Origin of the sequence: Hydrotalea lipotrueae, from assembly GCF_019249625.1 — a bacterium.
In the GTDB taxonomy this organism is placed as follows: Bacteria; Bacteroidota; Bacteroidia; order Chitinophagales; family Chitinophagaceae; genus Hydrotalea; species Hydrotalea flava.
The window spans coordinates 173,015-230,685 of sequence record NZ_JAESDL010000002.1; the positions used below are offsets into that span (position 1 = coordinate 173,015).

Genomic DNA, 57,671 nt, shown 5'->3' on the forward strand with positions numbered 1-57,671 from the left:
CGCCACCTAATTTCAGATAGCAGATACCCATGTACACATACACCATAGAATTTTTAGGATCTAATGCAGCGGCTTGTTTTAATTTTTCAATACCATAGTTAGGATCACCAATTTTGCTGCCTCCATCGGCATTGGCACGGCCTATGGCTTCTAAAATTTCAACACTGGGCTCGCCTTTATGTCGGCCTTTGGTGGGTGTTGTAGCTGTAATGGCCTGTTCAAACTTTTGTTTGGCAGCATTGATATCGCCACCTTCCAGCATGTCTATATGGCCTATGCCTACCCATATTAATGGCTCATTTACACCATCGGTTAAGGCTTTCTGATACACAGCCTTCGCCGCATCCATTTGGGCTTTGGTTACTTCATTGCCGCCAATTAAAGCCTGACCGTACCAATAAATGGCTTGTACATCTTTGGGCTTATCGTCGTAATTTTTCTTCAAAATATTAATGGCAGATTGAACTTTGAATGACGAGTTTAAGTCGTTAATCCCATCAGCAATCGACTGGGCCATCAATCCATTTACAGCCAGAAAGGCTGCCACTAGCAAAGTAATTGTTTTCTTCATCATGCTTTAAGTTTATAGTGGTTTGTTTACTCCTCAATTTGACTTTTTCGATTCACCAAATCCATTTTAGCAGGTGCTAAACCACCGCTTCTGAATATGAGTTGACCGCGTTCCAAAGTCATAAAATTTTTAAATCCGGTACCCAATGCTACTGCATTTTCTTTTAAAATATAATAAATGGGCCGGGTAAGCGGGTACTGTCCGTATGTAATGCTGGCCTGCGAAGGTTTCACAAAAACATCTTTTTCACCGCAGGCGGTGCATTCAATTAATCCCAGCCTTATTTTTTTAAGATTGGCTACCTGCTTGGGTTCATTGGGATTGCCCACCCAACTAATTCCTACAAAACCAACGGCATTGTTCATTTGCTTAATAACCGACACTACCGAATCGCTGCCGCCGGTTGCCATTACATTTTTACCAAATGGTGCTCCGTGCAATAATGTATCCTGCAAATACCGAACGGTACTGGTTGCATTGGTACCATCCATAACAACCGGAATATTTTTTTTGCCGGATAAAATATCTTTTAAATCGTTAAGGGTAAAAACACTATCGGGATTGTTTTGGTTTACAATTACGGCAACACCATCAAATGCCATTACACCAAATAAAGGTTTAAAACCTAATTTATTTAAATAAAATGAATCTTCCCGCTTATTCAATCCTCTTGCCACAATAATCATTCTGGTACTATCTTTCATCAAATCTTTAAAGCAATCTACTTCCGGTTCATATTTGGCAAGAATATGCGCATCAGGATAAGATGACTCATATACTTTAATTTGTTGCGCAATAACGGGCTGAAAACTTTCATCCACACTAATGTGAATGGTACCTTTTGATGGGGTATCGGTAATGACATATTTATTTTGCTGCTGTTGACACGCAACCAGCAAAACAACTAAAAAAGAAATAAAAACCACATGCCTGCTCATTATCATGTTAATACATTTTCTTAATGCCCCTGTACATTCTAAAGCCACCATACAACAAACAAACAGATCCTAAAAAATAACAAAACGCATCACCTAAAGCCATAATTTGAGGTATTTGCCAGTATTTGCCTCCAAAAAGCAGTACAGACATACCCAAATACAGTAATGCCATAAAAATATCTCTCACAGAACTTAGAAAAATAAAGTTTTTTCTATGCTTTTCTCTAATTGGTTGCTCCATTTCATTACAATTAATACTGTATGGGATGGGCAATTTATAGAATAATTCCTTTGCGATGCATTAAAAACCTCTAAGAATTTTCTAAGAATTTTTTTAATGTGCAAAAATATTACCATAAAAAACCCGGTTTCTTTTGCTGTAAGAAGCATAAAAGCTGACATTCCACAAAACATATTTTGTTAAAAAAATGTATTCTTTTTTTCGCTGCCATCATAAATGCCGGGTAAAACAGTGCTATTTACCGGCTTTTTGAATGGTACAACATGCCATCCAATTGTAAATACCATAGTACCCCACACCATGCAAAGCAATGTGAAAAGCTGCCGGCAATGTATATTTGCAAGCATGAAAGTATTGATGGTTTGTTTAGGAAATATTTGCAGAAGCCCTTTGGCAGAAGGAATTTTACAACATAAAGTACAATTAGCCGGCTTACATTGGGAAGTAAACAGTGCAGGAACCGGTAATTACCATATTGGCGAACCACCGCATCTGCTTTCGCAAAAAGTAGCAATGGCACACGGCATTGACATCAGCAACCACAGAGCCAGGCAATTTACCGCCAATGACATGATGGCTTATGACAAAATTTATGTAATGGACCTGGATAACTATAAAGCCGTTGAACAAATCAGCAAAAAACATTTTGATGCTGCAAAAACTGCATTTATTATGAACGAATTGTTTCCTGGTTCCAATACCGAAGTACCCGACCCCTGGTTTGGTACCGAAAATGATTTTATAACTGTTTACCAAATGTTAGATGCTGCTACTGATAGTATACTTCAGAAATACAGTTCTTAAAAAAATGATATAAAAACATCGCATGAATAAACCTACTTTGCCCCAGGGCACCCGTGATTTTAATGCCACTACCATTTACAAGCGCAACTATATCTTCAACACCATACACCAAGCTTTTCAGTTATATGGGTTTGAACCCTTAGAAACGCCGGCAATGGAAAACTTAAGTACTTTAATGGGGAAGTACGGAGAAGAGGGTGATAAACTAATTTTTAGGATTTTAAGTAATGGTGATTTTAGCAAAGAAACCAGATTACGTGCTTTAAAAATGATTGACATTCTATTCTTAATAAAAAAGGAAAATAATGACACTTATACTAAATCTGCTTATGATCTTCTAATCAACACCTCAAATATTGATGAAATTAGAGCGGAATTAGATCATCTTTTACAACCAAATGAATTATCAAAACATATTACAGAAAGGGCACTCCGTTACGATCTTACCATACCTTTTGCACGTTATGTTGCCATGAATTATGGGCAACTCACTTTCCCTTTTAAACGCTACCAGATACAACCCGTATGGCGTGCCGACCGGCCGCAAAAAGGCCGTTACCGCGAATTTTATCAGTGCGATGCCGATATTGTTGGCAGCAACTCACTCATGAATGAAGTGGAATTGGCACATTTATATGCTCATGTGTTTAAAATGCTGAACCTACCCATTGTTATTAAAATCAATCACAGAAAAATATTGGCAGCTTTGGCAGATATATGTGGCGGAGCAGATAAATTAACCGACATAACCGTTGCTATCGACAAATTAGATAAAATAGGAATAGATAAAGTAAAAGAAGAATTACAGCAACGCAACCTGTCGGCAGCACAAATTGAAACCATTGCACATTTTCTGGAAATAAAAGGCAGTAATGAAGAAAAAATTGCAACACTTACCAACAGCATTGGCAAGCACCCGCTGGGTAAAGAAGGTATTGAAGCCCTGCAATTTATTTTAAACCGACAAATGCCCGACAATCCGTTACCGTTAGAAATTGATGTTACCTTAGCCCGAGGCTTAAACTATTATACCGGAGCAATTTTTGAAGTGAAGGCCATTGGCTTTAGCATAGGCAGTATTGGCGGCGGCGGCCGTTACGATAACTTAACCGAATTATTTGGTGTACCCAATGTACCCGGCGTGGGCATTTCATTTGGGGTAGACAGAATTTATGATGTAATGGAGGGGCTTGCATTATTTCCCAAACAATTAATGAAGGGTAGTAAAGTGTTGTTTTTTAATTTGGGAATAGAAGAAAGCGGCCGTGCCTTTGCTTTGTTACAAAGTTTACGGGCACAAAACATCAGTGGCGAATTATATCATGAGCCTGCTAAATTTGATAAGCAATTTAAATATGCTGAAAAGAAAGGCATACCAGTTGTAATTATGCTGGGCAGTAAGGAACTGGAAGAAAATACCTGCACTGTAAAACAATTGGCTACCGGCACTCAGGAAACCATTGTGCAGGCTGATTTAATCAACTATATTGCTACAATAGAATCGGGCTTGTAAGCGTATTAGCATAAACAATACTCAAAAAGGCGATGAATGTGATACCTATACCTGTCGCCTTTTTTATTCATGTTTTTATTTGCGCTATCGTGTAAGTGGTGCCAATGCATATTGTTTGTGCATGTCAGGTAGCAGGGCAACGGGGCGTGTAGCAGCAGCGGTATCTTCTTTCTTGCCTTCTAAATGATAGCCCACAGCATCAATAATGACTGTTTTAACTTTTTTATTTTCATCTCTTTTAAATACGGCAGTGCCCTGAAACGAAACCAATGCAAATGAATCTACGCCTAATTTCTGCAATACCGAGGTACCTGCATCAGATACCATATTTAGTCCGGTACTATCAAACGTTACTTCCACTTGCTCTACTACACTTCCATCCGGAAAAGTGTATCTTCCTATCAGTTCAGTTACGGTAGTGTCTTTTTTTGCCTGTGTGGTTTGTTGTGCCTGTGCTATTATTACAGCGCCTGTTAACATAACCAACATGAATAAAAATGTTTTCATTTTTTTTGACGTTAAGATACGGCAATATCAACTACATTTCAACCTTCATAAAAAAATAATATCAGCAGGCCGTACAAATTTGTTCAGACACAATTTTTAATCATGGCATGGTTTTTACATTTTTGAACCCAACAAACAATTCCTACCATGAAGCCAATCATTGCCCTCGTTTTAGTGATGTTGTCATTTCAAGCCTGCACCTATAAAACAAATCCGGTTAAAACCCCACCACGCCCTGCTACATTTATTGTGGTGGATGGCATGGGCAATATTCTTACCCCAAAAGACAGATTTCCCCTCGCTATTGGCCAACAGGTAAATTATACCCAAATTACCCGTGCATTTACGCCCAATCAACGCAAAAATCTCCTTTATCGTTTTAACAGCATCCCGCCAAAAATTATTTATGTAGCTCCAGCCTATACCCTACATTCCCTAAAAGGTACTTATTGCATTTACAAAAAAAAGTTTTGGTACTGGCAACACAGCAATGGACTATTTTATTTAGACGAAACCTATTACCGATAATATGCATTGTTGCAATGAATAGCCATTTGCAACAATCAGGAAAAAATTTAACAGCCCTTATGATGCTTAAAATAAATAATTGTTTAATTTTAAAATCGTTGTGAACATCGTTTAAAAGCAGTAATTTTAAGAACAACTATCTCACTTACCAAAACAACAAAAGTATGAGAGGCGTAAACAGAGTAATGCTTATCGGCAATTTGGGAAAAGACCCGGATTTACAGGTATTAGACGGGAATATTGGAGTAGCAAAATTTCCTTTGGCCACTACCGAAACCTATAAAGACCGCAGTGGCAAACTCGTTTCACAAACAGAATGGCATACCGTAGTTTTATGGCGTGGGTTAGCCGATTTGGCGCAAAAATACCTGCACAAAGGCAGTTTAATTTATGTAGAGGGCAGATTGCGTACTCGCAGTTGGGAAGATAAAGAAGGCAATAAAAAATTTGCAACTGAAGTGGTGGGCGACAATCTGATTATGTTAGATAAACGTGCCGATGGGCATTCCGGCAATCATCCCGACAATCCTGAAGGCTATGGTGGCGAAGATGTTCCGCCCATGATAGATCCGGGAGAAAATATGCCTTATTGATTTTTCATGCTTAAAAATGATATTTTTGTAAGTCAGGTGCTTTTTTGTAAAGACTGCTTGTTATTATTCATTAAAATAAAATATTTTGGATCATCACCCGGCATTTTATCCGTTTACCATACTAAATGCAGCCATTCCGCAGGGCAGTATAGCATTAATTATTTTGCTTTTTATTTTATTGGTCATTTCATTTTTTGTAAGTGGGGCAGAGGCGGCTTTTTTTTCGCTGAAGCAAAAAGACATCAATTTGCTCAAAACCAAACAAAATCCTTCCTACAAAAAAATTATTCATCTGCTAACTGAGCCTAAAAAACTATTAGCCTCCTTACTCATTGCCAACAGCTTTATTGATATAGCCATTATTATCATTTTCAATATTAGTATTGATGAATGGTTGCTGAATTACCACCCTGCATTTTTGATTACCAATATCTGGATAGAATTTTTAATCAAAGTAGTAATTGTAACCGCCGTGTTATTATTGTTTGGTGAAGTAATGCCTAAAATTTTGGCCACGCAAAACAATATTCGCTTTGCCAAAGAAGTAGCACCACTCATTGAATTCATTCATTACATCTGCAAACGCTTAAGCAATGTGCTGGTAAAATATTCAGATATTATTGAAAGAAGATTAGCCCAAAAAACAGGCAGCATTACCAGCGATGAATTGTACCATGCCATTGAAATTACCAAATCGGGCACCAATGAAAATGAAAAAAACATTTTAAAAGGAATTATAAAATTTGGCAATATTACCGTAAAGCAAATCATGAAAGCCCGTTTAGAAGTACATGGTGTAGAATACAATACCAGCTTTCATGCATTGCTGCAATCGGTTGCCGATATGAGTTACAGCCGGGTGCCCGTATACAAAGAAGATTTGGATGAAGTAGTAGGCATATTGCGCACCAAAGATTTGTTGCCATTTTTAAATGAACCCGATACATTCGAGTGGCATAACCTCATCTCTCCTCCCTATTTTGTGCATGAGCATAAAATGATTGAAGATTTATTACGCGAATTTCAAAGCAGGCGTATACATTTTGCTATTGTGGTAGATGAATTTGGCGGCACCAGTGGCATTGTTACTTTAGAAGATATTCTGGAAGAAATTATTGGAGATATTAAAGATGAATTTGATGAAGAAGAATATGGCTACCGAAAATTAGATGATTACAACTACATATTTGAAGGTAAAATCATGATTAATGATGTATGCAAAATTATGCAACTGCCGGTTGATACATTTGATGCATTAAAAGGAGAAAGTGATTCATTAGCCGGATTAATATTGGAAATTGCAGGTGAAATTCCCAGAAAAGGCCAGGTGGTTTCCATTCCCGGATTTGATTTTATGATGCTGGAAGTAGAGAAAACAAGAATCAACAAAATTAAAGTAACCATCAGTAAAGTATCTGATGATGACCAACTGTAGTTTTACCATTTTTATACCCAAATAACATGCCGTTTTTCCAACAACACAAAGCCATTATCGCTATTTGTTTTGCTTTTGTCGCTTTTGCCTGCAATAGTCCCTTTGTACCCAAACCAAGAAGTTATTATAAAATCAATTTTCCCCAACACCAATACCAAACTTTTAATCAGCCCGGTTACCCGTATACCTTTGAATATCCGGTATATGCACGGGTGGTAAAAGACTCTACTTTTTTGGGCGGAAAAACGGAAAATCCCTGGTGGATTAATATTGACTTTCCGCAATTTAACGGACGCATTTATATAAGCTACAAAGCCATTGGCCCCAACAGTTTTCAGAAATTGGTGAATGATGCTTTTACCCTTACCAACAAACACAGCGAAAAAGCCTATTCTATTGATGATTCGCTCATGGTAACCCCCAATGGCGTACATGGCATGTTTTTTAAAGTAGGCGGCAATGTAGCCACCGCCAACCAGTTTTTTTTAACCGACTCTACCCATCATTTTTTAAGAGGTGCCCTTTACTTTGATGCCACACCCAACCAGGACTCATTAGCCCCCGTTAACCGCTTTTTGGTAGAAGATATGAAACACCTGATTAATAGTTTTAGGTGGAAGTGAGAAGATGATGATTGGCGTATAACGCTATTAGGGTTGCCGAAGATGGCGATTTTCACTACAAATGTTGATACAAAGCACTGAACCGCCAATTTTGCTAAACCGCTATAGGCTGGCGTTCGTGTACACCGTTTTTGTAAACTATTTATCAGCATTGAGTTTGTTCGTCAAACAAAAGCTGTAAAGCCAGTGTGTTCCATTACAATAATAAGTTATGTTGTGTCTATTTTGAGTTTACCAAACCATTGCATCATTTGCAATAAAGCATGCCTGAATCAATAACAAATAGATGATTTACAATGTAATCCACCAAAGACTAAAGACCAACACCCAACCCCCATTCACTACACTTCATTCCTCAATACCTCTAACGGAGAACGTTTTACAATACCACGGCTATTGATTAAACCAATGCCTACCGTTAGTAAACAAACCATCAATACCAATATGATAATGGGTAACAGTTGCAGATGAAAAGCAGTTTCAAAAGTATATTTTGCCAATACCCAACCGGCAGCCAATCCTAACAATATACCGGTAATGGCAGCCAGTATACCGAGGAAAAAATATTCCAATGCGGTAATAGCAAATATTTGTTTGCGGCTGGCACCCAGTGTACGCAACAATACAGTTTCGCGTATGCGCTGGTATTTACTCATGAATACAGATGCAATGAATACCACAATACCGGTGCTGATACTTAAGCCTGCCATAAAGCGAACAACAAAACCAATTTTACTGATAAGGTCGTTGAGTATTTGTAATACTAAGGCCAAATCAATGATAGATACATTGGGGAATTGCTGCACAATAGCCTGTTGGAACTGCGCAGATACCTGTTGGGTGGGCACTTTGGTGAGCAATACCCAAAATTGCGGAGCAGATTCTAACACGCCTTTGGGAAACAGCACTAAAAAATTGGTTTGCATACCCCCCCAATTTACCTGTCGTAGGCTGCCTACAATGGTTGGTATGGGTACCCCCTGCACATTAAATGTAAGGGTATCGCCCAAATGCACTTTATTTCTTTTGGCAAAATTTTCTTCCATTGAAATATACGGCAGGCCGTTACCGTTGGCAACGCCCACCCATTTGCCCGCTACTATTTTTTCAGAAGCTGTTAATGAATCGCGGTAAGTAACGCGGTATTCTCTTCTGAATAAACCACGGGGCAGTTTACCGCTGGTATCAGTTAAAGCCTGAGCAGCCTTGATAACATTCAATGCTGCCACACGCATGTTTACAACAGGCACAAACGCATTTACATGCAAATGGTAAGTGGCTGCAACATTGCCTACGCCTTGTTTTTGGCTGCTTTGTATATCAAACAAAACAATATTGGGTTGGTTGGTACCGGATGATAGATTGAGCCGGTTCATTAAGATAGACTGCACAAAAAACAAGATACTGATGAAGGCCGTACCCAGCCCAATGGCTACCATTAATAATGTAGTTTGGTTATTGGGCCGGTATAAATTTGCCAACGCTTGTCGCACAACATAATTCCACGAGGAAGGAAAAAAACACCGTACCATCCACATCAGTAATCGGGCAATGGAAGTTAATACCAGCAATGCCATACCGATACCGATTGTAAATTGAAGTGCCTGTTTCCATTCCTGTATTTGTACATACGTAAAACCATACACAAATAATACAATCAATACATATACCCACCATCCGGAAAAATCATTTTTACGTTGTGTGGGTTCATAAGCAACTCGAATTGCATTGAGTGGTGATATGTTGCGGATAGACAACAAAGGCAAGAGTGCAAATAAAACAGATATCAGTACTCCCAGCAACATGCCCTGCCCTACTGCCGTCCAGGAGATGGCAGTACTGATGTGTACCGGCAAAAAATCGCTTAGAACAAAGGGTAAAAACTGTTGTAAAACAATGCCCAATGCCGCACCAATGGCAGAACCCAGCAATCCAATACCAGTAATCTGAATCAAAAATATGGTAAAAGCCTGCGATGCTTTTACACCCAGACAACGCAATACAGCAATGGTATTTATTTTTTCTTTTACATACACATGCACGGCACTGGCCACACCCGTGCAACCCAATAACAAAGCAATAAAACCCACTAAGGATAGGAAGCGCGTAAGATCAGTAAACGTTCGTCCGGTATTTTCTTTTTGCGTTTCAACGGTTTCAATAGCACAATCGTTGGCTTCCAATCGGGGGCGCACTGCTTCAGCCCATTTTTCAATATTTGCTGTTTGTTTAAAATGAAAATAATACTGATAACTAACGCGACTGCCTTTTTGCAGCAGGCCGGTTTGCTGTATATATTGCAAGGGTAAGTATACAATGGGGGCAATTGCAGCAGAAAAACCTGTTTGTCCGGGGGCATTCAATAATTTTCCTGCAATAGCAAAAGTGACTGTACCCACCTGAATAGAGTCACCAATGTTTGCTCCATATTGTAGCATTAAAGTGGCGTCTACCAATGCCCGTTGCTGAGTACGGAAAGCAATGCCCGCATTGGCAGGATCAGTTTCTAAAGCACCATAATAAGGAAAGCTGCCTTGTAATGCCCTTACCTGCACCAAACGGATACCGTTATTTTTTTTAAACAACACCATCGATGCAAAATTTCTTTCTTCCGAATAATTGCTGCTATGGCGTAAAGAATCTACCAACTGCTGTATAGCAGGGGTGAGTGGCTGATTAGAAGTTATTTTAACATCGGCGCCCAACAAAGCCGCAGCCTGGTTGTTTACTTCATCATTCAAATTATTACCCAATGAATAAATGGCTACCAGGGAAGCTATGCCAACAATTACAGAAGATACAAAGAGCAGCAACCGGGAGCGGCTGCGCCGGCTATCCCGCCAGGCCATGCACAACAACCAGCCCGGCCGGAAACTGTTTTTGTTTGGGTGATGTGTTACTATTTGTGAAGTATTTTGGTTCATGATTGCAGATTAAGATGCATCTTTCAATATTTAAGCTGGTAAATCAACGTTTAGCCATTGCCGTAACTATATCTGATTCAATTTTTCCGCCTTTCAGGCGAATAATACGTTGCGTTTTTGATGCCAGTTCAATATCATGCGTTACCAATACCAATGTAGTACCGGATTCTTTATTCAAATTGAAAAGAAGGTTCACAATCATTTCGCTGGTTTCTGCATCCAGATTACCGGTAGGTTCATCGGCAAATAAAATGGCTGGCTGGTTAGCAAAGGCACGGGCAATAGCAATGCGCTGTTGCTCGCCCCCACTCAGTTGTGCTGGGTAATGATGGGCCCTGTCCGCCAGCCCAACTTTATATAATAGTTCTAATGAACGCTTTTTTACCTGCTTTTCGCCCCTTAATTCCAATGGCACCATTATATTTTCCAATGCGGTTAATGTAGGCATTAACTGAAAGTTTTGAAAAATAAAACCCACATATTGATTTCTGATGGCAGCCAATTGATCTTCATCTAAACTTTCGAGACGTTGCTGGTGCAGTACAATGCTGCCGGAAGAAGGGTGATCGAGTCCGGCACACAAGCCCAGCAGCGTTGTTTTACCACTGCCGGAGGGACCAACAATTGATAAAGTAGTGCCGGCTTCTGCAGAAAAACTGATATGCTCTAACACTGCTAATGTTTGATTGCCACTTTTATATGTTTTACCTACTTGTTGCAACTGAAGAATGGTTTCCATGTATTTTGATTTAACTTGCTCAAACAAAATTCAATAAAGGAACAGTGCCCGGTTAGTGAGATGCACTGTACATTCAAAAGATTTTTTATAAAATTACCGACAATCTAAATTTAAATTCGTACAACTATATACTACAGCTACAACTTTATGAAAAAGATATTGTTTTACATTCAGCTATTTTTAATTGTTTGGGTGGCAGCTTGTAACCAAAACAAAACCGGGAACAAACAGCAGCAAAAAGATACCCTAAATAAACCAGCACCAATACCCACCACGGTAAAACAAAAAATCATTGTATTTTTTGGCAACAGCCTTACAGCCGGATATGGATTAGATCCTTCGCAAGCATTTCCTGCATTAATACAACAAAAAATAGACGCTTTACATTTGCCCTATCATGTAGTAAATGCCGGTGTAAGTGGCGAAACTACAGCAGGTGGCTTAAGCCGCATTGATTGGATTTTACGGCAGCCGATGGATGTTTTTGTGTTGGAACTGGGCGGCAATGACGGATTGCGGGGTATTCCATTAACTGCTACTGAAAAAAATTTGCAGGATATTATTGATCGGGTAAAAGAAAAATATCCATCAGCCGCTATTGTGCTGGCAGGCATGCAGCTACCGCCCAATCTGGGGCAAACCTATACCCATACTTTTGAAGCCATTTATCCGAAACTGGCGGCTAAAAATCATATTGCACTCATCCCATTTCTGTTAGAAGGGGTTGGTGGCAACCCTGCACTGAACCAGAATGATGGCATTCACCCCAATACAGCAGGCGCTATGGTAGTAGCAGCAAACGTATGGAAGGTGCTGAAAGATATATGCAAATAAAATGAATGATGCGGCTGTATGAAAAAAATATTACAAATTCCACCAGTAATTAAATTTTAAAGCCAGCTCTCTGTTTTTTACCATAAACGGGGCCGGATAATAATTATCGGTATATACCAGAAATAAGTCGGATGCCGGTTTATAGCGCCACTGCAATCGGCTGTTAATGTTCAGGTTATTCAACTGATTGTTGTATTGAATATAGGTAGTGAAATATAAGTTATTGGTGAAAGTTACGTCAATACGCGGCCCCACTAAATAAAACGGCGTATTACCCCATGGAGCAGGCAATTGCAGGTAATTATAACTAAAGTTCATATTCATATTAACATAAGGCTGAAAGCGATAGCCAATGGTTGAATTAATGGCCAAATGTGTTCCGGAAGTATAATACCCGCCGTAACGTACCGAGAATGCATAAGTAAATAATTTTTGTGGTTGCGAATTTATATCAAAGCCAACCGTATTCCATTTGTGTATGGTTCCAATAGCCAATGAATCTTTACCGGTATTGGTTGGATCGAAGGGTTGCAATAGTTGCACATAATCTTGCGCTGCATAAGCATCTATACTCAACCGGTTACGAAATGTAATCAGGTATAGAAAACTGTTTTCATAATCGGTTCGGTGCATTTTTTCATCAAAATAGTACGACAGGTTGAATTGAGGGCCATGACTTAAAATGCTGCCACCCTTTGGAAAAAAATATCGAATTATTTGAGGGTTGAACCGAACATAACCGGTGCGGGGAACATAGCCTGTTTCTGCCGTATAATTTTTGCCTACATATTCATATTCCCCAATAACACTCCACTTACGGCTATTATAGGCCAGATTAGCTGCATGGGAAATAGCATCGCCCGATTTGCCCGGACTAAGTGATTTGAGCACAAAAGCCTTACCCGTCCATACATTATTGGGTGATGCGAGGTTGTATTGCAATCCAAAATTGCGGTTATATAACGAGTAAATGGGTTTTGTGGTATCATTGCCGGGATGGTAGCCAATAGAAGTTTTATCAACATAAATTACGCCAATGCTCGACCGTTGGAAAACACGCCGCTGCAAAGAAACAACCGAAAAATTTTGATTGGGAAGATATACCCCGGGTAATTGCTGTGTTTCCATATCCATGGCACCAACACGCCAGTCTTTATTGAGTTTACCACTTAAGCGGGCACCTGCATTAATAGGCGCATCCAAACCAACCCTTCTTGAAAAGAAAGGCTGTATGCCGCTGAAACCAAAATCACCAAAAAGGTCGCTGTTTTCTAAAAAAAATTGCCGTTTCTCCGGAAAAAACAATTCAAACCTGCTTAAATTGGTTACTTGTTGATCAACTTCCACCTGCGAAAAATCGGGATGTATGGTAAGGTCAAGGTTCAATGCAGGGGTTACAGATATTTTGGCATCTAAACCAAAACGCTGGCTCAATACGCCACTGGTATTGTTGGTATAATCCTTCTGCCAGTTGGTTAATGTATAAGGAATAACAGATATGTTTTTTTTATACAAGGGTGCAGCTGAGTCTAATTCAAGAATACCGGTATAGGCGAGCGAGGCTGTAGGGAACTGACGTGGAATAGGCGTCCAACTCGATTTTTCTGCTGCCTTTAAATCGTTCCTGCTGAAGTTAATACCCCATTCTTTAATGCCGTTTTTATAACGAATACTTTTAAAAGGAATGGCTGCTTCAAAAACCCAACGGTTTTTATAATTCTTTACAACAGACACCCATTTGTTATCCCAATTCAAATCCACTTTTCCGCCTTCATACATGGCACCATCCCATTGGGCACCATCGGCATTGGCACCAAAAGTAAATCCGTTGGTTTGGTCATCGAAAGGATCTAAAAAGAAAATGAAATTATCATTTTTCTGAAAGTTAAAATCGCGGTGCAACGATTCTACCATATTGGGGCCTTTCCTCGTATTGTAACAAATAGCAAGAATATAAATATTATGATCATCATACACCATCCGCACTTCGGTGGGAACATTGGCTAAGCTGGTATCCATGGGTAACACCATAAAAAAGTTTTTAGCTACTTGTGCCTGTTGCCAGGCCGGTTCATTCATTACACCGTCAATTTGTATGGGTGTGTGAATTTTATGCATCGTGTAACGATAAGCGGCATTCTTTTTTTGTGCCACCAACCTATTAATGCATAGCAAGGCTAATAAAAGTATAAGGCAATATTTCAACATGGCAGTTGCAATGGTTACCAACCGAAGTTATGCGGTAAAGCGAAAAATGAATACGATTTTAATGTAGCTGCCGGTTTATTTGATATCCATCAATTTTGTTTGCATATAATATGGCCTACCATGTATATTGGTATGCATACGGATAAATAAAATACATTTCAATTGCCTATACAGATTAAACGTTTTCATTACATTACAGTCAAACCCAACCATAGCTTAAGTATATGAAAATAAATTTTCAATTCGTAACAGTAATGCTGTGCCTGTTCATTGCAACGGGATGCCATAAAAAAAATGTCCCCCCTGCTACAGGTTCGCATTCAGACAGTTTATACTTTCCGCCGGTGAATAGCAGCACATGGGAAACCATTGCGCCGGCTACATTAGGTTGGGATAATACAGCACTGAATAATTTGTATCCTTACTTGCAAAGTAAAAATACCAAAGCCTTTATTATTTTAAAAAACGGCAAAATCGTTACAGAACAATATTTTGGAAGTTTTACGGCAGACAGCTTATGGTATTGGGCATCGGCAGGTAAAACCATGACAGGCTTATTGGTGGGAATTGCACAAAGAGAAGGGCTATTAAATATCAATGACATTTCATCAAAATATTTAGGCACGGGATGGACAAGAGCCCCTATTGACAAAGAAAACAAAATTACCATTCGCCATCAGTTAACCATGACCACCGGTTTAGATGATGATGTACCCGATAATTACTGCACCTTGCCATCCTGCCTAATTTATAAAGCCGATGCAGGAACGAGATGGGCTTATCATACCGGCGCATACACTTTGTTAGATCAGGTAATTGCCAATGTATCGGGTATGCCATTCAACAGTTACTTTCAACAAAAAATAAGCGGTAAAATTGGAATGAATGGCACATGGATAAAAATACCCAATTCAAATAACGTATATTATAGCAATGCCAGAAGCATGGCTAAATTTGGGTTATTGCTATTGAATAAAGGCAACTGGGGTAATATACCTGTATTAGGTGATAGCGTTTATTTTCATCAACAAATCAATACTTCGCAAAATTTAAATCTGAGCTACGGGTATTTAACATGGCTAAATGGAAAAAGGAGTTGCATGTTGCCATCCCTGCAAACTGTATTTCCTACTGCAATCATTCCCAATGCCCCTACAGATATGTATGCAGCATTGGGTAAAAACGATCAGAAAATTTATGTAGTACCCTCACAGCAATTAGTTATTATAAGAATGGGCAATGCCGCTGATAGCAGCCAGTTTTCCGTTTCCGGTTTTGACAATGAATTGTGGGGAAAATTGAAATTGTTGATGCATTTGTAAGCATTCTTCCAGCTGATTGAATCGATGGCCCTACACAAATACACAATTATTTCAATGCCCAAAAATAGCAATATATTTTTTCGCCTAACCCGAAGCATATATTAGCATTTTAAAGTGTATTTCGGCTATCCCCCAACATCAAATGTAACCATGATTATTTTTTTATCAAAATACATTTATTCGGGTATCATTTCATTCCAAATATTATCAGCATTTTATTGTAACATAAGTTTTGCAATTTTAAAGAAGCTACATTTCTGCAAATGAACAGCTCAACTGTTCAAAGGTGTTCATGAAATTTTAATAAAGAAATTTATTGTTGTCCGACTAAAATTGTAAAATAATGGTTCAAACCCTTTGCAGAACTATATTTCAGCCGCTTTCAAAAGATGGGGTACTCCCTCCAATTTTGAAACAATCATTTTTTAGCCTGTAATCCTATACAGCAAGGGATTACAGCAATTTTTAAGCTAAGTTTTGCCGCACAATAATGAAAGAAATTATAAAAAAAACTTTGCTTTATTTCATTTGAATGTACCTTTCCAAAACAATTCTTTTAAAAATTTTCTTGTTTTAAAAAATACGCATCAAAAATAGTCGTTTTGAATCTGTTATTCTTCGTGTACTATCACAACAAACACGGATAGCAAAACATTAAGTAGGAACAAAAAAATGTAACACCATATGAAAGTATTGATTACATGCATATTTGCTGCAATAGCAGGTATTGGTTTTATCAAGATTCCTGCTACGCAACCTGCGCCAAAAGCACATTCATACAACGCGAAGAAAGTGATTGTATACACCACTGCAGAAGGCACCCGTTACAGAATATCGGCAACCGATACCTTAACATTTTCACCAATGGATCAGCCGGTTGAAACACAGGTATGTGTTTTTGTAGACCCCGGGAAACAGTTTCAAAAAGTAATTGGATTTGGAGGTGCTATTACCGATGCTGCTGCAGAAACATTTTATAAACTGCCTGAAGCTACCAGACAAGAATTGCTCGATGCCTACTACAATCCAACAAAAGGCATTGGTTATACTATGGGACGCACCAATATTAACAGTTGCGATTTTAGCAGTGACAGTTATACCTATGTTGCTAATAATGATAGCAGTTTATCTACCTTTTCAATTGCACATGATAAAACTTATAAAATGCCGTTGATTAAAGCTGCAGCAAAAGCAACCGGCAACAAATTGCATTTATTTGTTTCGCCATGGTCGCCACCAGCCTGGATGAAAGATAATAACAGCATGGTGGAAGGCGGCCACCTGAAAAATAATTTCAGGAAAGCCTGGGCACAGTATTATGTAAAATTTATAAAAGCTTATGAAGCGGATGGTATTCCTGTTTGGGGTCTTACAGTGCAAAATGAGCCCATGGCCAGGCAAACCTGGGAATCCTGTATTTACAGTGCTGAAGCAGAAAGAGATTTTGTGAAAGGTTATTTAGGACCCGCATTACAGCGGAGTGGCCTTGGCGATAAAAAGCTGATTATATGGGATCACAATCGTGATTTATTGTACCAACGTGCCAGCACAGTATTGGATGACCCGGAAGCAGCCAAATATGTTTGGGGTATTGGGTATCACTGGTACGAAACATGGACAGGCAGTGGTATGGAATTTTTAAATGAACAAAGGGTACACGAAGCCTACCCAAATAAATATTTAATGTTTACAGAAGGTTGCATTGAAAAATTTAGTTATGACAGAATCAATGACTGGAGCCTGGGTGAACGTTATGGACACTCACTCATCAATGATTTTAATAATGGAACAGTAGCCTGGACCGACTGGAATATTTTATTAGATGAAAAAGGAGGCCCTAACCATGTTGGTAATTTTTGTTTTGCGCCCATACATGCCGATACCCGAACCGGAAAACTGCTATACACCAACAGCTATTATTATTTGGGGCAGTTTTCAAAATTTGTGCATCCGGGTGCCAGGAGAATTATCAGTTCATCGAACAGAGACCAGTTAGAAACTACTGCATTTGAAAATCAGGATGGCAGCTTGGCTGTTATTGTGATGAACCCAACCAATAAGGCCATACAATACCATTTATGGATTCATGGTGCTGCCACACAATTAGTTAGCCTACCCCATTCTATTGCAACAATGGTAATAGACAAATAGCTTTTAAATAAAAAATAAACAACATGAATTCTGTTATTCAAAACATAGTAAATATCAGAAAATACTTAATTGAAATGTGTGAGCCTTTATCGGTTGTACAACTCAATACAATACCCAATGGGTTTAACAATAATATTATTTGGAATTTTGGCCACTTAATTGCGGCACAGCAAGGGCTTTGTTATATACGTTCCGGACTTAAACCGGTGGTAGATGAATCTATTATATTACAATTTAAGGGAGGTAGCAAACCAGAAAAGCAATGGGATGAACAAGAAATTGTACGCATAAAACAAACAATGATCGATTCATTACATCAACTGAATGCGGATTTAGCGGAGCATCTGTTTTCTCAATACGAAACATTCCAAACCCGCTATGGCGTTACCTTAAGCAGCATTTCAGATGCCATACAATTTCTTCCTTTTCATGAAGGATTGCATACCGGCACCATTATGGCCATTAAAAAATTAGTAATGATGCACTAAATATACCTACACCACCACATTAATCATTTTACCTTTTACAAAAATGAATTTTTTAATGGGCTTATCTTCTGTCCATTTTTTTACTACTTCATTTTGCAAGGTAACCTGCTCTACTTCATCCTGTGTAGCAGTAAGCGAAAAAGAAATGGTGGTTCTTAATTTACCATTGATGCTTACCGGATATTCTTTTACAGATTCTGTTAAATAGCTGGCATTCCATGCCGGGAAAGGCGCATTTACAACCGATCCCTCATTACCTAACACATGCCATAATTCTTCTGCTACATGCGGTGCATAGGGTGCCAGCAAAACAACCAATGGTTCCAGAATGGCTTTATTATGTGTATGTAAGTCGCTCAATTCATTTACGCAAACCATAAATGCCGCAACGGCGGTATTGAATGAAAATCGTTCAGTATCTTCTTCAATTTTTTTAATGGTTTTGTGCAATACTTTTAATTGCTGTGGAGTAGCCGGCTCCTGATTCAGAATAACTGTCCCCTTCACTTCATCAAAAAACAAGCGCCATAGTTTTTTCAAAAAACGGTGTACCCCTTCAATTCCCTTGGTATCCCAGGGTTTACTTTGCTCCACCGGGCCTAAAAACATTTCGTACATGCGGAAAGTGTCTGCCCCGTATTTCGCCACCAAATCATCCGGATTCACGGTATTGAATTTAGATTTCGACATTTTTTCTACTTCAACACCACAAATGTATTTGCCCTCTTCTAAAATAAATTCAGCATTAGCATATTCTCCATTCCGCCATTGTTTAAAAGCCGTTATATCTAATACCACACCATCTACCATATATACATCCACATGCAAAGCATTTACTTCGTATTGATTCTTCAATCCGGCAGAAACAAAAGTATGTGTGCCCTGAATTCGATATACAAAGCGGCTACTGCCTTGTATCATACCCTGATTCACTAATTTTTTAAAAGGTTCATCAAAGCCAATATAACCTAAATCAAATAAGGCTTTGGTCCACATTCGGCTATACAGCAAATGCCCTACCGCATGTTCGGTTCCGCCTACATATACATCTACCTGCCCCCAGTAATCGCTTATCTTTCTATCACAAAAAGCAGTAGTGTTATGCGGATCCATGTATCGCAAAAAATACCAGCTACTTCCGGCATAACCGGGCATGGTATTGGTTTCTAAATTGCGTTGTACCCATTCAGGAATATTGGCTAATGGTCCCTCTCCTTCCGGACCCGGAGAATAAGTTTCTACTTCAGGCAATAATAAAGGCAGTTCATTTTCTGGCAACGGTATAGCATTGTCGTCCATCCATTGTATGGGGAAAGGCTCGCCCCAATAGCGCTGGCGGCTAAAAGCGGCATCACGCATTTTATAATTCACTTTTCTTTTGCCAATACCTCTTGTTTCTAATTCAACAATCATCACTTCAATGGCTTTACGCATAGGCATACCCGTAAGGAAACCGCTATTGGTTAATATGGCATCTTTGGTAGGGTTTGCATCTGTTCCGGTAAAAGCATTCCCAATAATATTGGTAATAGGAATATTGAAATGTTGGGCAAATTTAAAATCGCGTTCATCGCCGCATGGCACAGCCATAATAGCACCGGTTCCATAACCCGCCAGTACATATTCTGCTACCCAAATTGGTATCCGTTGTTGGTTAAATGGGTTAATAGCATAAGCACCGGTAAAACAACCTGATATCTTTTTTTCGGCTTGCCGCTCCCGATCACTTCGGCTTTTTACGTATGCCAGATAATCGTCAATGGCCTGTTTTTGTACGGGTGTAGTAATGGAATTTACCAACGGCAATTCAGGAGCAATGACCATAAAATCAACACCAAAAATGGTATCGGGTCGGGTGGTATACACCCTAAGTATTTCAGATTGCCCTTCTATTTCAAAATCAATTTCGGCACCACTGCTTTTGCCGATCCAGTTGGTTTGCATTTCTTTCATGGCTTCACTAAAATCAACAGTAGTCAGACCTTGTAATAAACGATCGGCATATTCTGTAATGCGTAAATACCACTGGCGTAATTTCTTTTTTTCAACCGGATGTCCGCCCCTTTCACTTACCCCATTCACCACTTCATCGTTTGCCAATACTGTACCCAGAGCAGGACACCAGTTTACCTCGCCATAACCACAATAAGCCAGGCGATAATGCATTAAAATTTGCTGCTGTTCCGCAAAAGAAAAACGCTTCCATTCGGCAGCGGTAAAATGCAAGGCAGCATCACCGGGACATTCGTGTTGTGTATTGCCTTCTTTTTCAAAAACTTCAATTAAAGTGGCAATAGGCGCCGCTTTTTGCAACCGACGGTTAAAAAAGCTGTTAAATAGTTGCAAAAAAATCCATTGCGTCCATTTATAATAACTGGGGTCACAGGTTTTTACTTCTCTGTCCCAATCGAAACAAAAGCCAATTTTATCTAACTGATTCCTGAAATTTTGAATATTATTTTCAGTTGAAATGGCCGGATGGATACCATGTTCAATAGCATATTGTTCTGCAGGAAGCCCAAACGCATCATATCCCATGGGATGCAATACATTAAAACCCTTCAACCTTTTGTAACGTGCAAAAATATCGCTGGCAATATAACCCAAAGGATGGCCTACATGCAAACCGGCACCGCTGGGATATGGGAACATATCCAATACATAAAATTTAGGCTTATCTGACTGATTGGGAACTGCATATACCCTTTCACTGTTCCAGTATTGTTGCCACTTTTGCTCTATTTCCTTAAAATTATATTCCATCATACTAACTTGTAATAAAAAACGTTATCATTACACTGAATGGTATTATGAACTGTAGCTTACCGCAGAGTTTTACACAAAAAAAATAACCATAAAAAAATATCTTGCACTACTTTGCAGCTATCACAGTGAACTGACTGGCTGCAAATGTAAGTGATTAGGCTACATTTGTACCGACAGAAGTTTTAAAAAAATTGTATGGAGCATCAAAAAAAATCATCTTTAAAAAGAAGTAAACCCAACTATGTAAACAGCATTGTAGGTGTTGCATTGGTATTATTGTTAATGGGTATTATGGGTTGGGTATTTCTGAATTTTGAAAGGGCAAGTAACGCTTTAAAAGAAGACATTAAAGTGCAGGTTTTTTTACGCACGGCGAATAAAGACTCCATTAGCCAAATGCAGCAATATATATCCACACAACCTTTTGCAAAAAATGTGGATTATATAGATAAGGAAAAGGCCAAACAAATTTGGAATAAAGACAATAATGAAAACTGGGCAAAGATTTTAGATGCCAATCCATTACCCGAAAGTATTGACTTTTATGCCCGGGCTGCTTATGTGAATAAAGACAGCCTCGACGCTATTTCAACCCATATTATTTCCTTATTTGGCAATCAAATAACAGAAATAAAATATCCAAAAGATTTGGTGAACAACATTAACGAAAAAGCCACCCGTTTTGGACTTGCTTTTTTAGTCATTTCAAGTATTTTGTGCCTCATTGTAATATTTAGTATTGACAATACCATTAAGCTGGCTATGTTCAGTAATCGTTTCCTGATTAAAACCATGCAAATGGTGGGTGCAACACGCAGTTTTATAGCCCGGCCAATGGATATTAAAGCCATTGTAAACGGATTAATCAGTTCCGGAATTGCCATTATATTATTGTTTATTATCATTAGCTGGATAGAAAACCAGGTACCACAGTTAAAAGTAATTCATGATACGAAACTAAATTTTATTTTATTCGGGGGAATGATTTTGGTAGGCGTAGGCATTTCTTTATTTAGCACCCACAGAAGTGTGATTAAATACCTGAAAATGAAGTTAGATGACCTGTACTAACCTAAAACCGGTTTTCTGTAAAAAAATATTCATTTAACACAGATAAATGAATGGGTTTGCTATATTGCAACTTTAAATTAATGCATACAACATCATGACAGATAAAAAAACAGCTATTACGAAGCAAATGCCTCCCCTATTTGGCAAAGAAAATTACAAGTGGATGATTATTGGTGGCGTTGTTATTGCGCTGGGCATGTTTTTAATGAGCGGTGGTAAGAATGAAAACCCCAACCAGTTTAATTACAACTTAGTGTATAGTACAACACGGGTAACCATTGCACCCATTACCATTATTGCAGGTTTAATTATAGAAATTTTTGCCATTCTGAAAAAACCTAACGTAAAAGCTTAATCAAAAAAAACTTTTAAAAAAGCGATGTATGAACATCGCTTTTTTAAAATCTGAATATTACTTTCTGCTACTTTGTAGCCAATAAAACCTTACTAAACCAAACAACAAAAACCTGTCCATGAATTTAGTTCAAGTCATTATTGAGGGTATTATAGAAGGCATCACTGAATTTTTACCGGTTTCTTCTACCGGCCATATGATTATTGCCAGTTCTGTGATGCACATTGAAAAAGATGCATTTACAAAAATGTTCGAAATTGCCATACAATTAGGAGCAATATTATCAGTAGTAGTATTGTATTGGAGAAAATTTTTTGATTTCAGCCGCTGGCAATTTTATGTAAAACTAATTGTAGCTGTAATACCTGCATTGGTATTAGGAAAATTGTTTGCCGATAAAATAGATCTGTTATTAGAAAGCCCCACTACTGTTGCAGTAAGCCTTTTAGCAGGCGGTATTGTGTTGTTGTTTATTGACCGGTTTTTTAGAAAAGAAACCATTACCACCGAAACTGAAATAAGTTATAAAAAAGGATTCATTATTGGTATCTGGCAATGCCTGGCGATGATACCCGGCGTAAGCAGAAGTGCAGCCAGCATTATTGGCGGCATGCAGCAAAACCTAACCCGCAAATTGGCAGCTGAATTTTCATTTTATCTGGCAGTACCCACCATGGCTGCCGCTACCGGCTATAAAATGCTTAAAACCTGGCAAGAAAATCCGGAAGTAGTTACCAATACCCATAATATGCAATTATTGGCCATTGGTAACATTATAGCTTTTATTGTGGCTATGCTGGCCATTAAATTTTTCATCAGTTATTTACAAAAACATGGGTTTAAACTTTTTGGCTGGTACCGTATTGTTGTAGGTATTGTTGTGTTGGTATTAATTTATACCGGTAACCTGTAATGAAACTCTGCTCAATTTTCTGGGTTTAGCGAATTACCAACCTCTTGTACCTTTAAAGTAAAAACATGACATGCAAACGGCTTCCAAAAAAGTAATTAATGGTTGGGCCATGTACGATTGGGCAAATAGTGCCTACAATTTAGTAATTACTTCTACCATTTTTCCTGCATATTATGACGCCATTACCACCCTCACAAATAAAGCAGGTAATATCCTCAGCCACAAAATTCAGTTTGCAGGGTTTAGCATAGAAAGTGCCTCGTTGTACAATTATGCTTTGGCATTGGCTTATTTTGTCATCGCACTCATCTCTCCTATTTTATCTTCCATTGCAGATTATAAAGGAAACAAAAAAGCTTTTATGCAATTCTTTTGCTATCTCGGCGCATTGGCTTGCTGTACTTTATTTTGGTTTACCAAAAACACATTATCGTTAGGAATTATTTGTTGTATTTTAGCAGCCATAGGCTATTGTGGCAGCCTTGTTTTTTACAATGCCTATTTACCTGAAATTGCAGCAGAAGAAGATCAGGATGATGTAAGCGCAAAAGGTTTTGCATATGGCTATATTGGAAGTGTTTTATTGCAAATTGTATGCTTTGTTTTTGTGTTAAAACCCGAATGGTTTGGAATAAAAGATGCGGGCTTTGCACCACGTTTATCTTTCTTATTAGTAGGACTGTGGTGGATGGGTTTTGCACAAATTACTTTTAGCTGGCTACCCAAAAGCAAAGTCAGCAAAACTGCAACCCAACACAACCTTTTGTACTACGGCTTTCGCGAATTAAAAAAGGTATGGGATCAGGCCAGGCATCTGCCTATTTTAAAAAAGTTCCTGTTGGCATTTTTCTTTTACAGTATGGGGGTTCAAACCGTAATGTTAGCTGCAACATTATTTGGCAGTCAGGTTTTACAAATGGCTACCAGCAAATTAATATTGTGTATATTGCTAATTCAAATTGTAGCCATTGCAGGGGCTTATCTCATGGCAAAGCTTTCAGATAAATTCGGTAATTTTAAAGTACTGCTATTTGTTATAGTAATTTGGATTGGCGTTTGTGCAGCTGCTTATTTCATAACTACTGAAATACAGTTTTATATGATTGCCGGTATAGTTGGGCTGGTAATGGGGGGCATACAATCGTTAAGCCGTTCCACTTATTCTAAAATAATGCCTGAAACAAAAGATACTGCCTCATTTTTCAGCTTTTATGATGTAACTGAAAAAATTGCCATTGTAATTGGTATGTTTAGCTTTGGCTTTATACAACAAATTACCGGCAATATGCGTAATTCGGTCATAGCATTAATGGTGTTTTTTATTATTGGAATGCTGTTTCTGTTACTGATTATTACCGGAAAACCTTATAGAAATAAACCTGATTATGTAATTGCTGCTGCATAAACAATTACAGGGCAGCGCATATTTGAAGATGAAATAAACATTTTATTTTATGAAATTACATACCATTGATACCGGCAATTTTAAATTAGATGGCGGTGCTATGTTTGGGGTAGTTCCAAAAACCATTTGGCAAAAACTAAACCCAGCTGATGAAAACAATCTTTGCAACTGGTCGATGCGCTGTTTACTGATTGAAGATGGCAACCAACTCATATTAATTGACAATGGTATTGGCAATAAACAGGATGCAAAATTTTTTTCGCACTATTATTTAAATGGCGATGCTACTTTAGAAAAATCGTTGGCCAAAGCCGGTTTTCATAAAGATGATATTACTGATGTTTTTTTAACGCACCTGCATTTTGATCATTGTGGAGGAAGCATTGAAATAATAAACAACAAATTAGTACCTGCCTTTAAAAATGCAACCTATTGGAGCAATGCAACACACTGGCAATGGGCCACACAGCCCAATGCCCGGGAAAAAGCTTCTTTTTTAAAAGAAAATATTTTACCCATTCAGGAAAGTGGACAGTTAAAATTTATTGAAACCGGCAAAATTGACAGCCCTGTTCCTGCACCCTTTCATACAGACATCCAAATTATTTTTGCCGATGGACATACCGATAAAATGATGTTGCCTCAAATTAAATACAAAGGGCATACCGTTGTTTTCATGGCCGATTTGCTACCATCAATAGCACATATACCATTACCCTATGTAATGGCTTATGATATGTTTCCATTAACCACACTCAACGAAAAAAAATATTTCTTAGAAAAAGCTACGCTTGAAAACTATATCCTGTTTTTTGAACACGATATTCAGAACGAATGTTGCACGCTTTCACAAACAGAAAAGGGAATTCGGCAAAAAGAAATATTTCGATTGCAGGAATTGGGATAAATAACATTAATGGAAAGACAGCATGGATGTTAATGGGTACCGTAAATTACGGTATTGCATCATATCTACCTTCACACTACCCACTACAATGGGGCTTTCAATGCGCAAAGGAATATGATTGGGATCGTCTGAAACCCACACATTCATTTTTTCACCACCGGTAAAAATGGTTCCTTTTACCAATAATGGCCTGAATTTAATGGCTCTGAATTTTCCATATTTGGTTTTAATTACTTCTTTACCTAAATACCTGATATATAATGGATAAACCTGATTGTCTAAAAACATATCAAAAGGAATTTTATCATCTACTTTATACCCGCTGAAATCAATATTACGGGCATAGTAAATTGAACTTAACACATCCTGAATACAGGATGGTACTTTATAAACACCCTTGGTTGTAATGGCAATATTGGTTTGCTGGTTAAATGTTACGCTTTCATAAGTTTTATATCCACCCTCATCCACATTTCTGATAAATTTATACGGCTGTAGCGTTGCTGTGTCAAAATAAGTTTCGTAGCGGTCGCGCACCTTAAAAATCCAGTCGTAACTAGGGTTTGAACTACCGGTACCCACTACATGGTACACATCTTTATTATTTAACTTCTCTAATGCAGTAGTAAAGTTGGCAGTACCTGCATTTACATATACCCCAATTACAGAATAAAAAATGGTATAAGAAATACTTTCACCATTTTCAAAAGCATAATTACGTACACCGCAGGATTCTTCCCCTGCCCATAATGGGAAAGAGGTAGCCAACGTAAACAATAAAATAACTATTTTTTTCATGCGATTATCTTCAGCTAAATATAAAATCAATGATTCGTGTTCTTTACAATTACAGCCATTTGAATGAAAGGTTGCAATTTTTTTGACACATTTTCTTCAATGTACATTTATTTTTTAAATAATTTAATACGCAGTACCAACATACTGCCTGCCGAAGCCGGAATAATTCGATTAATCAACCAAATACCGGTAGCCGCAAACAATATACCTAGCATATTGCTGCTAACCAAACCAAATAATTGTAAACTCAATGCGCCACGAATGCCTACCTCGGCCAAAGCAATGGTAGGCACAATAGCCAATGCCAAAAAAAACACTGCCGTAATACATACCAATACCAGCACATTTTCATGAACGCCACAAACCTGTAACATCAGCACATATTGCAAAAGGAAAATTACAAAACGAAGAGCGGAAAAAATTAAAACTGTTGTTAATTCCTTCCAATTTAAAGTGGCAATATTTGTAAAAAAATAACTGTATTTTTTTACAAGAGACAATTTTTCTATCAACTTTGTTATGCCGGATAAGTTATAATAAACAAATACCAGTACTACTGTAAACAGTACGATTACCCATAACATATTCTGTAACCAATACTGCACAGCATCAGAAAGTTTGCTCAGTGCTTCTATTCCAATATGCTTTAAATACAGCCAAGCTGCAATGCCGGCTATAAAGGTGATGACTAACTGACTTATACTGGCTACCATGTTTAAAGCAACTGACCGCAACCTGTTTCCTTCATCTAAATACATCATTCTACCTACATATTCACCCACATTATTGGGCGAATTGATGGCAAATGCCTGCCCTGTTAAAACCGCTTTAAATGCTTTTGTATAACCAATTACCTGAATGGTTTGTAATAGAAACTGCCATTTTTTAGCTTCAATACCCCAATTTACCAGCATCAACAACAAAACAGCCACCAACTTCCACCATTCTGTTCCGGTTAAAGAAATCCATAATACCTGCAAGGCCCCCTCTATATTTTTTTGATGCTGAATTTGATGATAAATAGAAAAAACTAACCAGATAAATAATACCGGCCCCAGAAAATAATTGATAAATATTTTAAACCGCTTGTTCAGAACGAATAATTTAGCAGCAAAGTAATAGGGAATAAACCATATTTAGAAACCCATGGGTTGAATTACATACATTCACCTAACATTTTAATTCATTCATAGGGATAAAGACAGGAAGATTGTAACACCAACACCAATTACATGCATAAAAAAAATATAATTTTAGGAATAGACCCGGGCTCGCAGTTAATGGGGTATGCCTTACTGGCTGTACAAAATAACCAGCTGGTATTAATCACGATGGATGTACTTAGTTTAACAAAGTATGATGACATTTATGAAAGATTAGAAAAAATTCATACAAAAATTTGCAGCTTAATCAGCACGTACAAACCCCATTCCTTTGCCATTGAGGCGCCTTTCTTTGGCAAAAATATACAAAGCATGCTAAAATTGGGCAGGGCCCAGGGTGTGGCTATTGCAGCTGCCATGCAGTATAAAATACCTGTAACAGAATATTCTCCCAAAAAAGTAAAACAATCTATTACAGGAAACGGTAATGCCGATAAGGAGCAGGTATGGAAAATGCTGCAGCAGATTTTGCACATTGAAACAAAACCAAAATATTTTGATGCTTCCGATGCTTTAAGTGTGGCATTGTGCCACTATTACCAAACCAATAGTATATTGGGGCAGACACAAAAAGGATTTAAAAATTGGGCTGATTACATTCAACAGCAGGAGAAGAAAAAGAAAACCCAATAGCACTTCATTCAGCCCGTTCCTATAAATATTGTAATATATTTTGTTGCACTTCTGCCAATTCCTCTTGTGTTAATCGCAATTTTTTGTTGAGCAAATGTACATCCTGCATGCCATCCATCGGTATTAAATGAAGATGTGCATGGGGTACTTCAAAACCCAATGTAAGTATGTTTACACGGTTACATGGATAGGCTTTTTGAATGGCCTGTGCAATAGGCTGTGCAAAAGGTAAAATGCCCGCTAAATACTGAGATGGCAATTCAAAAAGCTTATCAGTTTCTATTTTTGGAATTACCAGCGTATGGCCTTTTGTGAAAGGGAAAATATCTAAAAAGGCATAGAATTGATCGTTCTCTGCAATGCGGTAGGAAGGAATATTGCCACGGATAATTTTTGAAAATATCGTCATAAAATTAAATTAAGGGTTGAATAAAAACACACGTTACAAAGCTAAAAAGCCTCATTCACAAAAAATGCAAATGAGGCTTTTATTTGAATCGGAAAAATTAAATCGTAATATTTTCAACCTTAAATTTAATCATGCCGGCAGGCGCCTGTATTTCAGCAACTTCACCAACTGCTTTGCCCAATAAGCCCTTCCCAATTGGGGAACTGGCCGAAATTTTACCCTCTTTTAAATTAGCTTCCTTTTCACCAACAATTTGATAAGTAAATGTTTTTTTAGTGGCCATATTTACAACGGTAACTTTGGTTAAAACGGCTACCCTGCTGGTATCAATGGTTTCGGGATCTACTATTTTTGAGTTCGCAATAATCCCCTCTAATTGTTTAATTCTGGCTTCCAGCATTCCTTGTGCTTCTTTTGCAGAATCATATTCTGCGTTTTCTTTTAAATCACCCTTTTCACGAGCTTCAGCAATTGCCCTGGCTGCAGCCGGACGATCAACGGTTTTCATGCGTTGCAATTCTTCCCGCATTTTTTCAAAAGTCTCTTTAGTTACATATTCACTCATAGCCAACGTTTTTAGCAGACATAAAAAAATACAACGCCACATATTCCTGTAGCGTTGCAGTAATCACAAAATTAAGCATTCTAATTTAAAAAAGTAAGCTAATTATAAAATTTACAGCTTTATACCCTATTGCATATTTTACTGAAGGGGCCTTTATTATTTAGCTCTGTTAAAAAATCAGCAAGTTATCTTACGTATTAACAACCATCTGCTACATTTGTTGTTATTGAACCACATGGAACCCATTATTCAGGTACAAAACCTATCCAAACAATTTGGAGATATTGTAGCAGTCAATGACCTTTCTTTTACCGTACCCGCCGGTTCGGTTTACGGATTTTTAGGCCAAAATGGAGCCGGGAAAAGCACTACTATCCGCATGCTGCTATCGCTCATTACACCTACCGAAGGTAATATCCGTTTTTTTGGTCTTCCATTGCAACAACACCGCAAGAAAATTTTCAAAAATATTGGCGCCATTATTGAAAGACCCGATTTATATGGTTATTTATCGGCCTATGATAACTTAAAAATGTTTGCCTGTTTAAATGGCATGCATCCTACCCATTTGCAGTTAATGAACCAATTGGAACAGGTTGGTTTGGCAGACAGAGCAAAAAATAAAGTAAAGACTTTTTCGCAGGGAATGAAACAAAGGCTGGGAATTGGCATTGCTTTAATTCACAATCCTTCACTCATTATTCTGGATGAACCTACCAACGGATTAGACCCACAGGGTATTGCAGACATCAGGCGCTTAATTGTGCAACTCAGCAAAGAACAACAAAAAACCATATTGCTTTCATCACATTTATTGAGCGAGATTGAGCAGATGGCCACACATATTCTGATTATTGATAAAGGCAAAAAAATTATTGCCGACAGTGCCGCAGCTTTATTTAATCCTGCTGAAACCATTGTAGAAATAGAAACCACCAACAATATTGCTTCTTTAGCAATTTTAAAAGCTTCAAAATGGCAACCCCATCTTCAATTGAACAGAGGGCCCAATATATTTTTAAAAATGCATCATGACCAAATTCCCGATTTTAACAGAGCATTATTCAATCTGAATATTCAACTTTTAATGTTACAACCCAGACATAGTTTAGAAGATTATTTTTTACAGGTTACCGCCAATAGCAATACAGATACACTTATTTTAAACCATTAATATTTTGTTGAATGTTTACACTACTACAGGTAGAACTTTATAAAATTTTTAAACGCCCCAGAACCTATATTGCTTTTATAGCCATTGCAGGATTAATTGGCATTATACAACTGGGTTTAAAATTAGATGGCGATGCTTATGTTAATTTTGTAATGAGCAATGTAGAACAGTCATTTACTTTTGATGGTAAACTACTCAATGGTTATTTGGTATGTTATATTATTCTGCAATTGTTATTGGTACACGTGCCCCTTTTAATTGCCTTGGTTGCTGCAGATATGGTTAGTGGCGAAGCCAATATTGGTACTTTACGGCTCATGCTTACCCAACCTGTAAGCAGATACGAAATAATGATGGCAAAATTTATTGCAGCAGCTATTTACACATTTTTATTATTGGTTTGGATGGCTGTTTTAGCACTTTTTGTTAGTATATGGCTGTTTGGCACCGATGATTTAATTATACAAAAAACCCGTTACTTAGTGCAAATGAGTAAAGATGATGTTTTTTGGCGCTATGTTGGTGCATTTGGATTTGCTTTATTGGCTATGCTAACGGTGGCGGCTTTAAGTTTTTTATTATCGGTATTTGCAGAAAACTCAATTGGGCCTATTGTAGCTACCATCAGCATTATTATATTCTTTACTATTTTAAGCACCATGAGTATTCCTATTTTTCAAAAAATTCAACCTTATTTATTTACAACCCACATGGTTGCCTGGAAGGAGTATTTTGATTTAAAAGTAAATACCGATAATACCGCATTAAAAGGTACGCTGCAAAACAAAAAGCAAATTATTCAATCGGCATGGATATTGGCAGCGCATATTGTGCTGTTTGTAGGTGTGGCTATATTTGTTTTTAAAAGGAAGGATATATTAACCTAACCAAACAGTACAAATCGTTTTTTTTGAACATCGAAAATAAATTGGAATGAAGGGAATAAAAATTCTATGTGCATTGTTACTTGCATTGATGCATGTACAGTATAGTGCCGCACAAGATGAAACAGCATTAATTGAAAAAGTAAAACAAAAGTTAGACCAGGTGCATGATTATGTTGCTACCGGCCGCATGAAGACAGATGTAGCTTTTATTAAAGCACCGGTGGGCACTGTAAAAATTTATTACAAACAGCCCGATTATTTTCGATTGATTCGTGAAGGCGGTATTTCAATTTTACCCAAGGGTGGCGTTACTGTAAACATGAATGCAATTATGGCTACTAAAAGTTATGTGGCACTATTTGCCGGTAATACCGTAACAGATGGCTTTCCAACGAGAATAGTAAAGCTGTTACCTATGAATGAAAATAATGATATTGTTTTAACCACTTTATACATAGATGAAAAAAACCTGCTGATTAGAAAAGCTATTACCACAACTAAAGAAAATGGTACTTACCAAATTAATATGCAATATGGCCGATACAGTAATTTGGGCTTACCGGATAAAGTGATTTTTACTTTCAACACTCAAAATTATAAAATACCCAAGGGTGTTACTTTAGAAATGGATGAACCACTTACTGATACAGACAGGAAAAAAATGCAACAAAAAAATGGAAAGGTTGAAATTGATTATGCTTCATACACCATTAATAAAGGCTTACCGCAAGGTATATTCAATAATTAATATATTTTTAACGACCAGGTACGATTAAATTTTGAATGTGGCGCTAATACATATATCCCTTCTTTTTGAATCAGTTGCTGATGGGTATTTTCACTGTCGGCAACCCCGCACCATGGTTCTATACAAACAAAATCAGCATCTTTGGCAGCCCAAATTCCTAAGTATGGAAAATCAGGAAATTGTAAGGTAATACCATGTTTGTTTTTTGTGTTGCATAATTGAACGCTGTTAGAAACCAGGTGTTTAAATACCAATGCATCTTTATAGAACAACGATTTGTGTAATGCAATAGTATTACTATTCTTTAAAAAAGGCACCGGATCTTCGTGCAACAAGCCATCATCCGTTAACGGCCAAATACCCATATTTTCAACTTGATTAAATTGTAAAAAATAATCTTCATAAACTGTATCGGTAGTAAGGGGTACTGCAAATGCCGGATGTGCACCTAAAGAGAAATACATATCATATGAATCTGTATTCTCAACGATATACTCAACGGTAAGTATATTGTTACTGATGGTATAAGTAATGGAGAAATGAAACCGAAATGGATAAACCTGTAAAGTTTCAATAGAATTGGTTAATATGAACTGAATCGAATTGTCAGTATGTTTTTGCACCGTAAAAACCATATCTCTTGCAAAACCATGCCTGCTTAAATGATAGGCTTTGTTATTAAAATAATAAGTATTTTGTTTTAAACCGCCTACAATGGGAAATAATACGGGACTTTTTTTAGCCCAGTATGTTGGATTGCCATTCCATAAATATTCTAATCCTGTTGTTGTATGGAAGATGCGCTGTAACTCAGCACCTTTGTCGGCAATTTGCACCAGCATGGTTGAACTGGCAATGGTATAAACAGCCATATCAGTTGGTTAAAATTATTCTTCTACTTTTTCATCTACCGCATTGGCTAAAATTCGTGCGCTCATTTTTTTCATAGGATTAGCACGGGCATCTTTATAACCCTGTCTGGTTCTAATAATATCTATGGCTTCAAAAATGGCAGCAATAAATGAAGTATGGTCTGCTTTTCCTTTTCCTGCAATGTCAAATGCCGTACCGTGGTCGGGGCTTGTTCTTACAGCAGGCAATCCTGCTGTATAATTGATGCCTTCACCTAAGGCCAATGATTTAAAAGGGATTAGACCCTGATCGTGATACATGGCCAATACAGCATCAAACTGATTGTATTGTGCTCTTGCAAAAAATGCATCAGCACTATAAGGCCCAAAAACCAACATATTGTGTTTGGCATCTTTAATGGCAGGTTTTATAATGGTTTCCTCTTCTGTTCCTATTAAGCCTTCATCGCCTGCATGTGGATTTAAACCTAAAACAGCAATACGTGGCTTTTCTATTCCAAAATCAGTTTGCAGGCTTTGGTGCATAATTTTAATTTTTCTTAAAATATTTTCCCTGGTAATCAGTCCTGCAATTTCTTTTACGGGAATATGTTCTGTAACAACTGCCACACGCATATTTTCGGCAACCATCATCATTACTACATCATCTGCCTGAAACTGAGCTTTCAAATAAGGTGTATGCCCGGTATACTGAAAAGTTTCAGATTGTATATTTTTTTTATGAATGGGGGCTGTAACCAAGCCATGAATATTCCCATCCTTCAATGCTTTAACCGCCACTTCAAGCGAACGTAAAGCATACTCGCCACCTGTGGCATTTAACACACCGGGCTGAATTGCTACTTCTTCTTCCCAACAACTGAATAAATTAACCTGCTTATGGCTTAATTTAGAAAAATCTTTGGTGCTATTGTAAGTAAAGTTATAGTCTGGTAAACTTTTTCTGTAAAAATTAATACTCTTGTTGCCCGAAAAAACCACCGGAATACAGATATCAAGTATACGATGGTCAGATAGCGATTTAATAATTAATTCAATACCAATACCATTTAAATCGCCGGAAGTAATGCCTATAACAGGTTTTAGCAGTTCATTGCTCATAATAAAACATTAAAAGGTAAAGTTAAGGAGAATAGTGTGTGAAAGTACCATACAAATACTTAACTGAAACAGAATATCAGCCTCTACAAATGGTTATTTTTGCAGCAATGGAATACCAATTAAAAAAATCGTTAGGTCAACATTTTTTAATCAATGAATCTATTTGTAAAAAAATAGCAGCGGCATTGCAGGAACTTCCGCTCAGCCATTTACTAGAAGTAGGCCCGGGTGGTGGTGCCTTAACCAAATATTTATTACAAATTCCCAATATTGATTTGAAGGCCGTTGAAATAGATACGGAAAAAGTTACCTATCTGAAAAAAACATATCCAAATTTAAAAAATAATATTATCCATACCGATATGCTGGAAATGGATGCCCCTTTTACCACCCATTTTACCGTAATTGGCAATTTTCCTTACAACATTTCTTCGCAAATTCTGTTTAAAATTTTAGAATGGAAAACACAGGTTCCATTCGTAATTGGCATGTTTCAAAAAGAAGTAGCACAGCGCATAGCTGCCAAACCCAATAGTAAAGCCTATGGTATTTTAAGTGTATTAATACAGGCATTTTACAAAGTAGAATATTTGTTTGATGTAGAGCCAACTGCTTTTAAACCACCACCAAAAGTAATGAGCGGGGTTATCCGGCTAACAAAAAATGAGCATGTAGTACCCATGCATAGCGAGAAATACTTTTTTTTATTGGTGAAAACTGCATTTAACCAACGCAGAAAAATGTTACGCAATGCCGTAAAAAATTTATTTGAAACAACAGTATTACAAGATGAAATATTTAGTAAAAGGGCAGAACAATTAGGTGCAGATGATTTTGCAATGCTGACTTTTAAAATGAAATTAAATTAATAAAAAATAGTAGATGCCATTGCGTCAATGTTTTGGACATGAAACAACAAGTTATTATTACCGCTAAATGCCACCCTGTTTTAATGGAAACATTTGAAAAAAAGGGCTTTGAAGTACTATACCAACCGGGTATACAATACAACGAATTGTTTGCAATTATTGAAAATGCAACAGGATTGATTGTAACCACCAAGTTATTGATTGATAAAGCGATGCTGGATAAAGCCCGTAATTTAAAATGGATTGGCCGCTTAGGCAGTGGTATGGAAATGATAGATGTGGCTTATGCAGAAAGCAAAAACATTGCATGTGTAAGCAGTCCCGAAGGCAACAGAAATGCTGTGGCAGAACATGGTCTGGGTATGTTGCTGAACTTAATGAACCACATTACCAAAAGCTATTTGGAAGTAAAGGAAGGCAAATGGCTAAGAGATGCGAACCGTGGTGAAGAACTTTTTGGCAAAACAATCGGTATTATCGGGTTTGGAAATAACGGTAGTGCCTTTGCGAAAATTTTAGCATCATTTAATGTTACCGTTTTGGCTTATGACAAATACAAATCTGATTTTGCAAAAGGATACATACATGAAGCAAACATTGAACAAATTCAACGCTATGCCGATGTAATCAGCCTGCATGTGCCACTTACATCAGAAACACGTCATTTGGCCAATACATCATTTTTCAATGCCTTGGAAAGAACACCTTATTTTCTGAACCTTTGCAGAGGAAAAGTAACTGATACCAATGCTTTAATCCATGCATTGAGCAATAAAAGAATTAAAGCTGCCGGTTTAGATGTATTAGAGAATGAACAGTTAGACCAATACACAACTACTGAAAAAGAACAGTTAAACTGGTTAATGCAGCAACCGAATGTACTCATTACGCCGCATATTGCGGGCTACAGCCATGAAGCATTGTACAAAATGGCAAAAGTAGTATTAGAAAAATTAGGCTTTGCCTCGCAAAAATGATGGATTACTTTTTTCCGGCATTTAAATATTCCTGCAACACTTTTACATAGGCTTCAAAGGCTTCAATACCTTTGGGAGTTATTTTACAAATGGTTAAAGGATAATTATTACTGAATTTTTTTCTACTTCTACATAGCCGGCTTCTTTTAATTTTTAAATTTATACCGACAAGTTATCCGCAGTTGCATTTGTTTTTTCTTTAATAAAATAAAAATCAGCTTCCTGCACAGTAATTAACAAACTCATCACCGCAAGTCTTAATTGAGAATACAATATTGGATCCAACTCTTTAAACATGAATGGCCGGCTGCTTTAAATATCATTACGCAATAATATTCCAGGAATTAACCAACTAAAAACAACTGCAATGGTTTGTAATAAAAAATCGAAAGTAGTATTAAAAAAACAGGAGGCGACAAAACAAATTATACAAAGCAAACCACCCAAGAACATGGGCTTAAATTTTCTGATAAATCTTTCTTGGATTGGCTGCAAATGATTGCCATATTAATTACGCACAAATGCACCTCATTAAAAAACAGATGCTTCAAAAACAATACTATTAAACACAACAATTGGCGCAAAAGCCTCATTATGGAAAAAATTAGAATGGGTTTTGATTACTTTATTAGTCAGTTCTGCTACAGAAATAACAGTTATTTTAACTTCAATTTCTGTTTATCCTTATTATTGATAAACACATCACCATTCTTTATATCATCTGCCAGTTGCTGAATAGTTTTAGTTTCAAATAATGCTATCAACTGTTCTTTTATTATTTTATATTTCGAATGCATAGGGCAAGGTTGTGTCTCAGAACATTTATCCAAACCTAACACACATTTATCCAGCACTTCATCTTCTCCCATTGCCTTAAGGATGGTGCGAACCGGCAGTTTTTTCGCTTTTTCAGTCATAAAAAATCCGCCGTTAGGTCCACTGACAGATCGGATGATTTTATTGTCCTTTCTAAGTGCCTGTAATATTTTAGCGGTAAATGATTGAGGCGCATCAATGGCCTTAGAAATTTCTCCAATTACGATTTTGTTTTCCACTGTGCCTTTTTGTGCAATGTATATCGTTGCTCTTAATGCATATTCTGTTGCTTTTGAAAACATGAAATTGATTTTAAAAAGAAAATTACATTTTATTTTAGTAACTGCGTAAAGTTGTGGTATCAATCCATCTTATCTTGCAACTTGCAAATGAATCTTTTGTTTCTACTAATTTTAGTTCAATCACTATAGTAATAGATGGAAATATTCAAAATAAAATTTTTTTGTAAATACATGTATTTTTTACAATGTATTAAATTTTCGGTATAATCAAATTTTTCTGAGAATGAATAGGAAGGTGCCTTGCTATGTAATTTTTTAGATAACCCAAGTTATGGTCAATCATCCTGAGAATGTATTCAGTTATCAATTGTTTTAGTTCCTTAAAATCAAAAACAAAGCCCGGTATCGGAATATACTCATCTTTGGGTGAATTCCCTGAAACAGTAACCTATAATTTGTAAGAAAGGCAGTGCATATTTTTTACAGACACCTGTATAACCCATCAATATCAATGGCATGTGCCAGTTCGAAATAAAATATTAATAATTTTTATTATTTGTAACATAATATATACCTGCCTGAGATACCAGTCCTCAAACACCGGATAGTTTTTAGTCGGCACTTTTGAAAATAATAAATTCAAATAATTAAGGACAAATTAATCCTTAATTACTATATTTGTCGATAAATATTTATTTATGGCAAAAAATAATTTCATCAGATACCTGCTTAATCCCAAAAACTGGTGGCTGCCATTACTAGTAATTTTTGTAATTAGTATAGCAGGCGTAACCATGATTGGGCTACATACTTACACAGAAGCACCCCCTATTCCAAACTATGTTTCAGCCAAGAATGAAACTGTTTTTTCAAAGGAGGATGTGTTAAAAGGTCAGGCATTATTTCAAAAATATGCACTGATGGAATATGGCAGTATGTTTGGTGATGGTGCCAACCGTGGCCCAGACTATACAGCAGAAGCCTTACATTATGTTTCTCAATACATGAATGACTATTATCTATCCCGGTTGAAAGCCGGAGCAAATAGCAATTTGCTTAAAAAGGGGGTGGCAGAACAGGTAAAAGCAGAAATTAAAAGCAATCATTATAGTAAAGACAACAACAGTGTAACACTTTCCGATGCACAAGTTTTTGCAATCAGAGAATTAATAAAATATTATCACCAAAAATTCACAAATCCCTCTTCCTCCGGAGCATTTAAACCAGATGGTTACATTTCGGATGAAAATGAAATAAGGTCGTTAACAGCCTTTTTCTTTTGGGGTTCATGGGTTTGTGGCGTAGAAAGGCCGGGAGAACATTACAGCTATACACATAACTGGCCTTACGATCCTACAGCAGGAAATACACCGAGTGCTACGATTATTTTATGGAGTATTATCGGTTCATTGGGGTTGATATTTGGGTTGGGTATCGTATTGTTTTATCATGGCAAGCTGGATAAGCTGGGTGATGATGTTTATACAAAAAAGGCAGAGCCTTTTATGACAAAAGGTGATATACAAAAGTTTCAACCGGATGCCATTCAAAAAAATACCTACAAATTTTTTTATGTTGCCATAATACTTTTTGCTGTGCAGGTTTTGGCAGGTATTTTAACCGTACATTATTTTTTAGGTTTTATAAATTTTTTCGGATTCAATATTTCCGAAGCATTGCCAATTACTGTAACAAGAAGTTGGCATGTACAATTATCCATTCTATGGATATCAATCTGCTGGATTGGCGCGTCATTTTTTATGATGTCATTTGTATCACCCAATCAATCAAAAAAACAGGTTACACTTATTAATACTATTTTCTGGCTTACGGTATTGCTGGTGGGAGGTTCCTTTGTCGGTATGTTGCTTGGGCCGAAAGGTCTTGCCGGGAAAAACTGGTATTTGCTGGGAAACCAGGGATGGGAGTATGTTGAACTTGGAAAATTATGGCAGATTATACTGGGTGTAGTATTCATTATCTGGGCAGTAACCATTTACAGAGGAATTAAACCCACTATGAAATTAAAGCAGCCATGGGCTTTACCTAACTGGTTAGTATATGCCACATTCAGTATAATTTTATTATTGATCTCCGGCTTTATTGCAACACCCAAAACCAATTTTGTGATTGCTGATTTCTGGAGATGGATGGTAGTGCACATGTGGGCCGAAGCTTTTTTTGAAGTGTTCACCACAGTGCTGATTGGGTACTTTATGGTATTGATGGGATTGGTAAGCAGGCAGGCTGTGATTCGTGTTATCTATTTAGCAACCTTATTATTTCTTGGTTCTGGTTTGCTGGGTATTTCACATAATTTTTACTGGAATGCTAAGCCGGTTTTCACAATGGCTCTTGGCTCAGTGTTTTCAACATTGCAAGTAATACCTTTAGTGCTGCTCACATTAGAAGCATGGCGTTTCAGCAAACTCCCAAAACTGCTGGAAACGAATAATCGGATAAATGGAGATTTGAATAAATGTTTTGGATTTTCTGAAGTGTTCCTGTTTTTGGTAGCTGTTAATTTCTGGAATTTTTTTGGAGCAGGTGTTCTGGGATTTATTATCAATCTTCCTATTGCCAATTATTATGAGCATGGAACTTATTTAACCGTTAATCATGGCCATGCTGCATTAATGGGTGTTTATGGCAATCTTGCAGTAGCTGCTGTTTTATTTTGTTGCCAGTTATTATTTAAGGCCGATTGGTGGAAACCAAAACTCATTAAAACAGTATTCTGGTCCATTAATATCGGTTTGTTACTAATGGTATTACTTGATTTATTTCCTGCAGGTATTTACCAGTTTAAAACAGCAACAGAACAAGGACTATGGTATGCCCGTAGCAGTGCATTTATAGAAAGCAGCGGTTTTCAAACGCTCACTTGGCTGCGTATTGTTGGTGGTTCCATTTTTACTGTAGGTGGCGTGATACCACTTGTTTGGTTTATAACCAGTAGAAGAAAAGGGTTAAAAAAAGATGAGAATAATGATACAATACAATCAAAAACTGATGAAAATATTGCAACGATATTGGCTTAATATTAAAATAATTAGTATCCGGTAATTGCATTTTTAATCGGACTTATGAAAAATTATCGCTTTAAAAAATATTTTTCGCACTATGAAAACAAGAACTGGTTATAAACCACTGTTGTATTCCTGCTCTGGCTGTTCCAGTGCTGCGCAAATGGCAAATTATATTGCTGTTCAGCTTGACAGGATGAATATTGCAGAAATGTCATGCATTGCCGGAGTTGGAGGTAACGTAAAGAATCTTGTACGTACAGCTACTTCCGGAAGAAAAATTATTGTAATAGATGGTTGCCCACTGGCATGCTCAAAAGCATGTTTGGGTAATCATTCAGTAACGCCTGATGTCCACATCGATTTGTCCTGCATGGGCGTTCCCAAAAAATTGCATGAAGATTTTGATATGAAAGATGCTAACAAAATTTTAAAACAAATTGAAATTCTCATCCATAAACAACAGTAAATTATTCTTGTGAAAAATAAATAAACAGTATCTGTTTTTTGAAATTCACTTAAAAATCAACTGCTTGTGAAAGCTGGAGTAAAATTATGAAAGAAGTAACGCTTAAAAGTAATTAGAGGAAATACTGATGATAATACCTGCCCGTAAATAGCCGAATAACCGCCGGTGCTGAATATATTACCTTGAAATAAAGAAGGTGCAAAACGCCCTCTGCCGGCAATACCCGGTGAGCTGGCATAATAGGGGTTGTTCACCACAAAACCATCTATTTTATTTGCTTGGTTTCATAGCCTTCGCCACCCCGTACAAAAAGGCCTTCCTGTTCGTCTACCTGTTGGGCAACCGGCAATATTTTAATGGCTGCCGTAACATCGGCAGTGACACCGCCCGTAGTGTACATATCCAACGCACTTAATACAGTTGCCACCCGCTTTTTATCGCCGGCAGCAAAACTACCTGCTGTAACAGAAACTGCTTTTAATTCAGAAACTTCTTCTTTCAAAACAAAAACCACAGCAAGAGCATTTTTGGCAATAACAATTTTTTCTTCTTTCAATCCATAACCCATTATTTTGGCTTGAAAAATTTTATCTTCTTTTTTGAAAGTTTGGAACGAAAATTGTCCCAGACTGCCTGTCTGTTACAACACCATCGTAGGTTTGCAATAAAGTAATGCCTACGCCATGAATGGGTTTACCTTTCACATCTTTCACCAAACCCGAAGTTTTTGTTGGGCTGTTGGTTCCTGCCATAGCCAAAAATGCTATGAAAAATGCATAATTTGTTTCATATACTCAATTTAAAAACACAAGCATAAAGTAGTTTATTTTATACACTAAACTATTTTATAAAAAGTTGATTCTATGGTTTAAAATACTCCTTTTGTATGATGGAATGAACAGGGAAGGAAGCAGATGAAATGATATAACTTATTGTGATAGAGCCGGTTGCTTGTTATTGTTTGTAGTAAAAACAAAAACCCCGGTAATAAATCCGGGGTTTTCAAAGTACTAAATATGATTGATTATTTATACTGTGGATACAAACCTGCAGCTAAATCGGTCATTTTCTTTAAACTTTCATCATTTAACTGGCCTTTTTTAAATTCTGCCAGTACATCGGGTAATTTAGTCTCCATTTCAAGCAGAAAATGCGCTTCAAATGCCTTTACTTTACTTACAGCCACATCGCGCAATAAGCCTTGTGTACCCAAATAAATAATAGCTACCTGTTTTTCAACGCTCATGGGGCTATACTGGGGTTGTTTCAATATTTCAACGTTACGGGCACCTTTATCGATTACCGATTTGGTCGCTGCATCTAAATCGCCACCAAATTTAGAGAAGGCCTCTAATTCGCGGTACAATGCCTGGTCTAACTTTAAGGTACCGGCTACTTTTTTCATCGATTTAATTTGGGCATTACCACCTACCCTACTCACTGAAATACCTACGTTAATAGCTGGACGAATACCGGCATTAAACAAGTTACCTTCCAGAAATATTTGGCCATCGGTAATTGAAATAACGTTAGTAGGAATGTAAGCAGATACATCGCCTGCTTGTGTTTCAATAATTGGTAAAGCTGTTAAACTACCCCCACCTTTTACCAAATGTTTGATAGAATCGGGAAGGTCGTTCATGTTTTTTGCCACATCATCGTTGGAAATTACTTTGGCAGCCCTTTCCAATAAACGGCTATGTAAATAGAATACATCACCGGGATATGCTTCACGGCCTGGGGGTCTGCGCAACAATAGCGATACTTCGCGGTAAGCCACTGCCTGTTTTGATAAATCATCATAAATAATTAGAGCTGGTCTTCCGGTATCGCGGAAAAATTCACCAATTGCAGCACCGGCAAATGGTGCATAGAACTGTAATGGAGCCGGATCTGAAGCAGATGCAGCCACAATAGTTGTATAAGCCATGGCGCCATTGTCTTCCAGTGTTTTCATTACACCGGCAACAGTAGAGGCTTTTTGACCAACGGCTACATAAATACAATACACCGGATTGCCGGCTTCATAAAATTCTTTTTGATTGATAATGGTATCAACAGCAATGGCGGTTTTACCGGTTTGGCGGTCACCAATAATCAATTCACGCTGGCCACGACCAATTGGAATCATGGCATCTATGGCTTTAATACCGGTTTGCAAAGGTTCTTTCACAGGTTCACGGAAAATAACGCCTGGGGCTTTACGTTCCAGTGGCATTTCATACAATTCACCTTTAATAGGGCCTTTGCCATCAATAGGTTCTCCAAGTGTATTTAATACACGGCCCACCATTCCATCGCCCACTTTAATAGAGGCAATTTGTCCGGTTCTTTTTACTTTGGCACCTTCTTTAATACCTTCGCTTTCACCCATTAATACCACCCCTACATTATCTTCTTCCAGGTTAAGTGCAATGGCTTTTACGCCATTATCAAACTCTACCAGTTCACCTGAACGCACATTGTTAAGGCCATAAACACGGGCAATACCATCACCCACTTGTAAAACAGTACCCACTTCTTCCAATTCAGCCGATACATTGAAATCACTCAACTGTTGCCTGAGTATGGCTGAAATTTCATCTGGTTTAATGTCTACCATATTGTTGATTTTATGCTATGATTATAATTGTAAAAAATTAATGCAGTTTATCGTATTTGCTGCACATATAAATTTTGCTGAAACTGTTTTTTGATATCTTTCAAATCGCGTAATACACTGGCATCTACCAAATTGTTTTGAAAACTCAATACAAAGCCGCCAATTAAACTTTCATCTACTTTCGTTTCCAACTGTACTTTATCAAATCCACGTGCTGTTTTTACTTTGGTTTCAATGGCATTTTTTAAACTGTCTGAAACGGAAACTGCTGTGGTAAGGGTTACAATATGAATGCCTTTTAATGCATTGTAATGCTCAATAAATGCATTGGCTATTTCGGGTAACACATTTTCTCTGCCTTTTTTCACTAACAGTTCAAGATACAATGCTGTTAATGCACTTACTGATTTTCCGGTAACTGCTTTAATAATGGCATTCTTTTTATCGGAAGTAACAACTGGGCTCTCCAATAGATTTACAAACTCCCTGCTGGCCTTACAAACAGCTTGAAGGTATTGCATATCAGCCATGATTTTTTCAAGCTCATTTCTTTCAATGCTAATATCAATCAGGCTTTTGGCATACCGGTTTGCTAAACGGGGATTATTCATTATCGATAATTATAATTACGTTGAAATAGAATTAATTTAATGGAACAGCATTCACCAATGTTTGAATATATTTTTCCTGTTCTGCTTTACTGCTGAGTTCTCTGTGTAATATTTTTTCACTTACTTCAATTACCAAAGCGCCCACCTGATTTTTTACATCAGTTAAAGCAGCATTCTTTTGTTGCAAAATAGCCGTTTGTGCATCGGCAACAATGCGTTCATATTCCTGTTTGGCTTTCTCTTTGGCTTCGGCAATCATTTTATCTGATTGTTCTTTGGCTTCTTTTAAAATCACTGCACGCTCTTCTCTTGCTTTTGCCATTAATGCTTCATTCTCATTTTTTAACGCAGTCATTTCCGCTTTTATTTTTTCTGCAGAAGCAATAGCATCGGCAATACCGGTTTCTCTTTCTTTCAATGTAGAAAGAATGGGCTTCCAGGCATATTTACGCAGCACAATTAAAACAACAATAAAGGCAATAAATGTCCAGAATATTAAACCTAAAGCGGGTGTTAACAATTGCATATATTCAATTTTTATTTTATAACAAAAATTTTTATTTTTCAGAAAGCAATAACCATCTGTATACTGTTTTAAAATCAACTGCATTCGCAGCCCTTTGCTTTGAATGCAGTTGAGATAATGTTTCTTTTACAAGAACAATTACTTGATGAAGATGGCCAATACGGCTGCAATTACGGCAAACAGAGCCACGCCCTCTACAAAGGCAGCGGTTAAAATCATGTTTGCACGAATTTCATTTGCTGCTTCAGGCTGGCGGGCAATACTTTCTACTGCGCCTTTACCAATCTGGCCAATACCAATACCTGCACCAATTGCAGCTAAACCTGCACCAATTGCAGCACCCATGTTGGAAATGCTACCATCTAACAAAACACTCATTAAAGACATATTGTGTTGGTTTTTGTGATTAAAAAAAAATTTATATCATTACTGCATCATCATGATGGCTGTGTGTATCTTCAATAGCCTGACCAATAAATACTGCGGTAAGGTTGGTAAAGATAAATGCCTGAATGAATGCAACTAATATTTCAATAAAATAAATGAAAATGGTAAATGCCAGTGAAACAGGTGCAAATCCTAAACCGGCACCAATACTTAGTTTCGAGAAAATAAAAATCATTAAAATTAAGCAGGTAATAATCATGTGCCCGGCTACCATATTGGCAAATAAACGCACAATTAATGCAAACGGCTTGGTAAATACACTTAAAATTTCAACCGGAATTAAAATAAATTTTACAAAAACAGGCACTCCCGGCGGATTAAAGATATGTGCCCAGTAGTGTTTATTAGCACTAAATAATATTACTACAAAACTGATAATGCCCAACGTAAATGTAAATGCAATATTTCCTGTTACGTTAGCCGAACCTGGTATTAACCCAAATAAAGTAGATATTAAAATGAAGAAGAAAATGGTTAACAGCAATGGCATGTATTTTTCGTACTTACTGCCCAAATAGCTTTTACCCACTTCATCTCGAATAAAGGTAATGACCGGCTCTATGGCATTTTGGAAACCTGATGGTGCTTTGGAAGCACCTTCTTTGGTATATTTTTTGGCAACATTAATCAGCACAATCACCAATACCAGCAAGCCCAACAACATTTGCACTACATTTCTGGTAAGAGATAAATCATACACTTTTACAGAAGCATCGGGTTCCCCGGATTCATTTACTGCAACAATGTTTCCTTCTTCTAATTTGTAACCTTTATAAATGGCATGCCCATGTTCAAATTTAGATGACATGAAAACAGACAATCCTCTTTGTGGAGAATACACAATAACTGGTAATGGTAAAGCGATGGGATGCCCATTCCATTCAGCAAAATGGAAATCATGATTGTCCATAATATGCTCCATAATTATCTCACCCGGATTAAAGCCTTCGCCACTTTTTTCATGCACAGTATCTGCTACAATATTTTCAGTCACCTGTGCCTTGCTTATGATGGAGATTGCACAAAAAAACAGGCTAAAAGCCGCAACCAGCAAAGATTTCAGGTATTTCAGGGCCATAAATTTGTTCAAATTTGCGGCAAAGATAGGGGGATGACTCTAAAAAAAGATTGAACCTGAATTTTTGATTAAAAAAAAGTTACAAAGAACCGGCTGAAATGGAATGATGGGCATGGGCATGTTTTTCAAATTGCATTTCATATAAACGTGCATAAAAACCTCCGTTGGCCAATAATTCCTGATGGGTGCCCATTTCTTTAATCACCCCTTTGTCTAATACAATAATTTTATGTGCCTTACGGATGGTAGACAGGCGGTGGGCTATTATAATGGAAGTTCTGCCTGAAATTAAGGTGTCAATGGCTTTTTGAATGAGTTGCTCACTCTCACTGTCTATAGAAGAAGTGGCTTCATCTAAAATTAAAATAGCCGGATTGTACAATAATGCCCGGATAAAGGAGAAAATTTGCCGTTGACCCAGGCTAAGGGTATTGCCCCTTTCCCGGACATCAAAATCATAACCACCGGGTAACCGCAAAATAAAGTCGTGCACATCCATCATTTTTGCTGCAGCAATGACCTGTTCTTTTGTTATTTCCGGATTTCGAAGGGTAATATTATCAATAATGGACCCGGAAAACAAAAACACATCCTGCAATACCACTCCAATATGTTTGCGTAAAGCATCGGTGGTATAGTCTTCAATTTTTACATCATCAATTAAAATAGTTCCTTTTTGAATATGGTACAGCCGGTTCATGAGGCTGGCAATAGAAGTTTTACCACTACCTGTATGGCCAACAATAGCCACAGTTTCGCCTGCATTAATTGAAAAATTGATATCTTTTAAAACATATTGGTCTTCCACATAAGCGAACCAAACATGGTTAAATGCAATTTTACCTTTAATGGCATCAGGTGCAAACTGACCGGCATTATTGGTAACATCGGGATTATCCAGTACTTTAAACACCCGTTCGGCAGCCACCATGCCCATTTGCAATACATTAAATTTATCTGCAATTACACGGAGTGGTCTGAAAATCTGGTTCATAAACAGAATAAAGGCCACAATTTTTCCTGAAAAATTAATGGGAGCACCACCGCCCAGTAAAATAGCCTGATTGGCAACCCACCAAATAATCAGTGCTGTACTTAATGCCAGTACAATTTCTACAATTGGGAAAAATACACTATAAGCAAAAATGGCTTTAATATTGGCATTTCGGTGTTCTCGATTGATATTCTGAAATTTTTCAAACTCTTTATCTTCCACTGCAAAAGCCTGCACCACCTGCATACCCGTAATATGCTCCTGTACAAATGCATTTAGTGCTGCCACCGCATTTCTGACCCTGATAAAACTTTTGTTAACTGCCTCTTTAAAATAATAAGTGGCAATAATTAACACCGGAAATGGAATTAAGGCAATCAGGGTAAGGCGCCAGTCAATCCAAAACATAGTGGCCAGGGTAATAATAATGGTCAACAAATCGGCTACAATTGGAATTAAGCCATCGCTAAAAATATCATTAATACTTTCAATATCGTTAATAGTGCGGGTAGTTAAGGTACCAATGGGTGTTTTATCGAACTGTGAAAGATTGAGGTGCAATATTTTATTGTATACCGTTACTCTTAAATCTTTTACCACGTGCTGGCCTAACCAGGCTGTTAAAAAAGTAAACGTAAACCGAACCAGGGTTTCAATCATTAAAAAAACAAGTTGAAAAATAGTAATGGCAATAATAAACGCTGTAACGGTTTGCAAGGCCGTATTTTCAGTAAACAGATGCACCCATTTCGGAATCGGGGGATGTTTCCCGGTTACTTCATCCACCGTTAACTGAATTAAATAGGGCCTTACCGGCGCAAAAAATGCCATTACAATGGCTAAAACAATACTGCCATAAAACACAGAACGGTAAGGCTTTACAAAATGCAAAACCCTTTGAAGCAGCGAAAAATTAATAAAACTTTTTTTAGAATCAGATGCCATGTTGCGGGCAAAAATAACAATATTCGCTCTGGTAAGCCGAATTATGGCAAAAATTAACGCTGCCGGTTGCTAAAACTGCCACACAAGCAACCCATCAGCAGTAGAATATCTTTAATTTTGTATGGTTATGGAGAATGAGCAAGTTATAGAAACATCAATAACAGAAAATCAATTGCCGGCCTACACTTTAACCGAAGAGCAGGAAAAGAAAGAAATTTTGCACCGTTACAGGGCATTGCTCAAAAGCCTACGCCCAAAATTAAAAAGAGGCGATAAAGAATTAGTAAGGCATGCTTTTGAGATGGCAGCCGAAGCACATAAAACTATGCGCCGCAAAAGCGGAGAACCTTATATTTTACACCCCATTGCTGTAGCAATGATTTGTGTGGAAGAAATTGGCCTGGGGGTAAGAAGTACCATTTGCTCATTGTTACACGATACGGTGGAAGATACCGACATTACCTTAGATGATATTGAAAGGGAATTTGGAAGTGAAATTGCCAGAATAGTAGACGGGCTTACCAAAATAGCCACGGTAATGGATGCCAACACATCGCAACAAGCCGAAAATTTTAAAAAGATTTTATTAACCCTTACCGATGACCCGAGGGTTATTTTAATTAAACTGGCCGATCGCCTGCACAACATGCGCACATTAGATAGCATGAAGCGGGATAAGCAGTTAAAAATCTCATCTGAAACCATTTGGGTTTATGCCCCATTAGCCCACAGAATGGGCCTTTACAATATTAAAACAGAAATGGAAGATCTGGCCATGAAATACATGGAACCGGAAGCCTATAAAGAAATTGCCAGAAAATTATCTGAAACCAAACGCGAACGCACCCGGTACATCAATGAATTTATTAAACCTATTAAAGAAAAACTGCAAAAATTAGGTTTCGATTTTGAAATACAGGGTCGCCCAAAAAGCATTCATTCTATCTGGAATAAAATAAAGAAAAAAGGCGTAAACTTTGAAGAGGTGTATGATTTATTCGCCATTCGTGTAATTTTAAATTCGCCCGCCGATAGAGAAAAAGAAGATTGCTGGAAAGTATATTCCATTATTACCGATGCATATACCCCATCGCCCGAACGATTAAGAGACTGGCTTAGTAACCCAAAAAGCAATGGATATGAGGCACTGCATACTACCGTAATGGGACCGCATGGCAAATGGGTAGAAGTGCAAATACGCACCAAACGTATGAACGAAATTGCCGAGAAAGGATTGGCGGCACACTACAAATACAAAGAAGAAAAAACCGACGAAGACCGTTTTGATAAATGGTTCGGACAAATCAGAGAAGTGCTGTCGCAGGAAGATACCGATGGTGTTGATTTTTTACAGGATTTCAAAACATCTTTCTTAGCTGAAGAAATTTATGTATACACACCTAAAGGCGATGTAAAAATGATGCCCACCGACAGCACGGCGCTCGATTTTGCATTTGCCATACACTCTGCAGTTGGCTCAAAATGTATTGGTGCCAAAGTGAACCACAAATTGGTACCGATTAGCCATAAACTGCACAGCGGCGATCAGGTAGAAATAATTACCAGCAATAAACAAAAACCTTCTGAAGACTGGCTGAACATGGTGGTAACTGCTAAGGCAAAAGCAAAAATTAAAGATGCCCTGAGGGAAGAAAAAAGAAAAATTGCAGATGAAGGAAAATATACCCTGCAACGCAAATTAGAAAATCTGGGTGCAGCCTATAATAGTGTCAATATTGATGAGTTGGTTCATTTTTATAAACTACCCTCATCATTAGATCTTTTATATAAAATTGCCGTAAAACAAATTGATTTAAGAGAGTTAAAAGAATTTCATGTACTGGGAGATAAATTAGAAGCTCCCAAGCCCAAAATTATTTTACCTGCCGAAACACCACATGAAATACCCCCTCAAAAAACCTATAGTAAAAAAGACAGTGAGCTGATTATTTTTGGCGAAAGCAGTGATAAAATTATGTACTCCTTAGCCAAATGCTGCAACCCCATTCCGGGCGATGATGTATTTGGATTTGTGAGCACCGGCAAAGGCTTAATTATACACCGCACCAATTGCCCCAATGCTGCGCAATTGTTGGCCAACTATGGGCACCGCGTAGTAAAAACCAAATGGGCAAAAAACAAAGAAATATCATTCCTTACCGGTTTAAAAATTGTGGGGTTAGACGATGTGGGTGTAATCAATAAAATAACCAATATTATTAGCGGCGATTTAAGGATTAATATTGCAGCACTCACCATTGAATCGGCCGAAGGTTTATTTCAGGGAACAGTAAAAGTGTTTGTGCACGATAAAGAAGAATTGGAAGAATTAGTGAAACGCTTAAAACAATTGCAGGGTATTCAAAGTATTGACCGGTTTGATACAGAAGATGCCAAATAGCTTAGCTACTCATGTTGTAAAAAATGGTTTCATTTCTTGCTGAATTATTCAGGATTAAATGTAATAATTTTCTTTACTGATATACAAATATATTTAAATAAAATACAATACAATAACATATACGGCAAGATGGCTGCTACCGTGCTCAATATTATTACTCAAATTAATTTCTCTTTTATTTAACTTCAGTACCACATATTTTTGAGGCAAGTCTTTTAAAATACAAATTGTTTGTATATTTTTTACAACTCAAATGCAATCTTATTTTCTGCATTATTTATCATAGCAATTTAGGAATTGTATGAATGAACATTGATTTAAATTTTATTGTTTTTACATATATAAATTAATTTATAATACAATATATAAAAACAATAGAAAATTTACATATAAAACCTTAAACAATAATAATCAGCTAAAAAAATTAAAAATTTGCAAATAGATAATACTTGAATTAATTGTATTTAAATGGATGCCATATGTTTTTAATATTTTTACAAAATGAAATCTGAAAACAAACTGATAGAGAAATTGCACGTAAAAAGCAGTAAGACTAATTAACCCTTTTAGGAAATTTGAAAGAAAGCCTTCCATCAGGAGTATTTCCCAAAAAATATTTAATCAACTTCTTTTCCCTATTCATAGCATCCATCACTTACATTTGCGGCATCATAAATCAGTAAAATATGGTTGACGTAATTTTAGGTTTACAATGGGGTGATGAAGGCAAAGGAAAAATTGTAGATTATTTTGCGCCACATTACGATGTGGTAGCCCGTTTTCAGGGCGGCCCAAATGCCGGCCACACTTTGTATGTAAATGGCAAAAAAGTAGTTCTACACCAAATTCCATCGGGTATTTTTCATCAAAATGCAGTGAACATCATTGGCAATGGTGTGGTTTTAGACCCCGTTATACTTAAAAAAGAATGTGATATAGTGGCCTCGTTTGGAATTGATTACAGAAAAAATTTATTTATATCGCAACGCACCAACTTAATCCTTCCTACACATCGTGCCTTAGACAAAGCCAGTGAAATGCAAAAAGGCGATAGCAAAATTGGTTCTACCTTAAAAGGCATTGGCCCTGCATATATGGATAAAACAGGAAGAAATGCCATAAGAGTGGGCGATTTATTTCACAAAAATTTTACCAGCCAATACATTAAACTGCGCCTGAAACATCAAAAACTTTTAGATAATTTTAATTTTAATGAAGACATCTCATCCTGGGAAGAAGAATTTTTTGAAGCCCTTGAATTTTTGAAAACCCTGAATATTGTAAATGGTGAATATTTTATTAATCATCAGATTGCACAAGGTAAAAAAGTACTGGCCGAAGGTGCCCAAGGCAGTATGCTGGATATTGATTTTGGCACTTTCCCATTTGTTACCTCTTCCAGCACCATTTCTGCCGGAGTTTGTACCGGATTGGGTGTAGCACCCCGCCAAATTAATGAAGTGTATGGCGTTACCAAAGCCTATTGCACAAGGGTGGGCAGTGGGCCTTTCCCCACTGAATTACAAGATGAAAATGGTGAACTGTTAAGAAAAATAGGCAACGAATTTGGCGCTACTACCGGCAGGCCACGCCGCTGCGGCTGGATTGATCTGGTTGCCCTGCGCTATGCATGCATGATTAATGGTGTTACAAAAGTGGTAATGACCAAATCAGATGTACTGGATAGTTTTACTGATTTACAAGCCTGTACTGCTTATGAAATAAATGGCAAACAAACAGATGAAGTACCTTTTCAAATGATGCAGGAACAAATTACCCCGCTGTATCGCCATTTTAAAGGTTGGAACACCGATATTACAAAAATGAAGGATGCAGCAGCTTTACCAGAAAATATGTCTACCTACATTGCGTTTATCAATCAGTATATTGGGGCACCGGTTAAATTTGTTTCAAATGGCCCTGAACGTGAACAAATTATAACTCTGTAAAAAAAAAATTTGGTTGGTATAAAATTGATTTGAAATTTTACAGCAATTAATCTTATTAGAATATGGCAGCAAGATCTGATAAGGATAAAAAATCCGAACCCAGTAAAAAATTACCAGATACAGGGAGCAAGAAAACTTCTTCTAAAAAGAAATTTGAAGAAGAGGATGATGATTTAGAAGATGATGAAGATATCATTAAACCTAAAAAATCAGCAGCCTCCACATCAAAGAAAAAAAACATTGATGAGGATGATGACGATTTAGAAGATGATGTAGAAGATGATTGGGATAAACCCGAAGAAGAAGATGATTGGGATCCCGACTTCGATGAATTTGACATTCCCAAATCTGCCGGCAAAAAAGTAGCAGGCGGCAAAAAAAAGGGTAATACAGATGAAGATGACTTTAAAATTGATGAAGATTTTAAAGAATTTGACTTATTTGATGATAAGGATGACTTTGAGGAAGATGACGATTTTTAAGGCGTCTATTCCTAAAAAGATGCTGTGAACAGAATTACAAAATACTATCGGATTAATGATCCGAAACTCATAAAACAACAAATAATACACTGGCTCAATCAGTATGCTGTTTGTTGTTTTTTTGATAATCACCAATACCAGCACGCCCAACATAATTTTGAAATGCTGGCTGCAGCCGGAATTGTTTCAGAAACCGGTAAAAATAGTGTCATTGCTGACATAGATTACTGGTTAGCAGAACGTAACGACTGGATATTTGGACATTTGAATTACAATTTAAAGAACCAACTTTTTAAAGGTTTTAATTCAGACCAAAAAGCCACTATACCTTTTCCTGAATTTTATTTTTTTCAACCTGAAGTGGTTTGTACCATACAGAATGCCACACTAAGTATCCATTCTGCCACCTCAAATCCGGATGATATTTTTAATCAGATACAATCCATGCCGGCATCTTACACAATACCGGTTCAACAAACTGCACATTTCATCCCGGGTATTTCAAAAGAAACCTATTGCAACATTATTGAACAGTTATTACAGCACATACACCGTGGCGATTGTTATGAAATTAATTATTGCCAGGAATGGATAGCTCCCAATGCACAAATAGACCCATTTGCAGCATATCGTGTATTAAGCAAGGTATCGCCTGCACCTTTTGGCGCATTTTATAAGCTACAACATTTATACCTGCTTTGCTCCAGCCCCGAGCGATATTTGTTAAAAAAAGGAAACCTGTTATTTTCATCACCCATTAAAGGCACTATTGCCAGAAATACCAATATTCCTGCAATAGATGAGGCCTTGAAACAAAACCTGCTTCAATCAGCCAAAGAACGAAGCGAGAATGTGATGATTGTTGATTTGGTAAGAAACGATTTCAGCCGTATATGCAAAGCCGGTACAGTTAGTGTTACAGAATTATTTGGCATTTATACCTATCCCCAAGTACATCAAATGATTAGTACCATTACCGGACAATTAAAAAACAACCTTACATTCACCGAAATTTTAAAGGCTACTTTCCCAATGGGTTCCATGACAGGTGCACCTAAAGAAAGGGTGATGCAGTTAACTGAACAATATGAATGTTTTAATAGAGGTTTATATGCCGGCAGTGTGGGCTATTTTACTCCTGAAAAAGATTTTGATTTTAATGTGGTAATAAGAAGTTTGCAATACGATACACAACAGCAACTACTCAGTTATGCCGTAGGCAGTGGTATTACTGCGGGTAGTGTACCCGAACAGGAATATGAAGAATGTTTATTAAAAGCATCTGCTATGGCTGCGTTGTTTAATACGCGACCGGGCTACCCAGTAACAACTGCTGAATAGATTGTTCCAGAATTTGTTGTTTCGTTGCTTCAAACAAATTTTTTTTCTCTTTAGGCAAATACATAATATATTTTTTTCCGGATGCCAGTTGCGCTGCAAATCCCGGATTCAGCTGGTTAAAATAAGCAGGTAATATTTGAAGCTGTTTACAAATTAATGCAGCATTGTACCGCCCACTTATTTCTACAGAACAAAGGGTACTATCGGCACTGGTGATTGCAGTTCGCTGTTCAGCAGGTACATTAAAATATTGCTGCACCTCTTGGGCAGTTAAGGTAGTTACTCCTCCGTTATTTTCAAATATATAATGGGTAGCAATATATTTTTTTACGTGATTACGGGTTTCTTCAGGCAAAAAATATTGTATATCCCAAAAGCTTTTGCTTTTTGCTTTTTCAATAGCCTGCTTTACTCTTCCTACCCCACCATTATAGGCAGCAACTACCAGAAGCCAATCTCCAAATTCGGCATACAACTCTTTTAATAATTTGGCAGCAACTTCAGTACTTTTAATAAAATCAGTTCGTTCATCTACATATTTATTATTTTTCAAGCCAAACCGTTGTGCTTCATAGGGCATTAACTGCCAGGGTCCTACTGCTCCGGCCCATGATACAAGATTGGGTTGTAAATGACTCTCAATTACACTCAGGTATTTCAACGTAATTGGTACTCCGTTAGCACTCAAAATATGGTCATACAAATCAAAATAGGGCTTAGCCCAAAACTTCATCAGCAGTAGTTCTTTGCTTTGCTTTTCACAGTACTCACTGTAAAATGAAACCATTTGATGAGGAAGTGGAATATTCACAAAAGCATGACCAGAAGGTATTTGCAACAGGGTTTGAAAAGTATTCACCGGTGTTACAACAGTATCGAACAAATGAGAAGGATTTGCTGCAAGTGTATTTATCGGATTACACAATATACAAAACAGTAGCAACGGGTAACAATAATGTTGCTTTATTTTCCGGATACACTGATTCATATTGCAGGATACTTAAACCAATGTTGGTGATAAAATTTATAGCAACAATTAATTCAAATGCGAAAGGTAATTACCCAATACCATAAGTTCGGTTTCTTTAAATTGGGGCATCATTACCTGCATACCAAAGGGCAAACCATTGCTGTGTTGAAACAAAGGCAAAGATACGCCGGGAATACCCACTAAATTGGCATATACAGTGTATATATCAGCCAAATACATTTCTACAGGATTGTTTCTCTTTTCACCTATCTTGAAGGCTGTACCCGGTACGGTGGGTGAAATGATAGCCTGATAATGCTCAAAAATATGGTCATTTTGTTCAACTAATAAACGTCTGAGTTGCTGTGCTTTACTAAAATAGGCATCATAATAACCGGCACTTAATACAAAAGTACCCAATAGAATACGACGTTGCACTTCTTTTCCGAAACCCTGGCTGCGTGATTTTTTATATAATGCAGTCAGGTCATCCTGTGCTGCCAAATCTGCCCGATAGCCATATTTTACCCCATCGTAACGTGATAAGTTACTGGAAGCTTCTGCAGTAGTTAAAACATAGTAAGTAGGTACCACATATTTTAGTAAAGGGAAATCAACCGGCTCTATAATGTGACCCTGTAAACGTAGCTTCTCAACATACTGGTGGAACGCCTTTGCTATTTCAGGATCTAAACCCGGATGTTCCAGCGCTTCTTTAAAATAGGCAATTTTAAAAGGTTCCTGTCGACTGCTTATACTGCTTTTTTGCAACAGATCGCTGTAGGCCGGAACAGGTTCTGCAGAAACAGTACTATCGTAGGCATCTTCTCCTGCAATTACTTCAAGCACCCTTGCAGTATCTTGCAAATGTTTGGAAAAAATACCAATCTGATCAAAGGATGAAGCATAAGCAATTAACCCATGCCTTGAAATTCGGCCGTAGGTAGGTTTAAACCCAACAATCCCACACCAATCGGCCGGCTGGCGTACAGAGCCTCCGGTATCACTTCCCAGACTTACCATACACATATCTGCCTGAACGGCTACAGCAGAACCACCGGAAGAACCACCGGGTACTTTGGTAATATCTGCAGCATTTTGAACAGGGCCATAAGCTGAATTTTCATTGGTACTGCCCATGGCAAATTCATCGCAATTATTGCGACCTATAATAATGGCACCTGCTTCAATTAATCGTTCAACTGCAGTAGCGGAATATAGTGAGGAAAAATTATTTAGAATGAGTGAGCCTGCAGTAACAGTATGATTGCAGTAACAAATTACATCTTTCAATGCAACCACTACCCCATGTAAATGACTCATTGTTTTGCCTGCCATTCGTTCAGAATCTAAAAAGGAAGCGCGGTCAAGCGCTTCTTTTTCATAAACTTCTATAAATGCGTTAAGGGAAGATTTTTTGCCAATATTGTCCAAATAATGTTGAACAGCCTCCACACAAGTAGTAGTGCCATTCAATAAATCATTGTGGTATTGAGCAATAGTGGTAAATGTAAACAAAACCCGTTACAGATATTGGTGGTTAATAATTACTTTGCAGCAGTTTCAGAGTCTTTTTCTTTCATTCCTTCCTGAAGTTCTCTTTTTACATTGTCTTTTGCATCATTAAACTCACGAATACCTTTTCCCAAACCACGCATAAATTCCGGTATTTTTTTTCCACCGAATAATACCAGGATTGCAATTAAAATAATAATCAGTTCGGGCATTCCTAAATTAGCCATAAAAAATTGATTTAAGAAGGTAAAGTTAGTACAAATTATTGTACCAAACATTAAGTTATCAAATAGAGGGATTAAGACTGCATAAAAAAGCGGAAGTTTAACAACTCCCGCTTAAATATTTGAATAATTTGACTAGAAACGTTTTTCTTTAATACGGGCACTTTTACCGCTACGTTCTCTTAAATAGAACAATTTAGCTCTGCGTACTTTTCCTTTTTTGTTTAAAACAATGGAATCGATATTGGGAGAGAAGAAAGGGAACAATCTTTCCACACCTACCCCATCAGAAATTTTGCGTACGGTAAAAGTTGCAGTAGCACCTGTGCCCTGCATTTTTAACACATCACCACGAAAACTCTGAATACGCTCTTTACCACCTTCTACAATTTTATAGTTAACGGTAATATTATCACCACTTTTAAATTTGGGATATTCTTTTTTGGCAATTAACTGCTCGTGTACGAATTGAACTGCTTCGCTCATAACTTTAATTTTTGCGGACGGCAAAGGTAACAGAAAATTTTAAATTTCAAACCAGAATTTATAAATAATTTATCTGGCTACATTAATGGCCCTTTTTTCGCGGATAACGGTTACTTTTATTTGCCCGGGATACGTCATTTCGGTTTGTATTTTTTGGGCTATTTCAAAGCTTAATTTATCACTATCACCATCAGACACTTTATCGGCCTCTACAATTACCCGTAACTCTCTTCCGGCTTGTATGGCATAAGCCTTTTCCACACCGGGATATGCCTGAGCCAGATTTTCAAGGTCTTTAATCCGCTGAATGTATTGCTGCATCATTTCGCGGCGTGCGCCCGGGCGTGCGCCACTAATAGCATCACAAGCCTGTACAATAGGAGAAATAACATACAACATTTCCATTTCATCGTGGTGGGCACCAATGGCATTCACTACTGCAGGGTTTTCGCCATATTTCTCGGCTAATTTGGCACCCAGTAATGCGTGGCTTAGTTCGGTTTCTTCGTCGGGCA

57 protein-coding genes (2 of these 57 running past the window's edge) are annotated in these 57,671 nt (G+C 37.4%); 27 read left to right on the forward strand and 30 right to left on the reverse strand.

The features are described from left to right. The 3 genes in view from JK139_RS02715 to JK139_RS02725 are tightly spaced (at most 23 nt apart) and all read right to left on the reverse strand, a layout consistent with a single transcriptional unit that may run on beyond the window. Nucleotides 1-574, reverse strand: partial view of a tetratricopeptide repeat protein gene (locus tag JK139_RS02715; RefSeq protein WP_218330525.1) — the start only. It extends 1,160 nt beyond the left edge of the window; 574 of the gene's 1,734 nt are visible here — the first part of the coding sequence; it begins with the start codon at nucleotides 572-574; its stop codon lies off the left edge, out of view. Nucleotides 575-597: 23 nt separating this feature from the next. After that, complete coding sequence (locus JK139_RS02720; protein ID WP_218330526.1) at nucleotides 598-1,515, reverse strand: PstS family phosphate ABC transporter substrate-binding protein; 918 nt, start codon at nucleotides 1,513-1,515, stop codon at nucleotides 598-600. Between the two features lies 1 nt (nucleotide 1,516). After that, entirely contained in the window at nucleotides 1,517-1,750 is a 234-nt protein-coding gene (locus JK139_RS02725; protein WP_218330527.1) for a hypothetical protein, read from the reverse strand. Nucleotides 1,751-2,095: 345 nt separating this feature from the next. On the opposite strand from JK139_RS02725, the gene JK139_RS02730 reads away from it, so the two are divergent. Together JK139_RS02730 and hisS are read left to right on the forward strand one after the other, a co-directional pair. Continuing rightward, the gene (locus JK139_RS02730) at nucleotides 2,096-2,554 is read left to right on the forward strand and encodes a low molecular weight protein-tyrosine-phosphatase (protein ID WP_228733089.1); all 459 of its coding nucleotides are present in this window, start codon (nucleotides 2,096-2,098) and stop codon (nucleotides 2,552-2,554) included. Between the two features lie 22 nt (nucleotides 2,555-2,576). Next, nucleotides 2,577-4,067, forward strand: a complete 1,491-nt coding sequence (gene hisS / locus JK139_RS02735) for a histidine--tRNA ligase (RefSeq protein ID WP_218330528.1) — start codon at nucleotides 2,577-2,579, stop codon at nucleotides 4,065-4,067. 84 nt (nucleotides 4,068-4,151) lie between these two features. On the opposite strand, the gene JK139_RS02740 is transcribed toward hisS, so the two are convergent. Next, nucleotides 4,152-4,574, reverse strand: a complete 423-nt coding sequence (locus JK139_RS02740) for a hypothetical protein (RefSeq protein ID WP_218330529.1) — start codon at nucleotides 4,572-4,574, stop codon at nucleotides 4,152-4,154. Between the two features lie 147 nt (nucleotides 4,575-4,721). Here JK139_RS02740 and JK139_RS02745 point away from each other — a divergent pair, with 147 nt between their 5' ends. From JK139_RS02745 to gldD, 4 genes are all read left to right on the forward strand, one after another. Then, the gene (locus JK139_RS02745; protein WP_218330530.1) at nucleotides 4,722-5,102 is read left to right on the forward strand and encodes a hypothetical protein; all 381 of its coding nucleotides are present in this window, start codon (nucleotides 4,722-4,724) and stop codon (nucleotides 5,100-5,102) included. Nucleotides 5,103-5,266: 164 nt separating this feature from the next. Beyond that, nucleotides 5,267-5,695, forward strand: a complete 429-nt coding sequence (locus tag JK139_RS02750) for a single-stranded DNA-binding protein (protein ID WP_218330531.1) — start codon at nucleotides 5,267-5,269, stop codon at nucleotides 5,693-5,695. Between the two features lie 85 nt (nucleotides 5,696-5,780). Continuing rightward, nucleotides 5,781-7,130: a gliding motility-associated protein GldE gene (gene gldE, locus JK139_RS02755; RefSeq protein ID WP_218330532.1), complete on the forward strand. Its 1,350-nt coding sequence runs from the start codon at nucleotides 5,781-5,783 to the stop codon at nucleotides 7,128-7,130. 26 nt (nucleotides 7,131-7,156) lie between these two features. Next, the gene (gene gldD / locus JK139_RS02760) at nucleotides 7,157-7,753 is read left to right on the forward strand and encodes a gliding motility lipoprotein GldD (RefSeq protein ID WP_074419704.1); all 597 of its coding nucleotides are present in this window, start codon (nucleotides 7,157-7,159) and stop codon (nucleotides 7,751-7,753) included. A gap of 341 nt (nucleotides 7,754-8,094) precedes the next feature. On the opposite strand, the gene JK139_RS02765 is transcribed toward gldD, so the two are convergent. Together JK139_RS02765 and JK139_RS02770 are read right to left on the reverse strand one after the other, a co-directional pair. Next, complete coding sequence (locus JK139_RS02765) at nucleotides 8,095-10,677, reverse strand: ABC transporter permease (RefSeq protein WP_218330533.1); 2,583 nt, start codon at nucleotides 10,675-10,677, stop codon at nucleotides 8,095-8,097. A 43-nt stretch (nucleotides 10,678-10,720) separates the two neighbouring features. Further along, nucleotides 10,721-11,416, reverse strand: coding sequence for an ABC transporter ATP-binding protein (locus JK139_RS02770; RefSeq protein ID WP_218330534.1), 696 nt, complete (start codon nucleotides 11,414-11,416; stop codon nucleotides 10,721-10,723). Between the two features lie 147 nt (nucleotides 11,417-11,563). Here JK139_RS02770 and JK139_RS02775 point away from each other — a divergent pair, with 147 nt between their 5' ends. After that, on the forward strand, nucleotides 11,564-12,250 hold the full coding sequence (locus JK139_RS02775) for an arylesterase (RefSeq protein ID WP_218330535.1): 687 nt from the start codon (nucleotides 11,564-11,566) through the stop codon (nucleotides 12,248-12,250). A gap of 30 nt (nucleotides 12,251-12,280) precedes the next feature. On the opposite strand, the gene JK139_RS02780 is transcribed toward JK139_RS02775, so the two are convergent. Continuing rightward, nucleotides 12,281-14,368, reverse strand: coding sequence for a carbohydrate binding family 9 domain-containing protein (locus JK139_RS02780; RefSeq protein WP_228733090.1), 2,088 nt, complete (start codon nucleotides 14,366-14,368; stop codon nucleotides 12,281-12,283). A gap of 314 nt (nucleotides 14,369-14,682) precedes the next feature. Here JK139_RS02780 and JK139_RS02785 point away from each other — a divergent pair, with 314 nt between their 5' ends. The 3 genes from JK139_RS02785 to JK139_RS02795 all read left to right on the forward strand — a co-directional run bounded on the left by JK139_RS02785 (nucleotide 14,683) and on the right by JK139_RS02795 (nucleotide 18,419). Beyond that, nucleotides 14,683-15,780 (forward strand): serine hydrolase domain-containing protein, encoded by a 1,098-nt coding sequence (locus tag JK139_RS02785; protein WP_228733091.1) that lies wholly within the window; start codon nucleotides 14,683-14,685, stop codon nucleotides 15,778-15,780. 684 nt (nucleotides 15,781-16,464) lie between these two features. Then, nucleotides 16,465-17,931 carry a glycoside hydrolase family 30 protein gene (locus JK139_RS02790; protein WP_218330536.1) on the forward strand — a complete coding sequence of 489 codons (1,467 nt, stop codon included), beginning with the start codon at nucleotides 16,465-16,467 and terminating at the stop codon, nucleotides 17,929-17,931. A 23-nt stretch (nucleotides 17,932-17,954) separates the two neighbouring features. Next, nucleotides 17,955-18,419: a DinB family protein gene (locus tag JK139_RS02795; protein WP_074419609.1), complete on the forward strand. Its 465-nt coding sequence runs from the start codon at nucleotides 17,955-17,957 to the stop codon at nucleotides 18,417-18,419. Between the two features lie 6 nt (nucleotides 18,420-18,425). Here the strand turns inward: JK139_RS02795 and leuS are convergent, their stop codons facing one another. Then, the gene (gene leuS / locus JK139_RS02800) at nucleotides 18,426-21,185 is read right to left on the reverse strand and encodes a leucine--tRNA ligase (protein WP_449555709.1); all 2,760 of its coding nucleotides are present in this window, start codon (nucleotides 21,183-21,185) and stop codon (nucleotides 18,426-18,428) included. A 195-nt stretch (nucleotides 21,186-21,380) separates the two neighbouring features. Here leuS and JK139_RS02805 point away from each other — a divergent pair, with 195 nt between their 5' ends. From JK139_RS02805 to JK139_RS02825, 5 genes are all read left to right on the forward strand, one after another. Next, complete coding sequence (locus tag JK139_RS02805; RefSeq protein ID WP_218330537.1) at nucleotides 21,381-22,256, forward strand: cell division protein FtsX; 876 nt, start codon at nucleotides 21,381-21,383, stop codon at nucleotides 22,254-22,256. 94 nt (nucleotides 22,257-22,350) lie between these two features. Then, nucleotides 22,351-22,611, forward strand: coding sequence for a DUF3098 domain-containing protein (locus JK139_RS02810; RefSeq protein ID WP_074421004.1), 261 nt, complete (start codon nucleotides 22,351-22,353; stop codon nucleotides 22,609-22,611). A 118-nt stretch (nucleotides 22,612-22,729) separates the two neighbouring features. Then, complete coding sequence (locus JK139_RS02815; RefSeq protein WP_218330538.1) at nucleotides 22,730-23,524, forward strand: undecaprenyl-diphosphate phosphatase; 795 nt, start codon at nucleotides 22,730-22,732, stop codon at nucleotides 23,522-23,524. Between the two features lie 70 nt (nucleotides 23,525-23,594). Continuing rightward, nucleotides 23,595-24,929, forward strand: coding sequence for an MFS transporter (locus JK139_RS02820; protein ID WP_074421006.1), 1,335 nt, complete (start codon nucleotides 23,595-23,597; stop codon nucleotides 24,927-24,929). Between the two features lie 49 nt (nucleotides 24,930-24,978). Then, complete coding sequence (locus JK139_RS02825) at nucleotides 24,979-25,836, forward strand: MBL fold metallo-hydrolase (RefSeq protein WP_074421007.1); 858 nt, start codon at nucleotides 24,979-24,981, stop codon at nucleotides 25,834-25,836. 6 nt (nucleotides 25,837-25,842) lie between these two features. Here the strand turns inward: JK139_RS02825 and JK139_RS02830 are convergent, their stop codons facing one another. Next, nucleotides 25,843-26,634 carry a DUF3108 domain-containing protein gene (locus JK139_RS02830; RefSeq protein WP_218330539.1) on the reverse strand — a complete coding sequence of 264 codons (792 nt, stop codon included), beginning with the start codon at nucleotides 26,632-26,634 and terminating at the stop codon, nucleotides 25,843-25,845. Between the two features lie 107 nt (nucleotides 26,635-26,741). After that, a complete protein-coding gene (locus tag JK139_RS02835) occupies nucleotides 26,742-27,614 on the reverse strand; it encodes a lysylphosphatidylglycerol synthase domain-containing protein (protein ID WP_074421008.1) in 873 nt (290 codons plus the stop codon). Nucleotides 27,615-27,866: 252 nt separating this feature from the next. Here JK139_RS02835 and ruvC point away from each other — a divergent pair, with 252 nt between their 5' ends. After that, on the forward strand, nucleotides 27,867-28,430 hold the full coding sequence (gene ruvC / locus JK139_RS02840; RefSeq protein ID WP_074421009.1) for a crossover junction endodeoxyribonuclease RuvC: 564 nt from the start codon (nucleotides 27,867-27,869) through the stop codon (nucleotides 28,428-28,430). A 19-nt stretch (nucleotides 28,431-28,449) separates the two neighbouring features. On the opposite strand, the gene JK139_RS02845 is transcribed toward ruvC, so the two are convergent. Together JK139_RS02845 and greA are read right to left on the reverse strand one after the other, a co-directional pair. Then, nucleotides 28,450-28,839 carry an HIT family protein gene (locus JK139_RS02845; RefSeq protein WP_218330540.1) on the reverse strand — a complete coding sequence of 130 codons (390 nt, stop codon included), beginning with the start codon at nucleotides 28,837-28,839 and terminating at the stop codon, nucleotides 28,450-28,452. 97 nt (nucleotides 28,840-28,936) lie between these two features. Beyond that, nucleotides 28,937-29,404, reverse strand: coding sequence for a transcription elongation factor GreA (gene greA / locus JK139_RS02850; protein WP_074421011.1), 468 nt, complete (start codon nucleotides 29,402-29,404; stop codon nucleotides 28,937-28,939). Between the two features lie 235 nt (nucleotides 29,405-29,639). Here greA and JK139_RS02855 point away from each other — a divergent pair, with 235 nt between their 5' ends. Genes JK139_RS02855 through JK139_RS02865 form a run of 3 tightly spaced genes read left to right on the forward strand, consistent with a single transcriptional unit; the run spans nucleotide 29,640 to nucleotide 32,213 of the window. Next, a complete protein-coding gene (locus tag JK139_RS02855; RefSeq protein WP_074421012.1) occupies nucleotides 29,640-30,578 on the forward strand; it encodes an ABC transporter ATP-binding protein in 939 nt (312 codons plus the stop codon). A gap of 11 nt (nucleotides 30,579-30,589) precedes the next feature. Then, nucleotides 30,590-31,465 carry an ABC transporter permease gene (locus tag JK139_RS02860; RefSeq protein ID WP_074421013.1) on the forward strand — a complete coding sequence of 292 codons (876 nt, stop codon included), beginning with the start codon at nucleotides 30,590-30,592 and terminating at the stop codon, nucleotides 31,463-31,465. Between the two features lie 46 nt (nucleotides 31,466-31,511). After that, complete coding sequence (locus JK139_RS02865; protein ID WP_074421014.1) at nucleotides 31,512-32,213, forward strand: LolA family protein; 702 nt, start codon at nucleotides 31,512-31,514, stop codon at nucleotides 32,211-32,213. Here JK139_RS02865 and JK139_RS02870 read toward each other — a convergent pair. Then, nucleotides 32,210-33,085: an aldose 1-epimerase family protein gene (locus JK139_RS02870; protein ID WP_218330541.1), complete on the reverse strand. Its 876-nt coding sequence runs from the start codon at nucleotides 33,083-33,085 to the stop codon at nucleotides 32,210-32,212. The genes JK139_RS02865 and JK139_RS02870 overlap by 4 nt on opposite strands. Before the next feature lie 15 nt (nucleotides 33,086-33,100). Further along, nucleotides 33,101-34,186 carry a 4-hydroxythreonine-4-phosphate dehydrogenase PdxA gene (gene pdxA, locus JK139_RS02875; RefSeq protein ID WP_218330542.1) on the reverse strand — a complete coding sequence of 362 codons (1,086 nt, stop codon included), beginning with the start codon at nucleotides 34,184-34,186 and terminating at the stop codon, nucleotides 33,101-33,103. 38 nt (nucleotides 34,187-34,224) lie between these two features. Here pdxA and rsmA point away from each other — a divergent pair, with 38 nt between their 5' ends. Both rsmA and JK139_RS02885 read left to right on the forward strand, forming a co-directional pair. Further along, nucleotides 34,225-35,055 (forward strand): 16S rRNA (adenine(1518)-N(6)/adenine(1519)-N(6))-dimethyltransferase RsmA, encoded by an 831-nt coding sequence (gene rsmA / locus JK139_RS02880; protein WP_288072612.1) that lies wholly within the window; start codon nucleotides 34,225-34,227, stop codon nucleotides 35,053-35,055. Nucleotides 35,056-35,093: 38 nt separating this feature from the next. Continuing rightward, entirely contained in the window at nucleotides 35,094-36,032 is a 939-nt protein-coding gene (locus JK139_RS02885; protein WP_218330543.1) for an NAD(P)-dependent oxidoreductase, read from the forward strand. 4 nt (nucleotides 36,033-36,036) lie between these two features. On the opposite strand, the gene JK139_RS15810 is transcribed toward JK139_RS02885, so the two are convergent. From JK139_RS15810 to JK139_RS02895, 3 genes are all read right to left on the reverse strand, one after another. Beyond that, nucleotides 36,037-36,195 carry a transcriptional regulator gene (locus tag JK139_RS15810; protein WP_353744827.1) on the reverse strand — a complete coding sequence of 53 codons (159 nt, stop codon included), beginning with the start codon at nucleotides 36,193-36,195 and terminating at the stop codon, nucleotides 36,037-36,039. Next, nucleotides 36,192-36,329, reverse strand: a complete 138-nt coding sequence (locus JK139_RS15815; RefSeq protein ID WP_353744826.1) for a transcriptional regulator — start codon at nucleotides 36,327-36,329, stop codon at nucleotides 36,192-36,194. Before JK139_RS15815 ends, JK139_RS15810 begins: the two co-directional genes overlap by 4 nt. Nucleotides 36,330-36,688: 359 nt before the next feature. Continuing rightward, nucleotides 36,689-37,150, reverse strand: coding sequence for an RrF2 family transcriptional regulator (locus JK139_RS02895; protein ID WP_074420369.1), 462 nt, complete (start codon nucleotides 37,148-37,150; stop codon nucleotides 36,689-36,691). Between the two features lie 638 nt (nucleotides 37,151-37,788). Here JK139_RS02895 and JK139_RS02900 point away from each other — a divergent pair. Next, the gene (locus JK139_RS02900) at nucleotides 37,789-40,131 is read left to right on the forward strand and encodes a nitric-oxide reductase large subunit (protein ID WP_074420363.1); all 2,343 of its coding nucleotides are present in this window, start codon (nucleotides 37,789-37,791) and stop codon (nucleotides 40,129-40,131) included. A gap of 82 nt (nucleotides 40,132-40,213) precedes the next feature. Continuing rightward, entirely contained in the window at nucleotides 40,214-40,585 is a 372-nt protein-coding gene (locus JK139_RS02905; protein ID WP_218330544.1) for a putative zinc-binding protein, read from the forward strand. A 265-nt stretch (nucleotides 40,586-40,850) separates the two neighbouring features. On the opposite strand, the gene JK139_RS02910 is transcribed toward JK139_RS02905, so the two are convergent. From JK139_RS02910 to JK139_RS02945, 8 genes are all read right to left on the reverse strand, one after another. Next, nucleotides 40,851-41,153, reverse strand: coding sequence for a hypothetical protein (locus JK139_RS02910; protein ID WP_218330545.1), 303 nt, complete (start codon nucleotides 41,151-41,153; stop codon nucleotides 40,851-40,853). A gap of 19 nt (nucleotides 41,154-41,172) precedes the next feature. Further along, nucleotides 41,173-41,337 carry a hypothetical protein gene (locus JK139_RS02915; protein WP_179852371.1) on the reverse strand — a complete coding sequence of 55 codons (165 nt, stop codon included), beginning with the start codon at nucleotides 41,335-41,337 and terminating at the stop codon, nucleotides 41,173-41,175. Nucleotides 41,338-41,609: 272 nt separating this feature from the next. Next, on the reverse strand, nucleotides 41,610-43,187 hold the full coding sequence (atpA, locus tag JK139_RS02920) for a F0F1 ATP synthase subunit alpha (protein ID WP_218330546.1): 1,578 nt from the start codon (nucleotides 43,185-43,187) through the stop codon (nucleotides 41,610-41,612). A gap of 47 nt (nucleotides 43,188-43,234) precedes the next feature. Then, nucleotides 43,235-43,798, reverse strand: a complete 564-nt coding sequence (atpH, locus tag JK139_RS02925; RefSeq protein ID WP_074420359.1) for an ATP synthase F1 subunit delta — start codon at nucleotides 43,796-43,798, stop codon at nucleotides 43,235-43,237. 31 nt (nucleotides 43,799-43,829) lie between these two features. Then, the gene (gene atpF, locus JK139_RS02930) at nucleotides 43,830-44,324 is read right to left on the reverse strand and encodes a F0F1 ATP synthase subunit B (RefSeq protein ID WP_074420368.1); all 495 of its coding nucleotides are present in this window, start codon (nucleotides 44,322-44,324) and stop codon (nucleotides 43,830-43,832) included. A 138-nt stretch (nucleotides 44,325-44,462) separates the two neighbouring features. Next, the gene (gene atpE, locus JK139_RS02935; RefSeq protein WP_068247515.1) at nucleotides 44,463-44,711 is read right to left on the reverse strand and encodes an ATP synthase F0 subunit C; all 249 of its coding nucleotides are present in this window, start codon (nucleotides 44,709-44,711) and stop codon (nucleotides 44,463-44,465) included. Between the two features lie 31 nt (nucleotides 44,712-44,742). Further along, the gene (gene atpB, locus JK139_RS02940; RefSeq protein ID WP_287100801.1) at nucleotides 44,743-45,765 is read right to left on the reverse strand and encodes a F0F1 ATP synthase subunit A; all 1,023 of its coding nucleotides are present in this window, start codon (nucleotides 45,763-45,765) and stop codon (nucleotides 44,743-44,745) included. 163 nt (nucleotides 45,766-45,928) lie between these two features. Further along, complete coding sequence (locus JK139_RS02945) at nucleotides 45,929-47,788, reverse strand: ABC transporter ATP-binding protein (RefSeq protein ID WP_074420561.1); 1,860 nt, start codon at nucleotides 47,786-47,788, stop codon at nucleotides 45,929-45,931. A gap of 127 nt (nucleotides 47,789-47,915) precedes the next feature. Between JK139_RS02945 and JK139_RS02950 the strand changes: the two genes are divergently transcribed. The 4 genes from JK139_RS02950 to JK139_RS02965 all read left to right on the forward strand — a co-directional run bounded on the left by JK139_RS02950 (nucleotide 47,916) and on the right by JK139_RS02965 (nucleotide 53,961). Beyond that, nucleotides 47,916-50,189: a RelA/SpoT family protein gene (locus JK139_RS02950; RefSeq protein ID WP_218330548.1), complete on the forward strand. Its 2,274-nt coding sequence runs from the start codon at nucleotides 47,916-47,918 to the stop codon at nucleotides 50,187-50,189. Nucleotides 50,190-50,875: 686 nt separating this feature from the next. Next, nucleotides 50,876-52,138, forward strand: coding sequence for an adenylosuccinate synthase (locus JK139_RS02955; protein WP_074420393.1), 1,263 nt, complete (start codon nucleotides 50,876-50,878; stop codon nucleotides 52,136-52,138). A gap of 62 nt (nucleotides 52,139-52,200) precedes the next feature. Then, nucleotides 52,201-52,620, forward strand: coding sequence for a hypothetical protein (locus tag JK139_RS02960; RefSeq protein WP_074419575.1), 420 nt, complete (start codon nucleotides 52,201-52,203; stop codon nucleotides 52,618-52,620). A 24-nt stretch (nucleotides 52,621-52,644) separates the two neighbouring features. Further along, complete coding sequence (locus tag JK139_RS02965) at nucleotides 52,645-53,961, forward strand: anthranilate synthase component I family protein (RefSeq protein ID WP_288072543.1); 1,317 nt, start codon at nucleotides 52,645-52,647, stop codon at nucleotides 53,959-53,961. On the opposite strand, the gene JK139_RS02970 is transcribed toward JK139_RS02965, so the two are convergent. From JK139_RS02970 to rny, 5 genes are all read right to left on the reverse strand, one after another. Then, nucleotides 53,921-54,844 (reverse strand): lytic transglycosylase domain-containing protein, encoded by a 924-nt coding sequence (locus JK139_RS02970; RefSeq protein ID WP_218330549.1) that lies wholly within the window; start codon nucleotides 54,842-54,844, stop codon nucleotides 53,921-53,923. The two genes, JK139_RS02965 and JK139_RS02970, sit on opposite strands and share 41 nt — an antisense overlap. 153 nt (nucleotides 54,845-54,997) lie before the next feature. After that, entirely contained in the window at nucleotides 54,998-56,449 is a 1,452-nt protein-coding gene (gene gatA / locus JK139_RS02975; RefSeq protein WP_218330550.1) for an Asp-tRNA(Asn)/Glu-tRNA(Gln) amidotransferase subunit GatA, read from the reverse strand. A gap of 29 nt (nucleotides 56,450-56,478) precedes the next feature. Further along, complete coding sequence (locus tag JK139_RS02980; RefSeq protein WP_068247538.1) at nucleotides 56,479-56,673, reverse strand: Sec-independent protein translocase subunit TatA/TatB; 195 nt, start codon at nucleotides 56,671-56,673, stop codon at nucleotides 56,479-56,481. 132 nt (nucleotides 56,674-56,805) lie between these two features. After that, entirely contained in the window at nucleotides 56,806-57,156 is a 351-nt protein-coding gene (gene rplS, locus JK139_RS02985) for a 50S ribosomal protein L19 (protein ID WP_068247541.1), read from the reverse strand. Nucleotides 57,157-57,225: 69 nt separating this feature from the next. Then, nucleotides 57,226-57,671 carry the final stretch of a ribonuclease Y gene (gene rny / locus JK139_RS02990; RefSeq protein ID WP_074419570.1) on the reverse strand. Its footprint extends 1,120 nt past the window's final position, so only the last 446 of its 1,566 coding nucleotides appear in the window; its start codon lies off the right edge, out of view; its stop codon occupies nucleotides 57,226-57,228.

Coding starts and splice junctions, on each gene's coding strand:
- rplS (WP_068247541.1), bottom strand. CDS start 57,156: ATGAGCGAAGCAGTTCAATTCGTACACGAGCAGTTAATTGCCAAAAAA.
- JK139_RS02780 (WP_228733090.1), bottom strand. CDS start 14,368: ATGCATAAAATTCACACACCCATACAAATTGACGGTGTAATGAATGAA.
- JK139_RS02745 (WP_218330530.1), top strand. CDS start 4,722: ATGAAGCCAATCATTGCCCTCGTTTTAGTGATGTTGTCATTTCAAGCC.
- JK139_RS02865 (WP_074421014.1), top strand. CDS start 31,512: ATGAAGGGAATAAAAATTCTATGTGCATTGTTACTTGCATTGATGCAT.
- JK139_RS02915 (WP_179852371.1), bottom strand. CDS start 41,337: ATGGCAGGAACCAACAGCCCAACAAAAACTTCGGGTTTGGTGAAAGAT.
- hisS (WP_218330528.1), top strand. CDS start 2,577: ATGAATAAACCTACTTTGCCCCAGGGCACCCGTGATTTTAATGCCACT.
- JK139_RS02885 (WP_218330543.1), top strand. CDS start 35,094: ATGAAACAACAAGTTATTATTACCGCTAAATGCCACCCTGTTTTAATG.
- JK139_RS02910 (WP_218330545.1), bottom strand. CDS start 41,153: ATGGGTTATGGATTGAAAGAAGAAAAAATTGTTATTGCCAAAAATGCT.
- atpH (WP_074420359.1), bottom strand. CDS start 43,798: ATGAATAATCCCCGTTTAGCAAACCGGTATGCCAAAAGCCTGATTGAT.
- atpA (WP_218330546.1), bottom strand. CDS start 43,187: ATGGTAGACATTAAACCAGATGAAATTTCAGCCATACTCAGGCAACAG.
- atpE (WP_068247515.1), bottom strand. CDS start 44,711: ATGTCTTTAATGAGTGTTTTGTTAGATGGTAGCATTTCCAACATGGGT.
- JK139_RS02805 (WP_218330537.1), top strand. CDS start 21,381: ATGGAGCATCAAAAAAAATCATCTTTAAAAAGAAGTAAACCCAACTAT.
- ruvC (WP_074421009.1), top strand. CDS start 27,867: ATGCATAAAAAAAATATAATTTTAGGAATAGACCCGGGCTCGCAGTTA.
- JK139_RS02795 (WP_074419609.1), top strand. CDS start 17,955: ATGAATTCTGTTATTCAAAACATAGTAAATATCAGAAAATACTTAATT.
- JK139_RS02790 (WP_218330536.1), top strand. CDS start 16,465: ATGAAAGTATTGATTACATGCATATTTGCTGCAATAGCAGGTATTGGT.
- JK139_RS02845 (WP_218330540.1), bottom strand. CDS start 28,839: ATGACGATATTTTCAAAAATTATCCGTGGCAATATTCCTTCCTACCGC.
- JK139_RS02770 (WP_218330534.1), bottom strand. CDS start 11,416: ATGGAAACCATTCTTCAGTTGCAACAAGTAGGTAAAACATATAAAAGT.
- JK139_RS02765 (WP_218330533.1), bottom strand. CDS start 10,677: ATGAACCAAAATACTTCACAAATAGTAACACATCACCCAAACAAAAAC.
- JK139_RS02855 (WP_074421012.1), top strand. CDS start 29,640: ATGGAACCCATTATTCAGGTACAAAACCTATCCAAACAATTTGGAGAT.
- JK139_RS02725 (WP_218330527.1), bottom strand. CDS start 1,750: ATGGAGCAACCAATTAGAGAAAAGCATAGAAAAAACTTTATTTTTCTA.
- JK139_RS02870 (WP_218330541.1), bottom strand. CDS start 33,085: ATGGCTGTTTATACCATTGCCAGTTCAACCATGCTGGTGCAAATTGCC.
- JK139_RS02825 (WP_074421007.1), top strand. CDS start 24,979: ATGAAATTACATACCATTGATACCGGCAATTTTAAATTAGATGGCGGT.
- JK139_RS02860 (WP_074421013.1), top strand. CDS start 30,590: ATGTTTACACTACTACAGGTAGAACTTTATAAAATTTTTAAACGCCCC.
- JK139_RS02955 (WP_074420393.1), top strand. CDS start 50,876: ATGGTTGACGTAATTTTAGGTTTACAATGGGGTGATGAAGGCAAAGGA.
- JK139_RS02945 (WP_074420561.1), bottom strand. CDS start 47,788: ATGGCATCTGATTCTAAAAAAAGTTTTATTAATTTTTCGCTGCTTCAA.
- JK139_RS02980 (WP_068247538.1), bottom strand. CDS start 56,673: ATGGCTAATTTAGGAATGCCCGAACTGATTATTATTTTAATTGCAATC.
- JK139_RS02815 (WP_218330538.1), top strand. CDS start 22,730: ATGAATTTAGTTCAAGTCATTATTGAGGGTATTATAGAAGGCATCACT.
- JK139_RS02775 (WP_218330535.1), top strand. CDS start 11,564: ATGAAAAAGATATTGTTTTACATTCAGCTATTTTTAATTGTTTGGGTG.
- atpF (WP_074420368.1), bottom strand. CDS start 44,324: ATGCAATTGTTAACACCCGCTTTAGGTTTAATATTCTGGACATTTATT.
- gldD (WP_074419704.1), top strand. CDS start 7,157: ATGCCGTTTTTCCAACAACACAAAGCCATTATCGCTATTTGTTTTGCT.
- JK139_RS02730 (WP_228733089.1), top strand. CDS start 2,096: ATGAAAGTATTGATGGTTTGTTTAGGAAATATTTGCAGAAGCCCTTTG.
- leuS (WP_449555709.1), bottom strand. CDS start 21,185: ATGATGGAATATAATTTTAAGGAAATAGAGCAAAAGTGGCAACAATAC.
- JK139_RS15815 (WP_353744826.1), bottom strand. CDS start 36,329: ATGTTTAAAGAGTTGGATCCAATATTGTATTCTCAATTAAGACTTGCG.
- JK139_RS02820 (WP_074421006.1), top strand. CDS start 23,595: ATGCAAACGGCTTCCAAAAAAGTAATTAATGGTTGGGCCATGTACGAT.
- JK139_RS02810 (WP_074421004.1), top strand. CDS start 22,351: ATGACAGATAAAAAAACAGCTATTACGAAGCAAATGCCTCCCCTATTT.
- JK139_RS02960 (WP_074419575.1), top strand. CDS start 52,201: ATGGCAGCAAGATCTGATAAGGATAAAAAATCCGAACCCAGTAAAAAA.
- JK139_RS02950 (WP_218330548.1), top strand. CDS start 47,916: ATGGAGAATGAGCAAGTTATAGAAACATCAATAACAGAAAATCAATTG.
- JK139_RS02900 (WP_074420363.1), top strand. CDS start 37,789: ATGGCAAAAAATAATTTCATCAGATACCTGCTTAATCCCAAAAACTGG.
- JK139_RS02830 (WP_218330539.1), bottom strand. CDS start 26,634: ATGAAAAAAATAGTTATTTTATTGTTTACGTTGGCTACCTCTTTCCCA.
- JK139_RS02895 (WP_074420369.1), bottom strand. CDS start 37,150: ATGTTTTCAAAAGCAACAGAATATGCATTAAGAGCAACGATATACATT.
- JK139_RS02905 (WP_218330544.1), top strand. CDS start 40,214: ATGAAAACAAGAACTGGTTATAAACCACTGTTGTATTCCTGCTCTGGC.
- JK139_RS02750 (WP_218330531.1), top strand. CDS start 5,267: ATGAGAGGCGTAAACAGAGTAATGCTTATCGGCAATTTGGGAAAAGAC.
- JK139_RS02740 (WP_218330529.1), bottom strand. CDS start 4,574: ATGAAAACATTTTTATTCATGTTGGTTATGTTAACAGGCGCTGTAATA.
- greA (WP_074421011.1), bottom strand. CDS start 29,404: ATGAGTGAATATGTAACTAAAGAGACTTTTGAAAAAATGCGGGAAGAA.
- JK139_RS02785 (WP_228733091.1), top strand. CDS start 14,683: ATGAAAATAAATTTTCAATTCGTAACAGTAATGCTGTGCCTGTTCATT.
- pdxA (WP_218330542.1), bottom strand. CDS start 34,186: ATGAGCAATGAACTGCTAAAACCTGTTATAGGCATTACTTCCGGCGAT.
- JK139_RS02720 (WP_218330526.1), bottom strand. CDS start 1,515: ATGATAATGAGCAGGCATGTGGTTTTTATTTCTTTTTTAGTTGTTTTG.